The sequence below is a fragment of the Mesorhizobium sp. M0058 genome (genome assembly GCF_040323095.1).
Classification (GTDB): Bacteria; Pseudomonadota; Alphaproteobacteria; order Rhizobiales; family Rhizobiaceae; genus Mesorhizobium.
Genome location: NZ_JAMYUQ010000011.1, coordinates 169,161 through 224,429, shown reverse-complemented (window position 1 = coordinate 224,429; position 55,269 = coordinate 169,161). Strand labels below are relative to the sequence as shown.

At 63.1% G+C, this 55,269-nt stretch carries 58 protein-coding genes (2 of these 58 running past the window's edge); 33 read left to right on the top strand and 25 right to left on the bottom strand.

All coding sequences use genetic code 11. From position 1 onward, the window contains the following. Both NKJ75_RS20700 and NKJ75_RS20695 read right to left on the bottom strand, forming a co-directional pair. Positions 1–1,347, bottom strand: the 5' portion of a protein-coding gene (locus NKJ75_RS20700) for a sensor histidine kinase (protein ID WP_023672307.1). It extends 435 nt beyond the left edge of the window; 1,347 of the gene's 1,782 nt are visible here — the first part of the coding sequence; its start codon is at positions 1,345–1,347; its stop codon lies beyond the left edge, outside the window. Between the two features lie 85 nt (positions 1,348–1,432). Beyond that, positions 1,433–2,134: a response regulator transcription factor gene (locus NKJ75_RS20695; RefSeq protein WP_010912942.1), complete on the bottom strand. Its 702-nt coding sequence runs from the start codon at positions 2,132–2,134 to the stop codon at positions 1,433–1,435. Positions 2,135–2,480: 346 nt separating this feature from the next. Between NKJ75_RS20695 and NKJ75_RS20690 the strand changes: the two genes are divergently transcribed. The 4 genes from NKJ75_RS20690 to NKJ75_RS20675 all read left to right on the top strand — a co-directional run bounded on the left by NKJ75_RS20690 (position 2,481) and on the right by NKJ75_RS20675 (position 6,661). Continuing rightward, positions 2,481–4,091, top strand: a complete 1,611-nt coding sequence (locus tag NKJ75_RS20690; RefSeq protein ID WP_352500119.1) for a phosphoenolpyruvate carboxykinase — start codon at positions 2,481–2,483, stop codon at positions 4,089–4,091. An 86-nt stretch (positions 4,092–4,177) separates the two neighbouring features. Then, positions 4,178–4,612, top strand: coding sequence for an alternative ribosome rescue aminoacyl-tRNA hydrolase ArfB (arfB, locus tag NKJ75_RS20685; RefSeq protein ID WP_023672309.1), 435 nt, complete (start codon positions 4,178–4,180; stop codon positions 4,610–4,612). Between the two features lie 158 nt (positions 4,613–4,770). Continuing rightward, on the top strand, positions 4,771–5,400 hold the full coding sequence (locus tag NKJ75_RS20680) for an alpha-ketoglutarate-dependent dioxygenase AlkB (RefSeq protein ID WP_352500118.1): 630 nt from the start codon (positions 4,771–4,773) through the stop codon (positions 5,398–5,400). Positions 5,401–5,524: 124 nt separating this feature from the next. Then, positions 5,525–6,661 (top strand): phosphatase PAP2 family protein, encoded by a 1,137-nt coding sequence (locus NKJ75_RS20675; protein ID WP_023744921.1) that lies wholly within the window; start codon positions 5,525–5,527, stop codon positions 6,659–6,661. Here NKJ75_RS20675 and coaA read toward each other — a convergent pair. From coaA to hisB, 9 genes are all read right to left on the bottom strand, one after another. After that, positions 6,648–7,607: a type I pantothenate kinase gene (gene coaA, locus NKJ75_RS20670; RefSeq protein WP_352500117.1), complete on the bottom strand. Its 960-nt coding sequence runs from the start codon at positions 7,605–7,607 to the stop codon at positions 6,648–6,650. The two genes, NKJ75_RS20675 and coaA, sit on opposite strands and share 14 nt — an antisense overlap. Positions 7,608–7,739: 132 nt before the next feature. Further along, complete coding sequence (locus NKJ75_RS20665; RefSeq protein WP_023681408.1) at positions 7,740–8,063, bottom strand: phosphoribosyl-ATP diphosphatase; 324 nt, start codon at positions 8,061–8,063, stop codon at positions 7,740–7,742. A gap of 8 nt (positions 8,064–8,071) precedes the next feature. Further along, on the bottom strand, positions 8,072–8,878 hold the full coding sequence (gene hisF / locus NKJ75_RS20660) for an imidazole glycerol phosphate synthase subunit HisF (RefSeq protein WP_023828820.1): 807 nt from the start codon (positions 8,876–8,878) through the stop codon (positions 8,072–8,074). Beyond that, positions 8,875–9,711 carry an arginase family protein gene (locus tag NKJ75_RS20655; RefSeq protein WP_352500116.1) on the bottom strand — a complete coding sequence of 279 codons (837 nt, stop codon included), beginning with the start codon at positions 9,709–9,711 and terminating at the stop codon, positions 8,875–8,877. Before NKJ75_RS20655 ends, hisF begins: the two co-directional genes overlap by 4 nt. Further along, complete coding sequence (gene hisA / locus NKJ75_RS20650; RefSeq protein ID WP_023694622.1) at positions 9,708–10,454, bottom strand: 1-(5-phosphoribosyl)-5-[(5-phosphoribosylamino)methylideneamino]imidazole-4-carboxamide isomerase; 747 nt, start codon at positions 10,452–10,454, stop codon at positions 9,708–9,710. Before hisA ends, NKJ75_RS20655 begins: the two co-directional genes overlap by 4 nt. A 3-nt stretch (positions 10,455–10,457) precedes the next feature. Next, the gene (locus NKJ75_RS20645; protein ID WP_023672318.1) at positions 10,458–10,748 is read right to left on the bottom strand and encodes a DUF1330 domain-containing protein; all 291 of its coding nucleotides are present in this window, start codon (positions 10,746–10,748) and stop codon (positions 10,458–10,460) included. A gap of 1 nt (position 10,749) precedes the next feature. Beyond that, positions 10,750–11,400, bottom strand: coding sequence for an imidazole glycerol phosphate synthase subunit HisH (gene hisH, locus NKJ75_RS20640; protein WP_023672319.1), 651 nt, complete (start codon positions 11,398–11,400; stop codon positions 10,750–10,752). Position 11,401: 1 nt separating this feature from the next. Continuing rightward, complete coding sequence (locus NKJ75_RS20635; protein WP_352500115.1) at positions 11,402–11,878, bottom strand: DUF2628 domain-containing protein; 477 nt, start codon at positions 11,876–11,878, stop codon at positions 11,402–11,404. Between the two features lie 4 nt (positions 11,879–11,882). Next, positions 11,883–12,482: an imidazoleglycerol-phosphate dehydratase HisB gene (gene hisB, locus NKJ75_RS20630; protein WP_352500114.1), complete on the bottom strand. Its 600-nt coding sequence runs from the start codon at positions 12,480–12,482 to the stop codon at positions 11,883–11,885. A gap of 257 nt (positions 12,483–12,739) precedes the next feature. Here hisB and hslV point away from each other — a divergent pair, with 257 nt between their 5' ends. The 5 genes from hslV (at position 12,740) to NKJ75_RS20605 (ending at position 16,963) form a co-directional block, all read left to right on the top strand. After that, entirely contained in the window at positions 12,740–13,291 is a 552-nt protein-coding gene (gene hslV / locus NKJ75_RS20625) for an ATP-dependent protease subunit HslV (RefSeq protein ID WP_023672322.1), read from the top strand. Further along, on the top strand, positions 13,281–13,808 hold the full coding sequence (locus NKJ75_RS20620; RefSeq protein ID WP_352500113.1) for a GNAT family N-acetyltransferase: 528 nt from the start codon (positions 13,281–13,283) through the stop codon (positions 13,806–13,808). Before hslV ends, NKJ75_RS20620 begins: the two co-directional genes overlap by 11 nt. Before the next feature lie 4 nt (positions 13,809–13,812). After that, complete coding sequence (locus NKJ75_RS20615; protein WP_023728854.1) at positions 13,813–14,415, top strand: DUF2585 domain-containing protein; 603 nt, start codon at positions 13,813–13,815, stop codon at positions 14,413–14,415. A 1-nt stretch (position 14,416) separates the two neighbouring features. Next, positions 14,417–15,730, top strand: a complete 1,314-nt coding sequence (gene hslU / locus NKJ75_RS20610) for an ATP-dependent protease ATPase subunit HslU (RefSeq protein WP_023672325.1) — start codon at positions 14,417–14,419, stop codon at positions 15,728–15,730. 276 nt (positions 15,731–16,006) lie between these two features. Then, positions 16,007–16,963: a DUF1402 family protein gene (locus NKJ75_RS20605; protein WP_352500112.1), complete on the top strand. Its 957-nt coding sequence runs from the start codon at positions 16,007–16,009 to the stop codon at positions 16,961–16,963. A gap of 132 nt (positions 16,964–17,095) precedes the next feature. Here the strand turns inward: NKJ75_RS20605 and NKJ75_RS20600 are convergent, their stop codons facing one another. From NKJ75_RS20600 to NKJ75_RS20590, 3 genes are all read right to left on the bottom strand, one after another. After that, the gene (locus NKJ75_RS20600) at positions 17,096–18,313 is read right to left on the bottom strand and encodes an NAD(P)/FAD-dependent oxidoreductase (protein WP_352463453.1); all 1,218 of its coding nucleotides are present in this window, start codon (positions 18,311–18,313) and stop codon (positions 17,096–17,098) included. Between the two features lie 16 nt (positions 18,314–18,329). After that, positions 18,330–18,644, bottom strand: a complete 315-nt coding sequence (locus NKJ75_RS20595) for a MocE family 2Fe-2S type ferredoxin (protein ID WP_023732724.1) — start codon at positions 18,642–18,644, stop codon at positions 18,330–18,332. Positions 18,645–18,730: 86 nt separating this feature from the next. Beyond that, positions 18,731–19,834 carry a fatty acid desaturase family protein gene (locus NKJ75_RS20590; RefSeq protein ID WP_023828814.1) on the bottom strand — a complete coding sequence of 368 codons (1,104 nt, stop codon included), beginning with the start codon at positions 19,832–19,834 and terminating at the stop codon, positions 18,731–18,733. A 174-nt stretch (positions 19,835–20,008) separates the two neighbouring features. Between NKJ75_RS20590 and NKJ75_RS20585 the strand changes: the two genes are divergently transcribed. The 12 genes from NKJ75_RS20585 to NKJ75_RS20530 all read left to right on the top strand — a co-directional run bounded on the left by NKJ75_RS20585 (position 20,009) and on the right by NKJ75_RS20530 (position 29,519). Further along, positions 20,009–21,040, top strand: coding sequence for a LacI family DNA-binding transcriptional regulator (locus NKJ75_RS20585; RefSeq protein ID WP_023672329.1), 1,032 nt, complete (start codon positions 20,009–20,011; stop codon positions 21,038–21,040). 375 nt (positions 21,041–21,415) lie between these two features. Beyond that, positions 21,416–22,357: a sugar ABC transporter substrate-binding protein gene (locus tag NKJ75_RS20580; protein WP_023684065.1), complete on the top strand. Its 942-nt coding sequence runs from the start codon at positions 21,416–21,418 to the stop codon at positions 22,355–22,357. 107 nt (positions 22,358–22,464) lie between these two features. After that, positions 22,465–23,541: an ABC transporter permease gene (locus NKJ75_RS20575; protein ID WP_023687413.1), complete on the top strand. Its 1,077-nt coding sequence runs from the start codon at positions 22,465–22,467 to the stop codon at positions 23,539–23,541. A gap of 2 nt (positions 23,542–23,543) precedes the next feature. Continuing rightward, on the top strand, positions 23,544–24,326 hold the full coding sequence (locus tag NKJ75_RS20570) for an ATP-binding cassette domain-containing protein (RefSeq protein ID WP_027049093.1): 783 nt from the start codon (positions 23,544–23,546) through the stop codon (positions 24,324–24,326). Between the two features lie 113 nt (positions 24,327–24,439). Then, the gene (iolG, locus tag NKJ75_RS20565; RefSeq protein ID WP_352500111.1) at positions 24,440–25,435 is read left to right on the top strand and encodes an inositol 2-dehydrogenase; all 996 of its coding nucleotides are present in this window, start codon (positions 24,440–24,442) and stop codon (positions 25,433–25,435) included. A 30-nt stretch (positions 25,436–25,465) separates the two neighbouring features. Then, on the top strand, positions 25,466–26,260 hold the full coding sequence (locus NKJ75_RS20560; protein WP_352500110.1) for an SDR family oxidoreductase: 795 nt from the start codon (positions 25,466–25,468) through the stop codon (positions 26,258–26,260). 81 nt (positions 26,261–26,341) lie between these two features. Then, a complete protein-coding gene (locus NKJ75_RS20555; RefSeq protein ID WP_023741275.1) occupies positions 26,342–26,605 on the top strand; it encodes a type II toxin-antitoxin system Phd/YefM family antitoxin in 264 nt (87 codons plus the stop codon). Further along, complete coding sequence (locus NKJ75_RS20550) at positions 26,602–27,024, top strand: type II toxin-antitoxin system VapC family toxin (RefSeq protein WP_352500109.1); 423 nt, start codon at positions 26,602–26,604, stop codon at positions 27,022–27,024. The genes NKJ75_RS20555 and NKJ75_RS20550 overlap by 4 nt, the downstream gene beginning before the upstream one ends. 259 nt (positions 27,025–27,283) lie before the next feature. After that, positions 27,284–27,409: a hypothetical protein gene (locus NKJ75_RS20545; protein ID WP_280800225.1), complete on the top strand. Its 126-nt coding sequence runs from the start codon at positions 27,284–27,286 to the stop codon at positions 27,407–27,409. A 90-nt stretch (positions 27,410–27,499) separates the two neighbouring features. After that, a complete protein-coding gene (locus tag NKJ75_RS20540; protein WP_352500108.1) occupies positions 27,500–28,591 on the top strand; it encodes a 3-deoxy-7-phosphoheptulonate synthase in 1,092 nt (363 codons plus the stop codon). 75 nt (positions 28,592–28,666) lie between these two features. Then, positions 28,667–29,026, top strand: a complete 360-nt coding sequence (locus NKJ75_RS20535) for an ArsR/SmtB family transcription factor (RefSeq protein WP_023672338.1) — start codon at positions 28,667–28,669, stop codon at positions 29,024–29,026. Beyond that, positions 29,004–29,519: an SRPBCC domain-containing protein gene (locus NKJ75_RS20530; RefSeq protein ID WP_023672339.1), complete on the top strand. Its 516-nt coding sequence runs from the start codon at positions 29,004–29,006 to the stop codon at positions 29,517–29,519. Before NKJ75_RS20535 ends, NKJ75_RS20530 begins: the two co-directional genes overlap by 23 nt. 115 nt (positions 29,520–29,634) lie before the next feature. Here the strand turns inward: NKJ75_RS20530 and NKJ75_RS20525 are convergent, their stop codons facing one another. Beyond that, on the bottom strand, positions 29,635–30,270 hold the full coding sequence (locus NKJ75_RS20525; RefSeq protein WP_023834615.1) for a LysE family translocator: 636 nt from the start codon (positions 30,268–30,270) through the stop codon (positions 29,635–29,637). Between the two features lie 126 nt (positions 30,271–30,396). Here NKJ75_RS20525 and NKJ75_RS20520 point away from each other — a divergent pair, with 126 nt between their 5' ends. Further along, complete coding sequence (locus tag NKJ75_RS20520; protein WP_023672341.1) at positions 30,397–31,095, top strand: helix-turn-helix transcriptional regulator; 699 nt, start codon at positions 30,397–30,399, stop codon at positions 31,093–31,095. 11 nt (positions 31,096–31,106) lie between these two features. Here the strand turns inward: NKJ75_RS20520 and NKJ75_RS20515 are convergent, their stop codons facing one another. Then, entirely contained in the window at positions 31,107–32,216 is a 1,110-nt protein-coding gene (locus tag NKJ75_RS20515; protein WP_023687403.1) for a Gfo/Idh/MocA family protein, read from the bottom strand. A 213-nt stretch (positions 32,217–32,429) separates the two neighbouring features. Here NKJ75_RS20515 and NKJ75_RS20510 point away from each other — a divergent pair, with 213 nt between their 5' ends. The 9 genes from NKJ75_RS20510 to phnN all read left to right on the top strand — a co-directional run bounded on the left by NKJ75_RS20510 (position 32,430) and on the right by phnN (position 42,248). Continuing rightward, a complete protein-coding gene (locus NKJ75_RS20510) occupies positions 32,430–33,275 on the top strand; it encodes a MurR/RpiR family transcriptional regulator (RefSeq protein ID WP_352463458.1) in 846 nt (281 codons plus the stop codon). Positions 33,276–33,427: 152 nt separating this feature from the next. Continuing rightward, positions 33,428–35,362, top strand: coding sequence for a bifunctional 5-dehydro-2-deoxygluconokinase/5-dehydro-2-deoxyphosphogluconate aldolase (locus NKJ75_RS20505; RefSeq protein ID WP_352500107.1), 1,935 nt, complete (start codon positions 33,428–33,430; stop codon positions 35,360–35,362). A 33-nt stretch (positions 35,363–35,395) separates the two neighbouring features. Then, on the top strand, positions 35,396–37,246 hold the full coding sequence (gene iolD / locus NKJ75_RS20500; protein WP_352500106.1) for a 3D-(3,5/4)-trihydroxycyclohexane-1,2-dione acylhydrolase (decyclizing): 1,851 nt from the start codon (positions 35,396–35,398) through the stop codon (positions 37,244–37,246). A 148-nt stretch (positions 37,247–37,394) separates the two neighbouring features. Continuing rightward, a complete protein-coding gene (iolE, locus tag NKJ75_RS20495) occupies positions 37,395–38,312 on the top strand; it encodes a myo-inosose-2 dehydratase (RefSeq protein ID WP_023744936.1) in 918 nt (305 codons plus the stop codon). Between the two features lie 9 nt (positions 38,313–38,321). Further along, a complete protein-coding gene (locus tag NKJ75_RS20490) occupies positions 38,322–38,570 on the top strand; it encodes a hypothetical protein (protein WP_023672345.1) in 249 nt (82 codons plus the stop codon). A 192-nt stretch (positions 38,571–38,762) separates the two neighbouring features. Beyond that, positions 38,763–39,575 carry a 5-deoxy-glucuronate isomerase gene (gene iolB, locus NKJ75_RS20485; RefSeq protein WP_023744937.1) on the top strand — a complete coding sequence of 271 codons (813 nt, stop codon included), beginning with the start codon at positions 38,763–38,765 and terminating at the stop codon, positions 39,573–39,575. A 150-nt stretch (positions 39,576–39,725) separates the two neighbouring features. Further along, a complete protein-coding gene (locus NKJ75_RS20480) occupies positions 39,726–40,433 on the top strand; it encodes a DUF1045 domain-containing protein (protein WP_023744938.1) in 708 nt (235 codons plus the stop codon). Between the two features lie 34 nt (positions 40,434–40,467). Then, positions 40,468–41,622 (top strand): alpha-D-ribose 1-methylphosphonate 5-triphosphate diphosphatase, encoded by a 1,155-nt coding sequence (locus tag NKJ75_RS20475; RefSeq protein ID WP_023694645.1) that lies wholly within the window; start codon positions 40,468–40,470, stop codon positions 41,620–41,622. Then, positions 41,619–42,248 carry a phosphonate metabolism protein/1,5-bisphosphokinase (PRPP-forming) PhnN gene (gene phnN, locus NKJ75_RS20470; protein ID WP_352500133.1) on the top strand — a complete coding sequence of 210 codons (630 nt, stop codon included), beginning with the start codon at positions 41,619–41,621 and terminating at the stop codon, positions 42,246–42,248. Before NKJ75_RS20475 ends, phnN begins: the two co-directional genes overlap by 4 nt. 2 nt (positions 42,249–42,250) lie before the next feature. Here phnN and NKJ75_RS20465 read toward each other — a convergent pair whose 3' ends face one another. The 3 genes from NKJ75_RS20465 to NKJ75_RS20455 all read right to left on the bottom strand — a co-directional run bounded on the left by NKJ75_RS20465 (position 42,251) and on the right by NKJ75_RS20455 (position 45,905). Next, positions 42,251–43,237 carry an ABC transporter permease gene (locus NKJ75_RS20465; protein ID WP_023684050.1) on the bottom strand — a complete coding sequence of 329 codons (987 nt, stop codon included), beginning with the start codon at positions 43,235–43,237 and terminating at the stop codon, positions 42,251–42,253. Between the two features lie 44 nt (positions 43,238–43,281). Next, positions 43,282–44,820: a sugar ABC transporter ATP-binding protein gene (locus NKJ75_RS20460; RefSeq protein ID WP_352500105.1), complete on the bottom strand. Its 1,539-nt coding sequence runs from the start codon at positions 44,818–44,820 to the stop codon at positions 43,282–43,284. Positions 44,821–44,942: 122 nt separating this feature from the next. After that, positions 44,943–45,905, bottom strand: coding sequence for a sugar-binding protein (locus NKJ75_RS20455; RefSeq protein ID WP_023684049.1), 963 nt, complete (start codon positions 45,903–45,905; stop codon positions 44,943–44,945). 579 nt (positions 45,906–46,484) lie between these two features. Between NKJ75_RS20455 and NKJ75_RS20450 the strand changes: the two genes are divergently transcribed. Together NKJ75_RS20450 and NKJ75_RS20445 are read left to right on the top strand one after the other, a co-directional pair. After that, positions 46,485–47,588, top strand: a complete 1,104-nt coding sequence (locus NKJ75_RS20450; RefSeq protein WP_352500104.1) for a LacI family DNA-binding transcriptional regulator — start codon at positions 46,485–46,487, stop codon at positions 47,586–47,588. Positions 47,589–47,734: 146 nt separating this feature from the next. Beyond that, positions 47,735–47,989 (top strand): hypothetical protein, encoded by a 255-nt coding sequence (locus NKJ75_RS20445; RefSeq protein ID WP_198025848.1) that lies wholly within the window; start codon positions 47,735–47,737, stop codon positions 47,987–47,989. Between the two features lie 445 nt (positions 47,990–48,434). Here NKJ75_RS20445 and NKJ75_RS20440 read toward each other — a convergent pair whose 3' ends face one another. The 6 genes from NKJ75_RS20440 to NKJ75_RS20415 all read right to left on the bottom strand — a co-directional run. Further along, positions 48,435–49,022: a hypothetical protein gene (locus NKJ75_RS20440; RefSeq protein WP_352463463.1), complete on the bottom strand. Its 588-nt coding sequence runs from the start codon at positions 49,020–49,022 to the stop codon at positions 48,435–48,437. Between the two features lie 543 nt (positions 49,023–49,565). Next, positions 49,566–50,477, bottom strand: coding sequence for an ABC transporter permease (locus NKJ75_RS20435; RefSeq protein ID WP_023710456.1), 912 nt, complete (start codon positions 50,475–50,477; stop codon positions 49,566–49,568). Further along, the gene (locus NKJ75_RS20430; RefSeq protein WP_352500103.1) at positions 50,474–51,574 is read right to left on the bottom strand and encodes an ABC transporter permease; all 1,101 of its coding nucleotides are present in this window, start codon (positions 51,572–51,574) and stop codon (positions 50,474–50,476) included. Before NKJ75_RS20430 ends, NKJ75_RS20435 begins: the two co-directional genes overlap by 4 nt. After that, positions 51,571–53,094 (bottom strand): ABC transporter ATP-binding protein, encoded by a 1,524-nt coding sequence (locus NKJ75_RS20425; RefSeq protein WP_023727824.1) that lies wholly within the window; start codon positions 53,092–53,094, stop codon positions 51,571–51,573. Before NKJ75_RS20425 ends, NKJ75_RS20430 begins: the two co-directional genes overlap by 4 nt. A 3-nt stretch (positions 53,095–53,097) precedes the next feature. Further along, entirely contained in the window at positions 53,098–54,195 is a 1,098-nt protein-coding gene (locus NKJ75_RS20420) for a BMP family ABC transporter substrate-binding protein (protein ID WP_197031298.1), read from the bottom strand. A gap of 26 nt (positions 54,196–54,221) precedes the next feature. After that, a protein-coding gene (locus tag NKJ75_RS20415; RefSeq protein ID WP_352500102.1) for an amidohydrolase crosses the window boundary here: on the bottom strand, positions 54,222–55,269 show its 3' portion. Its footprint extends 332 nt past the window's final position; the window shows 1,048 of its 1,380 coding nt (coding positions 333–1,380); the start codon falls outside the window, past its right edge; the stop codon is at positions 54,222–54,224.

The following is a 55,269-nucleotide window of genomic DNA, read 5'->3' as shown; positions in this document are numbered from 1 at the left end:
GCGCGTCGCTTCGCGCGACACGGCGACGAGATCGGTGATGAATTTCTTCAAATCGACCGTGGCGGCATCCTCACGCGCCAGTTCGGCGTCTAGGCGCGAGGCATCGGAAATGTCGGTGATCAGCCGGTCGAGACGCCGGACATCGTGCTGGATGATCTCCATCAGCCTGCCGCGTGAATTGTCGTTCTTGGCCAGCGGCAAGGTCTCCACCGCGCTGCGCAGCGAGGTCAGCGGGTTCTTCAGCTCGTGCGAGACATCGGCGGCGAAGCTTTCGATCGCCTCGATGCGGGCATAGAGCGCATTGGTCATGTCGCGCACCGCGACCGACAAATTGCCGATCTCGTCCTGGCGGTCGGAAAAGTCGGGGATCTCCTCGCGGCTCTTGACGCCGCGCCGCACCCGCACTGCCGCCGCCGATAGCCGGCGCAGCGGATTGGCGATGGTGGATGCGAGCAGCATCGACAGGATGGCGGTGACCAGGGCGGCGATGCCGAACACGCGCAAAATAGCCTTGCGCTCGGCGGCGACGATCTTGTCGATGTCGCCGCCTTCCGTCGACAGCATCAGCACGCCGAGGACGGCGCGGAAGCGCTGGATCGGCACCGCCACCGAAACGATCTGCTCGCCCTGTTCGCTCACCCGCACGATCGTCGACGGACTGCCGGTCAGCGCCTTGACCACTTCCGGGAAGGCCGCACCGTTGCCGCCGGGCTGCTCATGGTAGACGGGCAGGTCCTTGTTGCGGAAGAAGTCGAAGACGAATTTCTGCACGCGCTCCAGCATATCCGGCTGCTCGTCCTCGACCGGCGGCAGGTCGTAGCGCAGGATCTGGCCGCGCGAGTAGAGATGGCGCGAATCGAGCAGCAGATTGGCGTCGCGGTCATAGATGCGGGCCCGGGTGCGCGTCGGCGAAATCAGCCGCCGCAGCACCGGCGCGACGCGCTCGGGGTTGATCGGGAAATCCAGATTGTCGAGCTGGTCTGAGCCCGGCCCCAGGCTTTCACCGGCCTGCAGTTCGAGTAGTTTTTCCGGATCGATGCTGATCGAATCGGTCTCGACCGTTGCCGACGCGGCAATGGCGCCGGCGATGATCTCGCCCTGCGTCATCAGGCTTTCGACGCGGGCGTCGATCAGCCCGTCGCGGAAGGTGTTGAGATAGAGGATGCCGGTGACCAGCACGGCGAGGCCGGCCAGGTTGAGGAACAGGATGCGCCGGGTCAGGCTGGAAAAGATGTGGTGGCCGAGGAAGCGGCGCATCGGCACCGTCAACCTCGACAGGAATGCGGGCAGAATCCGCGACCGCCTGACAGCGCTCGTTCGTCTGCTCCGCTGTACATCCACTGCCATCGAATAGCAGCTCCCGCCTAGTCTTTGGTTTTATGCATGTCGTCGTCCCAAAAACCGCGACCACTTTTGGGCGACATGCATCAACTCAAGCTTCGCGGAACCGGTATCCGACTCCGTAAAGGGTTTCGATCATTTCGAAGTCGTCATCGACGGCCTTGAACTTCTTGCGCAGCCGCTTGATGTGGCTATCGATGGTGCGGTCGTCGACATAGACCTGCTCATCATAGGCGGAATCCATCAGCGCATCACGGCTTTTTACCACGCCTGGGCGCTGCGCCAACGAGTGCAGGATGAGAAATTCGGTGACCGTCAGCGTCACCGGCTCGCCCTTCCAGGTGCAGGTATGGCGTTCCTGGTCCATGACCAGCTGCCCGCGTTCCAGCGAACGGGCCTGCTGGCTGGGCGCCTTTGCCGCAGCTTCGCGGGCGCTGGCGCGGCGCAGCACGGCGCGCACCCGCTCGACCAGCAGGCGCTGCGAGAACGGTTTGCGGATGAAATCATCGGCGCCCATCTTGAGGCCGAAAAGCTCATCGATCTCATCGTCCTTCGAGGTCAGGAAGATCACCGGCAGGTCCGACTTCTGCCGCATCCGGCGCAACAGCTCCATGCCGTCCATGCGCGGCATCTTGATGTCGAGGATGGCGAGATTCGGCGGCCGCGCCGCCAGGCCTTCAAGCGCCGACGCACCATCCGTGTAGGTCTCGACGCGATACCCCTCGGACTCGAGGGCGATCGACACCGATGTCAGAATGTTGCGGTCGTCATCGACAAGCGCGATTGTTGCCATTTCAAGCGGCTCCCTCATGAGCTGTCCCTTCTGTCTTAGAGAAGGGGCTTTTGCAGGACAAATTAGGTACAAAATGTGGCACAGGCTCCACCCGCTGTCGCGGACGGCTTGCCGGCGGCCCCATCGGAACCTCTACACGGGTTGGACGAACACTGTGTGCCAATCCTTTGGGCAACCACCGTGATTTTTTGCACATATAAACGATTTAAACAACTTTCAAAATTTTTAAATCGATTAATGATTTGATATCATTCGGGTTTTCTGGTTCTCACCGTCTCAGCCCCTAACGCGGGCTCGCCGGAAACGCGCCGGCAAAGTGCGGCGAATCCAGAAGAAGGGACCCTTGATGTCGGAAGTCGGCAAACGCAATTCTGCTTGCGCGATCGATCGTATCGGCCTGAAAACCACCGGCACGGTGCATTATAATTTTGGTGCGGCCGCCCTTTATGAGGCAGCGATCCGCCGTGGCGAGGCCCGGTTGACCGCCGGCGGCGCGCTGCTTGCCGAGACCGGCCAGCACACTGGCCGCTCGCCCAAGGACAAGTTTGTCGTCCGCGATGGCGCCACCGAGCCCCATGTCTGGTGGGACAACAACAAGGCGATTTCGGCGGGCCAGTTCGAAATGCTGCTCGCCGATTTCCTTGTCCACGCCGCGAATAGCGATCTCTATGTGCAGGACCTCGTCGGCGGCGCCGATGCCGAGCTGAAGCTGCCGACGCGGGTCATCACCGAATTCGCCTGGCACTCGCTGTTCATCCGCAATCTTTTGATCCGCCCGCAGGCCGCCGAGCTTGAGGATTTCGTGCCGGAGATGACGATCATCGACCTGCCGTCCTTCCGCGCCGATCCGGCCCGCCACGGCAGCCGCACCGATACGGTGATTGCGGTCGATCTCACCCGCAAGATCGTGCTCATCGGCGGCACTTCCTATGCCGGCGAGATGAAGAAATCGGTGTTCACCATGCTCAACTATCTGCTGCCGGAAAAGGGCGTCATGCCGATGCACTGCTCGGCCAATGAGGGCCCGGGCGGCGACGCAGCGATCTTCTTCGGGCTTTCCGGGACGGGCAAGACGACGCTGTCGGCCGATCCGTCACGTACGCTCATCGGCGACGACGAGCACGGCTGGGGACCGCACGGCATCTTCAACTTCGAAGGCGGCTGCTACGCCAAGACGATCCGGCTGTCGGCCGAGGCCGAGCCGGAGATTTTCGCCACCACGCAGCGTTTCGGCACGGTGCTGGAAAATGTCGTGCTCAACGCCGACCGCGTGCCGGGCTTCAACGACGGCCGGCTCACCGAAAACACGCGCTGCGCCTATCCGCTGGATTTCATCCCCAATGCCTCGAAGAGCGGACGGGCCAGCCACCCGAAAAACATCATCATGCTGACCGCCGATGCCTTCGGCATCATGCCGCCGATCGCACGGCTGACCCCGGCGCAGGCGATGTATCACTTCCTCTCCGGCTACACCGCCAAGGTGGCCGGCACCGAGAAGGGCGTTACCGAGCCGGAAGCGACCTTCTCGACCTGCTTCGGCGCCCCGTTCATGCCGCGCCACCCCAAGGAATACGGCAATCTGCTGCGTGAGCTGATCGCCCGCCACGGCGCCGATTGCTGGCTGGTCAACACCGGCTGGACCGGCGGCGCCTACGGCACCGGCAAGCGTATGCCGATCAAGGCGACGCGCGCCTTGCTGGCCGCAGCGCTTGACGGTTCGTTGAAGGCGTCCGGTTTCCGCACCGACGCCAATTTCGGCTTCGAGGTGCCGGTTGCTGTGCCTGGCGTCGACAACGCCATTCTCGACCCGCGTTCGACCTGGGCCGACAAGGCAGCCTATGACCGGCAGGCAGCGCGATTGGTCGGCATGTTCGCCGTCAACTTCGAGAAATTCGAGAGCCATGTCGATGCCGTCGTGCTCGGCGCAGCACCCCGCCTGCAGGAAGCTGCGGAATAGTCGAGACATCTTCACCGAAGCATCCTTGAAAGGCGCGGTCTCGATCGGGCCTTTTCTTTTTTGGTCCGCCGCGCCATGACTGCGGCATGCCTATCGACGACATCATCATATCAGACGAGGCCGTAATCCACCCGGGCGACCTGCACGAGGATTTCATCCGCTCGTCGGGTCCCGGCGGCCAGAACGTCAACAAGGTGGCGACCGCGGTCCAGTTGCGCTTCGACGCCGCCAATGCGGCTGGCCTGTCCGAACGCGTGCGCGCGCGCACGATCAAGCTCGCCGGCCAGCGCGCCACCAAGGACGGCGTCATCGTCATCGAGGCCGGCCGCTTCCGCACCCAGGAGCAGAACCGGGCCGATGCCCGGGCAAGGCTGACGGCGCTGGTCGCCAAGGCCGCGGAACCGCCGCCGCCGCCGCGCAAGAAGACCAGGCCGTCGAAAGGCTCGGTGGAGCGGCGGCTGCAAAGCAAGGCAGGGCGCGGCACGATCAAAAAGCTGCGCGGCCGGGTAGAGAACGACTAAGGACCGCGCCGACTGCGTGCATAAAGCGGCCTCCCCTTCGGAACCGCAGCCGCAAGGTTTCACCATTGCCACAGAAAGGGAGGCCGACAACGGTGGCTTTCGGGTCGCCGTTTCTGATTGGCGGTGGCATGGTTTCAGTATCAACCGGAGGCGAAGTCATGCTCGTTCTGCCCAAAGGCGTCCGCCACATGCCTGGTTATCTGTCCCGCGCGGCGCAGGAAGCGCTGGTCGAAGAGGTGAGGACCATTGTACAGCGGGCGCCGCTGTACGTGCCGGCGATGCCGCGGACCGGCAAGGAGATGAGCGTGCGCATGACCAATTGCGGCACGCTCGGCTGGGTCACTGACAAGGAGTTGGGCTATCGCTACCAGCCAACGCACCCACTCACCGGAGAGCCATGGCCGCCGATCCCGGACGCGCTGCTGCAATTGTGGCGGGAGGTTGCCGCCTATCCGAATCCGCCGGAGGCCTGCCTGGTCAATTTCTATACGCAGGACGCCAAAATGGGTCTGCACCAGGATCGCGACGAAGCCGATTTCTCGGCCCCAGTGGTCTCGGTGTCACTTGGCGACGATTGCCTGTTCCGGGTCGGCCAAGTGACGGGCAGGGGGGCCACACGCGACGGCGGTACCAAATCGTTCCGCCTGAAAAGCGGCGACGTCGTCGTGCTCAGCGGCGAAGGCCGGCTCTGCTTCCACGGCGTCGACCGCATCTATCCGTCGACCTCGGCGCTGCTGAAAAATGGCGGCCGGATCAATCTGACGCTGCGGCGGGTGACCTTGCCTTGAAGAGGTGAGAGTGCAATCTTGCACTTACTGAACCACTGACCTTGCGAATGAAAAGTCCCTAACGGAATTTAAGGTTTCGGCCGCTAGTCTGCGCCAAAACGTCATCATTCCCGGTGTGGATACCATGCTCGAAATCGAATCCGAAGTGATTTGGCGCTACATTCGAAATGCCGCATGGCGCACGGTTTCGATCGCCCGCTCGGATGCATCGCTCTACCTGTTCATTGGCATCTACACTGCAACGGGGCTGGGGTTTCTGGCTTGGGTCGGCGCGCTCCATCGCACCGCATACCAGACCTACGTGCCGATATGGCTTATGGTTTTCGGTTTCGTGCTGCCGGCGGTATCGCTTCTCCTGGAAACCGGCTGGCTTTTGCATCGATTTGAGCGTCGGCGGAAATTTGCTGCGGGCAAGATGTTCTCAGCCGAGCGGATGGCGGTTCTCTTTTCCGGCATATGTCTGTTGATGGGCATCATGATTTTCCAAAGCACCTTCACCTCGGTCAAGAACGGCATGTCCGTCCTGTGGAAAGGTTTCCCCTATGATCGCGCCTTGGCAGATATCGATGCCTATCTGCATTTCGGCACTGATCCGTGGCGATGGCTCTACGTTATCGGCAAGCATGACTGGGTACGGGAATCCGTCGGATGGAACTACGACATGCTGTGGTTCATCATTTGCTACAGCATGCTGTTTTTCATGGTCACGTCACCACGCACCACGCATCTGAAGAGACGCTATGTGCTGTCCTTCATGGTGGTGTGGATAGTCGTCGGAAACATCCTGGCCGGGCTGTTCATGTCGGCCGGACCGGCGTTCTACGGCTATGTCACCGGCGATGTGCCACGCTTCGGTGAACAGCTTTCGTTTCTTGCGCAAAGCCCGTCGGCGAGTTCCGCCGCCGTGTACCAGCAGTATCTGTGGACGCTCCAGACCGAGGGTGTGACTGGACTCGCGTCGGGAATATCGGCATTTCCAAGCGTTCATGTCGCCTTGATCACCCTGAATGCGGTGTATACCTGGGAGTACGACCAGCGGTTGGGCGCCATCGCATTTCTGTATGTCGCCTTCATAGTCGCGAGTTCGGTCTATCTTGGTTGGCACTATGCGATCGATGGTTATGCGGCGGTCGCGCTCACGATCGCCCTATGTGCGGCCGTCCGCAAGCTGGTACCCGACGGCGAAATCCTGATGCCAAGCCCGGCCCGGCAATCGGCGACTGGCGGCAGCCGCCCGGCGGCGGCGGTCACAGTTTCCTGAGCGCCACATCCTCGACCAGGTGATTGGCGCCCTTGCGCAGGATGAGGTCGGCCCGCGCCCGTGTCGGCACGATGTTCTCGCGCAGGTTTTTCAGGTTGATGTTGGCCCACAAGCCTTCCGCAATGGCGCGCGCGGCGTCTTCCGAAAGCTGCGAATAGCGGTGGAAGAAGGAGTCCGGATTGCGGAAGGCCGTCTCGCGCAGGCGCATGAAGCGGGCGATGTACCATTGGTGGATCAGCTTCTCGTCGGCATCTATATAAATGGCGAAATCGAAGAAATCCGACAGGAACGGCACGATCTTGCCGTCCTTCGGCAATTTGCCGGGTTGCAGAACGTTGATGCCTTCGAAGATCAGAATGTCTGGCCGGTCGATGGTGACGAACTCGCCGGGAATGACGTCATAGGTCAAATGCGAATAGACGGGCGCGCGGACATTGCGCTGCGCCGACTTGATGCCCGAGAGGAAACGCAGCAGCGCACCGACATCGTAGCTGTCGGGAAAGCCCTTGCGCTCCATCAGATTGTCGCGCCGCAACACCTTGTTGGGTAAGAGAAAACCGTCGGTGGTGATGAGATCGACCTTGGGGCTCGACGGCCAGCGCGCCAGAAGCTCCTTCAGCACGCGCGCCGTGGTCGATTTGCCGACCGCAACCGAACCGGCAATGCCGATGATGAACGGTGTCTTGACCACATCCAGCGCGTTGAAGAAGGCCTGGCGCTGGCGAAACAGCAACTGGCTGGCCTCGACATGCGCCGAAAGCAGCCGCGAGAGCGACAGATAGATGCGCTTGACTTCTTCCAGGTCGACCGGATCGTTCAGTGAGCGCAGACGGTTGATCTCGTCTTCGCCCAGCGTCATCGGCGTGTCGGCGCGGAAGTTCGACCATTGCTCGGCCGAGAAGAAACGATAGGGGGAATATTTCTCGGTCGGAGCGAGCTGGTCCATCGAGTTTCCTGCCCTCTAGAGCATGAGGCCGAAAAGTGTGAAGCGGTTTTCGGGCGACATCATGCTCCCTCTATCAATTTAGAGACGGATTCAGATTTAAGGCCTCGGCCCGAAATCATCCGGCTCTAGCGGTCAGCCTTTCGGCCGGGATGCCTTTTCAGTGACGCCCGAACGGCCGGTGCGGCCCTCAAGCTCCTTCAGCACCTCGCCCAGCGAAACGCCGGCCATGCCAAGCACGACGAGCCAATGATATATGAGATCGGCACTTTCGGAAACGAGGGCTTTCTCGTCGCCCTTGACGGCGGCAATGACGGTCTCGACTGCCTCTTCACCAAGCTTCTGCGCCGCCTTGTCGATGCCTTTGGCGAACAGTTTTGCCGTCCACGAGTCCGGGTCGCCGGAACGGGCGCGTTCGCCAATGATCGTTTCCAGATCGGACAGCGAAAATTCAGCCATGGCGCAGCCTACAGCCTTTGTGGAGTGGATTGAACCGGGTAGTCCAGCCGCATCGGTAACCCGGCCTCGGCCATATGCGCCTTGGCTTCCGCAATCGTGTAAGTGCCGAAATGGAAGATCGAGGCGGCGAGCACGGCGCCGGCATGGCCGTCGCGAATGCCCTCGACCAGATGATCGAGCGTGCCGACGCCGCCCGACGCGATCACCGGCGCGCGCACCGCATCCGCTATCGCGCGGGTCAGCGCAATGTCGTAACCGGCCTTGGTGCCGTCGCGGTCCATTGAGGTCAGCAGGATCTCGCCAGCGCCGCGATCGACCATTTTTCGCGCAAACTCGACCGCATCGATGCCGGTCTTTTCACGGCCGCCATGGGTGAAGATCTCCCAACGGCCGGGCTCTTTCGGCGCCGACACCTTCTTGGCGTCGATGGCCACGACAATACACTGGTTGCCGAACTTGTCGGCGGCTTCCGCGACGAAATCGGGGTTCTTCACCGCCGCAGTGTTGATCGACACCTTGTCGGCGCCGGCCAGCAACAGTTTGCGAATATCGGCCACCTGGCGCACGCCGCCGCCGACGGTCAGCGGCATGAAGCATTGTTCGGCGGTGCGGGCGACGACGTCGAAGATGGTTTCACGGTTGTCGGACGACGCGGTGATATCGAGAAAGCAAAGCTCGTCAGCGCCGGCCGCGTCATAGGCTTTGGCCGCCTCGACCGGATCACCGGCATCGATGAGGTCGACGAAATTGACGCCCTTGACGACGCGGCCGTTCTTGACGTCGAGGCAAGGGATGACTCGGGCCTTCAGCATCAGCCCTTCTCCATCGTCGCCAGCAACTCGCTGAGCAGTTCGCCGACCAGCGGCGGAACCTCGGCCTGCGCATCGAACGCCGGATCGTAGGCGGAAATGGTGATGCCGGAAATCGGCAGCAGGCCGGCCATGCCGCAGACAGCCTGACGCAGCTGTTTCGGCTCCGGGCCGCCGGGCGTGGTGTAGCGGTTGACCTGCAGCGCCCCGGGGTCGTGCACGTCGAGATCGAGATGCAGGTGCACCCGCTTCGCATCCGGCGCCTTCAGCCTGCCGCTCGCCGTCGCCCAGTCCGGGCATTCGGTGCGGATGACCGGCAACGTCTTCAACAGCTCCGTTTCGGCCGGATCGAGATCGCGCGCGTTGACCAGCACGCAGCGCGCCGGATCGATCGGCCGGAAGCCGGGGATGGCCGAGGCCATCGGCTTCCAGCACAGGCCGAGAACCGTGGCCAGCGCCATGCCGTCGAGAAAGCCGAAGATGGACGTCTCCGGCGTGTTGAGATCGCCATGCTGGTCGGCCCAGATGATCGCATCGGCATCCTCGCCGGCAACCGCACCGGCCGATGTCAGACAATTGCCGGCCAGCACGATGGGAAGCCGGCCGCGGTCTATGGCGATGCGGACCTCGCCGGAGACGGCACCGCACACGGCAAAGCCGGTGGCGATCTCGCGCTGCTGTTCGTCGCCAACCCTGCCGATATCGGTGACGACGACGTCATGCCCGGAGAGCGTCAGCGCGTCGACAAGCCCGCCGGCGATGAGTGCATCCGGGCCTCGGCCCATGCCGCCGTGATAGTGGCCGCTGTCATAGGAGGCCAGGATGATGGAGATTTTCACGGCCGGGTCTCCATCGCCTTGCCCTGCAGCACCGCCAGCGCCTCGGCCGGATCGATGCGCCCGTCATAGAGCGCGCGACCGGAGATGGCGCCTTCCAGTTTCTTCGCGTCGGGCATGGTCATGCGCACGATGTCGGCGATCGAAGCCAGCCCGCCCGAGGCGATGACCGGGATCGAGACCGCGTCGGCGAGATCGATCGTGGCATCCCAGTTGATGCCGGTCAGAACGCCGTCGCGGTCGATATCGGTGTAGATGATGGCGGCAACGCCGGCGCCTTCGAATTTCCGCGCCAGTTCGATGACGCCGAGGCTGGAGGCCTCGGCCCAGCCTTCGACCGCCACCTTGCCGCCCTTGGCGTCGATGCCCACGGCGATCTTTCCAGGAAATTCCTTGCAGGCTTCCCGGACCAGGTCGGGATCGCGCACCGCCACCGTGCCGAGGATGACGCGGGCCAGCCCGCGGTCGAGCCAGTCCTCGATCTGCGCCAGCGTGCGGATGCCGCCGCCGAGCTGCACCGGGTTTTTCGTCGCCTTGAGGATGGCGCCGACCGCCGCGCTGTTGACGCTCTGGCCCTTGAAGGCGCCGTTGAGGTCGACGACATGCAGCCATTCAAACCCTTGCTCTTCGAAGGCCTTGGCCTGGGCCGCAGGGTCGTCATTGTAGATGGTCGCGGTCGCCATATCGCCGTGCTTCAGCCGCACGCACTTGCCGTCCTTGAGGTCGATGGCCGGAAACAGGATCACCGTTCAGACCCCTTCCACAATGGCGAAATGCGAGGTCGAATAAGCGCGCCGGAATTTCAGCGCTGCCTGGTATTCGGGGGAATGGAAGCAAGCCAGCGCGACCTCGTAGCTTTCGAACTCGACGATCACATGGCGATTGCCGGACGGCCCTTCCGGGCTTGACGACTGACCGCCTCGCGTCAGGAATTTCGCGCCGTATTTGTCGAACGCCGCTTTGTTGGCGGCGATGTATTTCGGATAGTTTTCCGGATCGGTCACATCGACCATCGCCATCCAGTAGCCCTTCTTGCTCATCTCAAGGCCTCCAGCGCAGGAAGTTGGTGATCAGTGCCAGGCCGAGCGCCTGGCTCTTTTCCGGATGGAATTGCGTGCCGGCAAGGTTACCGCGCGCGACCGCCGCCGTTACCGGGCCGCCATAATCGGCGACGGCCAGCACTTCGTCCGGCCTTGTCGCGTCGAGATGGTAGGAATGAACGAAATAGGCGTGCAGACCCTTAGGCCCGGTCGCAATACCCGAAAACAGCGGGTGCTTGCGCTCCAGATCGATGGTGTTCCAGCCGATTTGCGGGATCTTCAGCGCCGGATCGGCGGGCGTGATCTCCTTGACGTCGCCGGCAATCCAGCCGAAGCCCTTGGTCACGGTCTTTTCCAGGCCGCGCTGCGACATCAGCTGCATGCCGACGCAGATGCCGAGGAACGGCCGCGCCTTGGCGATCGCTACCTCTTCCACCGCTTCCCACATGCCGGCGACGCCGCGCAGGCCCGCCGCGCAATCGGCATAGGCGCCGACGCCGGGCAAAACGATTCGGTCGGCGCTGCGCACCCGCTCGGCGTCGGCGGTCAGCTCAATGGCAGCGGCAATGCCGGCTTCATGCGCGGCGCGCTCGAAGGCCTTGGTGGCCGAGCGCAGATTGCCCGACCCGTAATCGATGATGGCAACCCGCATCTCAGGCTTTTCCCGGCGTATGGCTCAGGCCCAGCGTCAGCCCGGTCTGCGTCGGCCGGGCCAGGCTGGCGTCCGGCACGATGCGCGGCAGCGGCGCCGGCTCGTCGGCAAGCGCCTCGGCGTCCAGTGTCTGGCGGATGTCGGCATCGTCAGGATTGTCGGCTTCGACGACGCCCCATTCATGCCAGCCGCGGCGGCGCAGCGCTGCGATCCGCAGCCCTTGGCCTTCCAGCCCTATATAGAGCGAGACCAGTAAAGACAGTGCGGAGCCGGCCCAGTCCAGTCCCAGCCATTGGCCGAGCACCGAGATGAGCCCCATGGCGACGAAGGCGAGCGCCGCCTCGATCCACAGCCTGTGCCAGGCGAGCCACAGCGGCGCCACCAGGAAAGCCAGCCAGGAAAAACCGTCGCGGACAAAAATGGGTGCGTCGGCCGCCTCGGTGCGGCCTGGCGGTTCCATCACGACATAGATGGCCATCAGCCTACCCTTTCAGAGATCCCTTGGTGGAGGGAACTGCATCGGGCTGGCGCGGGTCGCGCTCCAGTGCGAAACGCAGCGCGCGCGCCACCGCCTTGAAGCAGGTCTCAGCAATATGGTGATTGTTGGCGCCATAATGGTTGGTGACATGCAGCGTGATACCGGCATTCTGCGCCAGCGCCTGGAAGAATTCACGCACCAGTTCGGTGTCGAACGTGCCGATCTTCGGCGAAGAGAAGGCGACATTCCAGACCAGGAACGGACGGCCCGACACGTCGATCGCGGCCCGCGTCAGCGTCTCGTCCATGGCAAGGTCGACAGAGGCATAGCGCATGATGCCGCGCCGCTCGCCCAGCGCCTTGGCCAGCGCCTGGCCGATCGCAATGCCGGTGTCCTCGACCGTGTGGTGGTCGTCAATGTGCAGGTCGCCCTTGGCCTTCACCGTGATGTCGATCAGCGAGTGGCGCGACAGCTGGTCCAGCATATGGTCGAAGAAGCCGACGCCGCTCGACATGTCGGATTTTCCGGTGCCGTCGACGTGGACCGAGACGCTGATCTCGGTTTCCTTGGTCTTGCGGCTGACTTCGGCGGTACGGGACGCCATGACCTTGTCCTTGTCTTTGGGCATACGACACTTTTGGCAACTGACCGGGGCGAAACGAAAAGACAATGCCTCCAGGCGCTCATTTGCTTGAAAACGAAAGCCTTCTAGCAGCATGATCCTGCGATGGCCAGTTGCGATGCGGACCGCTATCGGCCCATGGCGGAGGCGGTTTGCAATCGTTAGCCCCATGCATACATATGGCCGATCGAAATCCCGCGCCAATCGCCTTATCGGGATCGCGCGAATCGGAGCAGCAGATGTCCAATGAACTGAGCATGCACGCCACGACCATCGTGACGGTGCGTAAGGGTAACAAGGTGGTGATCGCCGGCGACGGCCAGGTCAGCCTTGGCCAGACCATCATGAAAGGCAACGCCAAAAAGGTGCGCCGCATCGGCAAGGGCGGCAATGTCATTGCCGGTTTCGCCGGCGCCACAGCGGACGCCTTCACCCTTTTGGAGCGGCTGGAAGCCAAGCTCGAACAATATCCCGACCAGTTGACGCGCGCCTGCGTCGAGCTCGCCAAGGACTGGCGCACCGACCGTTATCTGCGCCGGCTGGAAGCGATGATGCTGGTGGCCGACAAGTCGGTTTCGCTGGCGCTCACCGGCACCGGCGACGTGCTGGAGCCCGAATTCGGCGTCATGGCCATCGGTTCCGGTGGCAATTATGCGCTGGCCGCTGCCCGCGCGCTGATGGACAGCGACAAGGATGCCGAGGAGATCGCCCGCAAGGCGATGCAGATCGCCTCCGACATTTGCGTCTACACCAACAACAACTTTGTTGTCGAAACGCTCGATGCCGGCTAACCCGCCGGTGCTCTATGATTTTCGACCGGTTACCGAAAAAGACCTGCCGATGATCGCCGGCTGGCTGGCCGAGCCGCATGTCGCCGAATGGTGGGACGATCCGGAGACGGAAATCGCCGAAATCCGGGAGCACATTGACTCTATTTCTGTAGAGCCGCTGATCGTCGAGCTCGACGGCAGGCCGATCGCCTATCTGCAGAGCTACGATCCGCATCTGGAAGAGGACCATCCCTATGCCGACCAGCCGTTCGGCACGCTCGGCATCGACCTGTCGATCGGCGTGCCTGACCTGGTTGGCAAAGGTCATGGCTCGGCGATCGTCAGGCAATTCGTCGAGCAATTGTTCGAGGAAGGCGCGCCGCGCGTCATAATCGATCCGCATCCCGGCAATGGCCGCGCCATCCGCGCCTATGAAAAGGCCGGATTCCGCGTCATTGATCGCAGGCACTCTAGATATGGCGACGCCGTGCTGATGGCTGTCGATGGCAAAGAGAGCGACGCGGAAGAAGGGGAATGAGTTGATGGCGACACCGGGCACTGCCAAAAATTACTCGGCCTACGAAGACAGCTGGCGGATGGGGCTTCTGCTCGTGCTCGCTCTGCTCATCTTCCAGGCCGGTGCGCTTTACGGCATGGGCCGCACGCCGATCTGCACCTGCGGTTACGTCAAACTCTGGCACGGTGTGGTGAACAGTTCGGAGAATTCCCAGCATATTTCCGACTGGTACACGTTCTCGCACATCATCCACGGCTTCCTGTTCTACGCCTTGGCCTGGGTCCTCTTCCCGCGCTCGCCAATCGGTCTGCGCCTGGCTTTCGCCGTCGTCATCGAGGGCGGCTGGGAACTCCTGGAAAACAGCCCGTTCATCATCGAGCGCTACCGCGCCGGCACCATTTCGCTGGATTACTATGGCGACTCGATCATCAATTCGGTGTCCGACACGCTGGCCATGGTGCTGGGGTTTGTGATGGCCAGAAAGCTACCTATATGGAGCATCGTCGGCCTCGCCCTCATCTTCGAACTGGGTGTCGGCTACCTCATCCGGGACAATCTGACGCTCAACGTGATCATGCTGCTGCATCCGTTCGAGTCCATCAAGCAGTGGCAAAGTGGAATTCAGTGATATGACCACCTTCTCTCCCCGTGAAATCGTTTCGGAACTCGACCGCTTCATCATCGGCCAGAAGGACGCCAAGCGCGCCGTGGCCATTGCCTTGCGCAACCGCTGGCGCCGCCAGCAGCTGGAAGGCCAGATGCGCGAAGAAGTGATGCCGAAGAACATCCTGATGATCGGCCCGACCGGCGTCGGCAAGACCGAGATCTCGCGCCGCCTGGCGCGGCTCGCCGGTGCGCCTTTCGTCAAGGTCGAGGCCACCAAGTTCACCGAAGTCGGCTATGTCGGCCGCGATGTCGAGCAGATCATCCGCGATCTGGTCGAGATCGCCATCGGCTTGGTGCGCGAGAAGATGCGCGAGGACGTGAAGGCGCGCGCGCACCTCAATGCCGAGGAGCGCGTGCTGGAAGCCCTGGTCGGCAAGACGGCGAGCCCGGCGACCCGCGATTCCTTCCGCAAGAAGCTGCGCGACGGCGAGCTCGACGACAAGGAGATCGAGATCGAAGTTGCCGACACCGGCACCGGCGGCATGCCCGGCTTCGAGATCCCCGGCATGCCGGGCGCTAATATCGGCGTGCTCAACATCAACGACATGCTGTCGAAGGCGATGGGTGGCAAGAAGACCAAGGCGCGCAAGACGACGGTCAAGGAATCCTACGCGCTGCTGGTCAACGACGAGTCCGACAAGCTGCTCGACCAGGACGAAGTCGTGCGCCGGGCGCTGGATGCGACCGAAAATGACGGCATCGTCTTCCTCGACGAGATCGACAAGATCGCCTCGCGCGAAGGTGGCATGGGCGCCGGCGTCTCGCGCGAAGGCGTGCAGCGCGACCTGCTGCCGCTGATCGAAGGCACGACGGTTGCGACCAAATACGGACCGTTGAAGACCGACCACATACTGTTCATCGCCTCGGGCGCATTCCATGTCTCCAAGCCCTCCGACCTGTTGCCGGAATTGCAGGGCCGCCTGCCGATCCGTGTCGAGTTGCGGGCGCTGGAGAAGGACGATTTCATTCGCATCCTCACCGAGACCGAGGCAAGCCTGATCAAGCAGTATATCGCACTGATGAAGACCGAAGGCGTCGATCTCACCTTCACCGACGACGCCATCGATTCGCTGGCCGGCATTGCCGTCGACCTCAACGCCAGCGTCGAAAACATCGGAGCGAGACGCCTGCAGACGGTGATGGAGCGTGTGTTGGACGAGATCTCCTACGACGCGCCGGACCGCAACGGCACCAGCGTCGCCATCGATGCCGCCTATGTGGAAAAGCATGTCGGCGACCTCTCGCGAAACACAGATTTGTCGCGATTCATCCTTTAAACGAGGGCGCCGGTTCATCCGGCGCCGGTATTAGAGCGCCGCGCGTCCTTTGGACGCGCAAAGGTCGCTCTAACAGTATTGAACCGACGCATCGGACTTTCCAAAAATCGGTTTCGATTTTTGGGCCGATGCTTAGGCAACAGTTTCCGGCAAACATCATCGTGTGTGGCCGGATGGTATCATGCGGCCACCTTTCGTCTTGCCGGCTGCAAGGGCACTCTCGACTCGACCGGGAGCTTTACCTAATTTGCGCGGCAATTCTCTAGGCGGCGGCGCATGAAAAAACTGATCCTTGTCATTCTCGGCTTGACGCTGGCGGCGACGCTGTTCGCGGCTGACGCGGCGACATTGGTGCCGGCGGGCAACCGCAATGCCGTGCAGCCTGACATACCGGGCGCCTCCAGCCGCCGCACCCAGGCCACCAACACCACCTTCCAGGCCAAATACCGCAAGGTCTACGCTCTGTTGCAGAACGACGCCGAATTGCGAGCCAAGATCAGGAAGGCGGCTGCCGCTTACGGCATCAACCCCTTGCACATCGTCGGTGCCATCGTCGGCGAGCACACCTACAATGTCGATGCCTACGACCGGCTGCAGACCTACTACGTCAAGGCGATCTCCTACCTCTCCAGCAAGCTGTCCTTCGCCTATGACGGCGAGGACATCACCGATTTCGTGCAGCGGCCGGAATTCAAGAAGTGCACAATGTCGGACAGCTACGACCTGTGGGAATGCCGCGAGCAGGTGTGGAACCGCTCCTTCCGCGGCAAGACCGTCGGCGGCACCAGCTTTCCCAACGACCGCTTCGGCGCCACCTTCTTCCAGCCCTATTATGCCGGCCAGACCTTTGGCCTCGGCCAGCTCAACCCGCTGACCGCGCTGCAGATGAGCGATCTCGTGCACAAGGTGTCGGGGCTGCCCGAACTCGATGTCGGCGATCCCAATGGGGTCTACAAGACCATCATGGATCCGGATCTGACATTGCCCTACGTCGCAGCGACGATCAGAAAATCGGTCGACGCCTACAAAAACATTGCCGGCTTCGACATCTCAGGCAATCCGGGGCTGACCGCCACGCTCTACAACGTCGGCAATCCCGAGCAGCGCGCCTATGCGCTGAAAGCAGAGAACGACAAGCGCCGCGCGGCGGGTGAGACGGTCAAACTGCCGGAAGAGAATTATTACGGCTGGCTGGTCAACGACAAGCTGGACGAGCTGAAGGCGCTGTTTTAGCGGGCTTAGCTCAGCCGTCTACCTCCCCCTTTGTGGGGAGGTCGGACCGCAGGTCGGGGTGGGGGCCGGTGCCGCACCCCACCCCGCTGCTTCGCAGCGACCCTCCCCACAAGGGGAGGGTAAGTCAGTCCTTCACGCTGCCAGCAACGACTTCAGCTTCACATCCGGCGACCCCAACGCCTCCGGCGCCGGCCTAGCCCGCTTGGCGATCAGCATCTCGGCCAGCCTGATGTCGCGCGCCACGGCATTGCCCGTACCGAGGCCGCTCGCCGCCACCAGCCTGCCATCCTCGGCCAGATGAAACAGAATAAAAGCACCGTCGCCGAGATCGCGGCGGACCGTGCTTTTGCCCTCGTCCGAAAGGCCGGCGATCTGCAGCGACAAACCATACTGATCCGACCAGAACCATGGCACCGCGGCATGCGCTTCGCGGGCGCCCAGCATGTTCTTCGCGGCCAGCGCACCCTGTTCCTGCGCATTGCGCCAGGCTTCCAGCCGCACCCGCCGGCCAGCATAGACAGCGAGCGGAAACGAGCAGCAATCGCCGGCGGCGAAGATGTCGGGATCGATTGTTTGGAGTTCGCCATTGACGGCGATGCCGTTATCGACGGTCAGGCCCGCTTCCGCGGCAAGCCCGGTCACCGGCACGGCGCCGATGCCGATGACGGCGAGATCGGCGACGATGTCCTGCCCATCGGCGAGCATGATGTGCACCTCAGCGCCGTCGTCGGCGATATCAGCGATGCCCTGACCGGTGAGCACGGTCACGCCTTCGGCCTCATGCGCCTGATGGATGATTTCAGCGATCTCCGCCGGCACCCCGCGCATGAGGATGCGCGGCTGCGCCTCAATGACCGTGACGCTGGCCCCGAGCTTGCGCGCCGAAGCGGCGAGCTCCAGGCCGATAAAGCCACCACCAATGATGGCGATGCGGTTTGCCGGGCTGAGGTGGGCGCGAATGGCCAGCGCGTCGGCAAAGGTGCGGAGGTAGACGCAGCGCGGCCCCAATCCCGGCATCGGCAGCTTGCGCGGTGTCGAGCCGGTCGCCAGCAACAGCTTGTCGTAGGGCAGGGCCGAACCGTCCGACAGCCGCACCGTATGCTCCGGCCGGTCGATCGCCACCGCTTGAACGGAATGGATATGCCGGATGGATTTCTCGGCCAGGATTTCGTCGCTGGCGATCGTCTTGATCTCGGGCGCGTCGCTCGTCATTGCGTCCTTGGACAGGGGCGGCCGCTCATAGGGCAGATGGGGTTCGTCACCCACCAGCGTCACCGGCCCGTCATAGCCCAGTTCGCGCAGAGCAAGGGCTGCCCGCCCGCCGCACTCGCCGGCGCCAATGATGACCATTCCCGCCTGCATGGTCCTACCCGATCTGGATCAGCACTTTGCCGGCCTCGACCTTTACCGGATGCGTGGCGAGATTGACGCAAACCGGCGCGCCGCGTGCCGCCCCCGTCTTGTAATTGAAGCGGCCATTGTGCTTGGGGCACTCGATGATGTCATCCATCACCAGCCCGTCGGCCAGATGCACCTTTTCGTGCGTGCACAGGCCATCGGTGGCGAAGTAGTCGTCATCGGGGCTGCGATAGATGGCGAAGGTGCGGCCGCCATGATCGAAGCGCATCACATCCTCTTCATCGATGTCGCCGGCAGCACAGGCCTCGACCCAGTCGCTCATTTTTTCTCTCCCAAAGCAATTCCAGGAAAAGTGCGTAGCGGTTTTCCGTCCGGAATTGCGTCAAAACAAACAGTCTAACAGGATCGTCATTCCGCCGCGGCGGCGACGGCGTCGTTGTGGAATTCCTCGCGATAGGGCCGCGCCGTCGGCGGCAGTTCGCGCTTGAGGAAATAGTCCTCGTTGCGCAGCTGGCGCAAAAAGGCCGGGATCATCTCGCGGTAGCCGGCCAGGATCGACGGCGTCGGCGCCGGCAGATCGTGCTTGATCAGCGCATGCAGTTTCGGCAGCGCATGATAGGGCACCATCGGGAACATGTGGTGTTCGACGTGATAGTTCATGTTCCAGTAGATGAAGCGGCTGACCGGGTTCATGTAGACGGTGCGGCTGTTCAGCCGGTGGTCGACGACATTTTCCGCCAGCCCGCCATGCTGCAGCAGGCCGACCATGACATGGTGCCAGGCGCCGTAGAGCCGGGGCAGCCCGACCAGCATCAGCGGCAGCCATGAACCGAAATACAGTGCGATCGCGATGGTGACGGCATAGATCGCCGTCCAGATTCGGGCGATGCGAATGGCTTTAGGCTGCTCCTGTTCGGGGATAAAAGTCTTTTCCGCCGCGCTGATATTGCCGGCGGCGTTGCGCAGCATGTCCGACATCGCCTTCCAGGCGTCGATCACGCCGACGAAAGCAAGCGCGACGCGCAACAGGTCCGGCGGCCGCATGACGGAGATTTCCGGGTCGCGGCCGACGATGATGGTGTCGGTGTGGTGGCGGGTGTGGCTCCAGCGCCAGGTCACCGGATTGCGCATGATCATGAAGCAGGCGATCTGGTAAACCGCGTCGTTCATCCACTGGGTGCGGAAGGCGGTGCCATGGCCGCATTCGTGCCAACGTGAGTCGGTGGAGGAGCCGTAGAGCACGCCATAGACGAAGAAGAACGGCACGCACCACCAGCTGCCCCAGAACCAGGCGCCGCCGGCGGCGCTCAGGATCAGCGCGGCCAGCCAGATCGCGGTGTCGCGGATCGCCGGCCCGTCGGAGCGCTGCATCAGCTCCTTCATCTGCTTGCGCGGAATATCGGTGTGATACCACTCGGCCGCCGCCAGCCCGGTCTCGACGGCGAGCTTGGAATCGCGGCCCATCAGGCTGTAGTCGCGCCGGGACGGTGGTGTGGATAGTGTCGCTTCCATAGGGGCTGCCTCCGTCGGCCACAGCATCCGTCAGGACGGATATGTCCATTACAGGCGCTTGTGTCCGAGCGCAAAATAGCGCCATGCGGTGATAGTCTCAATATCACAAAGATAGTTTCTATCATTTTCCATCAGAACGATGTAAGCAGTTGCAGGCACTCATGCGGGACAGTCATGGCAAAACGGCCAACCATCACCGATCTGGCGCGCATCTCCGGCGTTAGCGTCGCCACTGTCGACAGGGTGCTGAACAACCGGCTGCCGGTGCGCGAGGAAACCGCGCGCCGCGTCTATGAGGCGGCGACCGGCATCGGCTACCACGCGGCCGGGCTGATCAAGCGGCGCATGCGCCAGGAATTGCCGGAATACCGCCTCGGCTTTCTGCTGCTGCGGGGCAATGATGTTTTTTACGGCGATTTCGCGAGGGAGCTAGAAATGGCGGTCTCGCAATCGCAGCGCTTCCGCGGCGTCGCCACCATCGATTTCGCCAGCTCGCTAGCCGCCGACGAGATCGCCGCCCAAATGCGCAAGCTGGCAGCGAAATCCAGAGCAATCGCCGTTGTCGGTCCGGACCATCCGACGCTGACGGCGGTCGTGGAGTCGCTGAAAGCGAGGGGGCAACCTGTCTTCTCGCTGCTGTCCGACTTTGCCGCTGGCATCCGTGAGGGATATGTCGGCCTCGACAATCGCAAGGTCGGTCGCACCGCGGCCTGGATGATCGCCAGAGCGGCAAAGAACCCCGGCAAGGTCGCCCTTTTCGTCGGCAGTCATCGCTTCCACGGCCATGAACTGCGCGAGATCGGATTTCGCTCCTTCTTCCGCGAACATGCGCCGGACTTCACGGTGATGGAAACGCTGGTCAATCTGGAAGCCAACCAGGTCACCCACGATGCGATGATCGATCTCCTGGTGCGGTATCCGGATCTTGCCGGCTGCTATGTCGCCGGCGGCGGCATGGAAGGCGCGGTCTCGGCGCTGCGGGCTGCGAAGCCCGCAAGCATGCCGGTGGTCGTCTGCAACGAGATCAACGCCGAATCGCGCGCGGCACTCGCCGACAACATCCTGACTATGGTGATCTCGACGCCGCTCGCCGCCTTGTGCCGCGAGCTTGTCGACCTGATGGCGCATTCCATCGAGGCCGGCGCCGCCAACGCGCCGGGCCAGACCTTTCTGCCCTTCGACATCTATCTGCCGGAAAATATCTAACGCGTTCTGCCGCGCCGACCCGTTCGGCGTGGGCTCTCCCGGCGATGATAGAATCTATCAGAGTCTGCCTTCAGACTCGGCCTGGGCCGCTGTCGGCCTTGATTCGACGTGAAATTGCGGCGCGGCGACCGAAAATCCGCTTTCCGACTTAGGAATCGCTCTTGACGTCTCGCGAAAAAATGGAATAAATATTTCATCAGATTGGTATTTTGGTTCTTTCGTTCCGGAACATCTGTTTCAAACCGGGAGCTTGGCGTTCCATCCCTTGGACAAAACGCCATACGGAACAGGAAGGCATCAGGGAGAGATTCCTCGGGCTATCGGGGATTCCGGGTAGATCGGTGCAGCCGGACACCAATGTGGAGGAGAAACACAATGAAGAAACTGATTTTGGGCGTCGCCTTTGCGGCGCTGATGAGTTCGTCCGCTTTTGCCGCCAAGGTCGGCGTGTCGATGGCCAAGTTCGACGACAACTTCCTCACCGTGCTGCGCAACGGCATGATCGAGCAGGCCAAGGGCATGAGCGGCGTGGAACTGCAGGTCGAGGACGCGCAGAACGACGTCGCCAAGCAGCTCGACCAGATCAAGAACTTCGCCGCCTCGGGCGTCGACGCCATCATCGTCAACCCGGTCGATACCTCGGCCACGCAGGCGATGTCGGACGCCGCCGCAGCCGCCAAGATCCCGTTGGTCTATGTCAACCGCCAGCCGGTCAATGTCGACACGCTGCCGGACAACCAGGCCTTCGTCGCGTCGAACGAGGCCGATTCCGGCACGCTCGAGACCAAGGAAGTCTGCCGCCTGTTCACCGAGGCCGGCAAGAAGGAAGCCAATGTCTATGTCATCATGGGCGAGCTTTCCAACCAGGCCGCCGTGCAGCGCACCAAGGACATCGAAGAGGTGATCGCCACGCCGGAGTGCAGCTTCATCAAGATCATCGACAAGCAGACTTCGAACTGGAACCGCGACGAAGCGCAGAACCTGATGACCAACTGGCTGTCGACCGGCAAGCCGTTCGACGGCGTCATCGCCAACAATGACGAAAGCGCCATCGGCGCCATCCAGGCGATGAAGGCCGCCAACATCGACATGAAGACGGTCGTCGTCGGCGGTGTCGACGCCACGCAGGACGCGCTTGCCGCCATGCAGGCCGGCGACCTCGATGCCACCGTGTTCCAGGATGCGGCCGGCCAGGGCGCCGGCGCTCTGGACGCAGCGCTGAAGCTCGCCAAGGGCGAGAAGGTCGAGCACAAGGTCTACGTGCCCTTCCAACTCGTGACGCCAGCCAACATCGACAAGTTCCTGAAGAAGAACTGAGCCGGCGACTCGTTCGACTAACGGAGCGGCGCATCAATCGCGCCGCTCCCGTTTCCCTCACCGCCCTTACGTGCGGGAGGGCAAATGCCGCCTCACGGAGGACAGACATGTCACAGACATCTCATGGCGTCGGCGGGGTCAGCTATGACGCGAAGAGGCGGACATGGCCGGCCGAATTCAACGTCTTCCTGGCGCTGGTCATTCTGGTCGTCATCTTCGAAATGATCGGCCGCATCTTTCTTGGCGACAGCTTCCTGTTCAACACGCGCGACAACGTCGCCGGGATCTTCAATGAGGCCCGCCTGCAGATCATCATCCTGCAGGTGTCGATCGTCGGCATCATCGCCATCGGCGTCACGCAGGTGATCATTTGCGGCGGCATCGACTTGTCCTCGGGCTCGATCGTCGGCGCCACCGCCATGATCGCCATGAGTTTTGCCCAGGTGGCGACGGTCAACGGCAACCCCAACCCCAAGGCGATGTTCCTGGCGCAAGGCTGGACCGACCTGCCGGTCATCGTGCCGGTACTAGTCGCCATCGGCTGTGGTCTGCTCGCCGGTCTCGTCAACGGCTCCTTGATTGCATACACGCGCATTCCGCCGTTCATCGCCACGCTCGGCATGATGGTGACCGCGCGCGGCATTGCCAAATGGTGGTCCAAGGGTCAGCCGATCTCGTTTCCGACCGAAAGTTTCGCTGGTATCGGCAAGGGCCTGATGCCGGTCATCATCTTCCTGTCGCTGGCGGTGCTGTTCCAGCTGATCATGACCTACACACGCTACGGCAAGCACTGCTACGCCATCGGCTCCAACGAGGATGCCGCGCGCATGTCGGGCATCAAGATCGCCAACCACAAGATCCTCGTCTATGTCATTGCCGGCATCCTCGCCGCGCTGGCCGCCGTCGTGCTCTCCTCCAAGAACCTGACAGCACAGTCCGGCATGGGCGTCATGTACGAGCTCGACGCCATCGCCATGGCGGTCATCGGCGGCGTCTCTTTGTCGGGCGGCCGCGGCTCGATCGTCGGCACCGTGATCGGCTCGCTGATCTTCGGCGTCATCATTTCCGGCTTCACCTTCCTGCGCCTCGACGCCTACTATCAGGAGATGGTCAAGGGCGTGATCATCGTCGGCGCGGTCGTTCTCGACCAATGGCGCCAGCGCATGCGGGCATTGAGGGCTTGACCATGCCAGATATCTCCACGACAGACATCGTCCTGAAGACCGAAAACCTGACCAAACGCTATGGCGGCGTCCATGCGCTGGAAGGCGCGAATTTCGAGCTGCGCAAGGGCGAGCATGTCGCCATCATGGGCGACAATGGCGCCGGCAAATCCACCTTCGTGCGCCAGATCACCGCCGTCGAGCAGCGCACCAGCGGCCAGATCTGGTTCGACGGCAGGGAAGTGAATTTTGCCGGGCCGATCGAAGCGCGCACGGCGGGCATCGAGACCGTGTTCCAGAACCTGGCGCTGGCCGACGATCTCGACGTGCCGTCGAACCTGTTCCTCGGCCGCGAAAAGGTGCTTTTCAATCTCGGCCCGTTCTCGATCCTCGACCGCAAATACATGCGCAAGGCGACCGAGGCGGCGCTGATCCGCACGGCAGTGAAAATCCCCAATTTGTCCAACACCATTCGCCACATGTCGGGCGGCCAGCGCCAGTGCGTTGCGATCGCCCGGACCGCGACCTTCGCCTCCAAGCTGATCATCATGGACGAGCCGACGGCAGCCCTTGGCGTGCAGGAGACGGCGCAGGTCGAGAACATCATCCGCACGCTGAAGGACAATGGCGAGCCGCTGATCCTGATCAGCCACAACATGCGCCAGGTGTTCGACCTGTGCGACCGCATCGTCGTCTTCCGGCGCGGCCGCATCGTCGCCAACCTGCGCAAGGAAAACACCGACGGCAACGACATCGTCTCCTACATCACCGGCGCCAAGACCGGGGAGGCGGAACTCGCGGCCTGAACAGGATGGTCATCCTGTTTTCTGGCGTGCTCGAAAAATTATCTTGCCACCTTTCTCAAAAGGAAGGTGGAGACACAACTCTCTCGAACCCATCCCCCTAGAGGAAATACCCCATGACTGTTCGTTTCGCCCTCCTCGGTGCCGGCCGCATCGGCAAGGTCCATGCCCGCGCCGTCGGCTCCAACCCGCAGGCCAGACTGGTGGCCGTTGCCGACGCTTTTGAAAAGGCGGCGACCGAGTTGGCAACCGCCTATGGCGCCGAAGTGCGCACCATCGACGGGATCGAGAAGGCCAAGGACATCGACGCCGTGGTCATCTGCACGCCGACCGACACCCATGCCGATCTGATCGAGCGTTTCGCCAAGGCCGGCAAGGCGATCTTCTGCGAGAAGCCGATCGACCTCGACGTCAAGCGTGTCGAGAAATGCCTGGCCGTGGTCGACAAGGCCAAGGCGACGCTGATGGTCGGTTTCAACCGCCGCTTCGATCCGCACTTCGCCGCCGTACGCAAGGCGATCGACGACGGCGCCATCGGCAAGGTGGAGATGGTCACCATCACTTCGCGCGATCCAGGTGCGCCGCCGGTCGACTACATCAAGCGTTCGGGCGGCATCTTTCGCGACATGACCATCCACGATTTCGACATGGCGCGCTTCCTGCTCGGCGAAGAGGTGGTCGCGGTCAGCGCCCATGCCTCGGTTCTGGTCGACAAGAAGATCGGTGAGGCCGGCGATTTCGATTCGGTCAGCGTCATCCTCGAAACCGCATCCGGCAAGCAGGCCGTCATCTCCAATTCGCGCCGCGCCACCTATGGCTACGACCAGCGCATCGAGGTGCATGGCTCCAAGGGCATGGTCGCCGCCGAGAACCAGCGGCCGGTGTCGATCGAGGTCGCCAATGAGAAGGGCTATACGCGCCCGCCGCTGCACGACTTCTTCATGACCCGCTATCTCGACGCCTACGCCATCGAGATTGCCGCTTTCATCACTGCTGCAACCTCGGGCAAGAAGGCATCGCCGAGCGGCGCCGACGGCCTCGTGGCGCTGAAGCTGGCCGATGCCGCGCTGAAGTCGGCGACATCAGGCAAGACCGTCCGTCTCGACAAGTAAGAACCGGAACCAAGGCACAGGAGCAGAGCGATGAGCACATCCGCCGATCGCAATTCGAACACGCGCGCCATCGTCACCGGCGGCGCGCAAGGCATCGGCTTTGCCGTCGCCGAAGCGCTGACCGACGAGGGCTGCAAGGCGCTGGCGCTCGTCGGCCGTTCGCAGGAGAAGGGCGACAAGGCTGTCGCCCACTTCAAGAAGGCAGGCGTCGATGCGATCTTCATCAGCGCCGACGTCTCGAAAGTGGCGGACTGCAAGCGTGCGGTGGCAACCGCGATCTCGCATTTCGGCACCATCAACGCGCTGGTCAACGCCGCCGCCACGTCCGCGCGTGGTTCACTTGTCGAAACTTCGGAAGAGGTGTTCGACCAGATTTTCCACACCAATGTGCGTGGTCCCTTCTTCCTGATGCAGGGCGTGGTGGCGCATCTGCTGGACAAGAAGGCGCCGGGCTCGATCGTCAACGTGCTCTCTATGTCGGCGCATTGCGGCCAGTCGTTCCTGGCGCCCTATTCATCGAGCAAGGGCGCGCTGGCGACACTGACCAAGAACGTCGCCAACGCCTATCGTTTCAACCGCGTCCGCTGCAACGCCGTGCTGCCGGGCTGGATGGACACCGAGGGTGAGGACATCGTGCAGAAGAAATGGCACGGCGCCTCCGACGACTGGCTGGCAAAGGCAGAGGCCGGCCAGCCGATGGGCCAACTGGTGAAGCCGGATCAGTTGGCGCGGCTGATCAGCTACATGGCCAGCCCGCAATCCGGCGTCATGACCGGCTCGCTGGTCGACTATGACCAGAACGTCGCGGGGACCTCGCCGGAGTAGCTTCAAACCCGGTTGCGGCAACATCGCCATTCCCATATAGTCATGATAGTCATGATAGTCATGATAGTCACGAGGGATGCGATGCTAACGTCATCCAAAGACACCAACTGGACGGTTGCCGGGGCAAAAGCCCGGCTCTCCGAGGTCATCGAGCGCGCACAGTCCTCGCCGCAGACGATCACCAAGAACGGCAAACCAAGCGTGGTTGTCGTCTCGGCCGAGGAATGGCAGCGCAAGATCGCACGCAAGGGTACGCTTGCCGAGTTCCTGCTGGACTCGCCGCTGCGCGGCGCCGATCTCGAGCTTGAACGTCAGCGCGACGAACCGCGTGACCTGCCGCTGTGAGACTGCTGCTCGACACGAGTGTCCTGTCCGAGGTGACGAGGCCAGCGCCTGACGCACGTGTCCTGGGCTGGCTGGACGAGCTTGATGAGGACCGCTCCTTCATCAGCGTAGTGTCGATCGCCGAGATCCGGCGCGGCGTCTCTCTGATGGATGAGGGCCGCAAACGCGAGGCGCTGGCCGAATGGCTCGCCCGGGACCTGCCCCAGCGCTTCGAACAGCGGGTTTTGCCGGTGAACGATGCGGTTGCCTTGGCCTGGGGCGACCTGATGGGTCTTGCGAAGCGCCGCGGTCGTGGTCTGTCGTCGATGGACGGCCTGATCGCAGCCACTGCGATTGCGCACGAGCTCACCTTGGCAACGTGCAATACGAAAGATTTCCAAGGCTTTGGGCTTGAACTCTTCGATCCATGGACGGCATGAGCCGCTCCGCGTTATACGTGTTGGCGATTGGCGAACCGCCGGCACTTCGTCATCCACGGGCGGAGCAAGGAGCGTGGCGACGCAGCGCAGACCCGAGGATCCATGCCGCGACTTCAGAGCGCTGCTACGGTCCAGAATTCTGCTCCGCCGCACTCCACGGCCCAGGGGTCACGGAATGGATCCCAGGGTCTCCGCGACGGAGCTTCGCTCCTGCTCCGCCCAGGGATGACGAAATCGCGAGGATTCGGCCCATCCCGAATTGTCTCCGCATACCCCACGTGACAAGCGCCTCGGCATCGACTATATGAACCTCATGATCAACCTGACCGCCACCTATTGGTACTTTACGAGCTCGCTGGCGGCGGGAGGATTGCGCTCGATCTGAAGATTGCAGCAACAAGTCCGAACAGCCGCCAGACCTGGCGGCTTTTTTGTATCAGCCGGCAGGTCTCCCTAAAAACAGGAGCAGAAAGCCGTGTTGACCACCACAGACGATCTTCGGGTCAAGGAAATCCGAGAATTGAGCACGCCGGACCAGGTGATGCGGGAGATCCCGCGCACGCTGACGGCAACGCGCACCGTGAGCGCATCACGCAACGCCACCCATGCCATCTTGAACGGCACCGACGACCGGCTGCTTGTCATCGTCGGCCCGTGTTCGATCCACGACCCGGTCGCGGCCGTTGACTATGCCAGCCGGCTAGTGGCGCTGCGCGAGACCCTGTCCGACCGGTTGGAGATCGTCATGCGGGTCTATTTCGAAAAGCCGCGCACGACTGTCGGCTGGAAGGGCCTTATCAACGATCCCGATCTCGACGGCAGCTTCAACATCGACAAGGGGCTGCGGATGGCGCGCAACGTGCTGTCGGCGGTCAACAATCTCGGCCTGCCCTCGGCCACCGAATTTCTCGACATGACGACGCCGCAATACATTGCCGACCTCGTCGCCTGGGGCGCCATCGGCGCGCGCACCACCGAGAGCCAGATCCACCGCGAACTGGCTTCCGGCCTGTCCTGCCCGGTCGGCTTCAAGAACGGCACCGACGGCAATCTCAGGATCGCCGCCGAGGCGGTGAAATCCGCCGCCCAGCCGCATCATTTCATGGCGGTGACCAAGGGCGGACGCAGCGGCATTGCGACTACTACCGGCAATGAGGACTGCCACGTCATCCTGCGCGGCGGCGTTCAGCCGAATTACGATTCGGCGAGCGTCGAGGCGGCCTCGGTCGAACTTGCCCGCATCGGCGTCGCCCCCCGTCTGATGATCGATGTCAGCCACGCGAACTCGAGCAAGAAGCCGGAGAACCAGCCGAAGGTGGCGGCCGATGTCGCCGGCCATGTGGCAGCAGGGGACGAGCGTATCATCGGCGTCATGATCGAGAGCAATCTCGTCGCCGGCCGGCAGGACGTGGTATCAGGCAAGCCGCTCGTCTATGGCCAGAGCATCACAGATGGCTGCATCGACTGGGCGACCACAGAGACGGTGCTGCACGGCCTCGCCGGCGCCGTAGAATGGCGCCGCTCAGCCCGCCGCGCCATGATGGAGAACCGGCCGGGCGCCGCCTGATACGAGGCGATGCGCGGGAAGGACGCTGCGGCTCCCCTTGCACCCCGGCAACCGGTCTGCTAAATACTGAACCGTATGGTTCAGTATACCGACTTGGATTCCTCGTTCGCCGCGCTCTCGGACGCCACCCGGCGTGGCGTTCTGGAGCAGCTCGGACGCGCAGACGCTTCGATCACCGAGCTTGCCGGAAAGTTCCACATGACCCTCACGGGCATGAAGAAGCACGTCGGCGTCCTGGAGCAGGCGGGGCTCGTCACCACGCAGAAGGTTGGCCGCGTGCGGACCTGCAAGCTCGGCCTGCGCGGACTGGAGGAAGAGGCGGCCTGGATCGAGCGGCACCGCCTGCTCTGGGACGCACGCTTCAACGAGTTGGACAAGGTTGTCGAGGAATTGAAACGGAAGGAGAAAGCCGATGCGCCAAAGAACCGAGAGTGAGCCCACGAACAGCCGCACCACGGTCGAACGGAAGTCCGAACGGGAGCTGGTCGTCACGCGAACGGTCAACGGTCCGGCGCGCATCGTGTTCGAGGCGTGGACCAAGCCCGAGCTGTTCAAGCAGTGGTGGGTGCCGAAGTCGATGGGCATGTTCCTGCGTTCATGCGAGATGGATGCTCGTACCGGAGGCACGTACCGCCTGGTGTTCGGCCACGACGCCTCGGACCTTCACGAATTCTTCGGCAGGTATATCGAAGTGACACCCCACTCACGCCTCGTCTGGACCAATGAGGAAGGTGGTGACGGTGGACCCGTCACCACGCTGACCTTCGAGGAAAAGGGTGGCAAGACGCTGCTGGTCATGCACGAACTCTATCCCTCGAAGGAGGCTCTCGACGCGGCCGGTACCGGGGCGGCGGATGCGATGGGCGAGACGTTCGAGCAATTGGACGAGCTTCTCGTCGTCTTGGGCGAGGGCGTGAGGCGGTCATGACGTCATCGGTCTCGCGGACGGGGTAGCTGCCGCCCTCGACGACGAAAAGACCGGGACAGTGATCCGCAAGCGCCGCACCGAGGCGAAGAAACGCGGCGTCATCGCTTGATCGGGATCACGCTGCCCTCAACCCTTCCCATGCCGTAAACACCGAGACAGCAAACAGCAGCAGTCCGGCCGCCCGGCCCGCAAAAGCGGTCGCCCGCGGATTGGCCACCAGCAGATTGCGGCTGCGGCCGGCGGTGATGGCGAGCCCGCCATAGATGGCGGCCTGCGTCAGCATCGTCAGCAAGCCCATGACCGTCGCCTGCATCCAGATCGGGCCGTAATCCGGCTTCAGGAACTGCGGATAGACGGCAAATATGAAGAGATAGGCCTTCGGGTTGATCAGGCAGGTCACCAGTCCCTGGCGAAAGGCCTTCCAGGCCGTACGGCTGCCGGCGGGCCCGTCGTGGCCGACGGTGATGGAACTGCGCATCAGCGAGATGCCGATGAAGGCCATGTAGGCGGCGCCGGCTATCAGCAGCGGCTTGTACAGGATCGGTACGAAATGCATCAGCAGGCCGACGCCGATGGCGCCGTTCAGCGTGTGCACGATGCCGCCGACCATGATGCCACCGGTGGCGGCGAGGCCCCGGTCGCGGCCGCCGGTGAGCGCATTGGCAAGCACGAACAGCATGTCCATCCCGGGTACGATGATGATGCCGTACAGCAGGATAAAGAACAGCCAGAGATTTTCCGCGTAGCTCATGTCAGTTGCCTGTCGCTTCCTGCTGGGGTGCCGTGGAGGAATTTGTTGATTTTCAACCCGATAGGCAGTCCAATAAATCATCCCAACTGACGGGGATGTGTCAGTAGCGTTCATCAGGGAGAGGAAATGCGCAAGGCGTCGCGGCTGTTCGAGATTATCCAGATCCTGCGGCTGGCGCGGCAGCCGGTGACGGCAGCCATGATCGCCGGGCAGCTGGAAGTCACGATGCGTTCGATCTATCGCGACATCGCCGCACTGCAGGCAATGCGCGTGCCGATCGAAGGCGGGCGCGGTATCGGCTACATATTGCGGCCCGGCTTCGACCTGCCGCCGCTGATGTTTTCGATCGAGGAGATGGAAGCGATCGTCCTGTCGCTCGCCCTGCTGGAGCGCACGGGAGACAGCGAACTCAAGCAGGCGGCCAAGCGCGTCAGCGCCAAGATCGCCAGCGCCGTGCCGCCGCCGTTGCGCCAGGCGTTCGACGCCAACGCGCTGCATGTCTGGGGGTTCGCAGCACCGGCAATCGGCACCATCGATCTGGCGCTTGTGCGCCGCGCCATCCGCGACGAGGAAAAGCTCGACCTGTCCTATCGCGACGAAATCGGCCGCGCCTCCGAGCGGCTGATCCGTCCAATCGCGCTGATCTACTATTCAGAAACCGCCAACATCGTCGCCTGGTGCGAATTGCGCCAGGCCATCCGCAATTTCCGCAGCGACCGCATCGCGGATTGCCGGGCGACCGGCCTGCGCTTCAAGGGCGAAGGCGATCGCCTGCGCCAGGTCTGGGTCAGTGGCTGGGAGGCGAACGCTGTCGCTGGCGGCTGAAGCGAGCGGGTTTACCGCACATCCACCCAGCGCTCTTCCTCGAACGACCTCGCCATCGCGTGCACGGTGCGCTCGATCTCCAGCCCTTCGGCAAATTCGATGACCCGTGCCGGCTTGCCGGCAAGCCGCGTCAGCAATTCGTGGCACTCGATGATCTTGAGGTCGTTGAAACCGAGCCCATGGCCCGGCGCCGGGAGGAAGGCGTCGTAAGGCTTGTGGTGCGGCGCCACCAATATGGTGCGGTAGCCCTGTTCGGTCGGGCGATCGGCGGTGACGTAGAGCTGGATTTCGTTCATCCGCTCCTGGTCGAACAGGATCGATCCCTTGGAGCCGAAAATCTGTATGGCGATGCGGCCCTTGCGGCCCCAGGCCGAGCGGTTGACCAGCAGCGTGCCGGCAATGCCGTTTTCCAGATGCATCAAAACGCTGGCGATGTCGTAGGTCTCCACCGCACGGCGGCCGCCGCTGGCCAGCTTGCGGTCGACATAGGGTTTGGCCATGTCGCAGATGACTTTTGCGACGCGGCCGAACAGCGTCGAGACCAGCGACAGCGGATGCACGGCGAAATCGTCGAGCGCGCCATAGCCGGATGCGGCCTCATGCTTCCAGAAGAACAGCGCTTCGGGGTCGGCCATGAAGTCCTCGTCCATCTCGATGCGCAGATGGTTGACCTCGCCGATGATCTTTTCCTCGAGCAGCGCGCCGATGTGGCGGATGGCCGGGCTCTGTATGTAGTTGTAACCAAGCGCTGCGACCTTGCCGGACTTCTTCGCCGCGGCCGCCATCGCCGCTGCTTCGGCAAAGCTCGGCGCCATCGGCTTCTCGCACCACAGATGCTTGCCGGCTTCGAGAATAGCGATGGCCATCTCCGGATGGAACTGATTGGGCGTGGTCAGCGAGACGATATCGACCTCGGGGTCGTTGACGACGGCACGCCAGTCGCCCGACGCCTTGGCGAAGCCGAACTCACCGGCCTTGCGCTTGGCCAGCTCCTCGTTGACCTCGCCGAGATGGACCAGCTTCGGCTTGGCGACATCGGGAAAGACGGCACCGACGGCGCTCCACGCAATGGCGTGGCATTTGCCCATGAAACCCGTGCCGATAAGACCAACGCCGACCATTTCTTTCTCCCAATACCTGAAGCGATCGATGGATGAATTAGTCCATTTCTTCTCCGAATGGAATGTCTGCCTCATTTTTTATGGCCTTCTTGCGCAGGCTCGCTATGATGGGGCAGAGAGGACGTCACTTGAGTTAAAGAGAGCATGATGTCGTCCGAAAACCGCTGCACACTTTTCGGCATCATGCTCTAGATGAGCTTGGACGGGGCGACGATGGACGAACGGGTACCTCGCGACTTCGAGACGCTGCGCGCCACGATCCTCGATCGCCGTGAAACCTTGCCCAAGCGCATCGCCCAGATCGCCGCCTACGCGCTCGACAACCCTGATGACATCGCCTTCGGCACCGCCGCCAGCATCGCTGCTTCGGCGGGCGTGCAGCCGTCCACCCTGATCCGCTTTGCCCAGCAACTAGGCTTTGACGGCTTCACCAGCTTGCAGCAGGTGTTTCGCGAGCGGCTGCGCGAGCGCAATTCCTCTTATGACGAACGCCTTCAGGCGCTGCGCGCCAAGGCCGATGCGGGTGCTGGACACCGAGCCATCTTCGACGGCTTCGTCGCCGCCGCCAGCACTTCGCTCAACGATATTTCGCGAACGCTCGACGAGGCGCATCTGGAAGACGCGATCTCGCTGCTGGCCAAGGCCGAGACCATCTATGTCCTGGCCAAGCGGCGCTCCTACCCGGTGGCAAGCTATATCGCCTATGCCTTGGGCAAACTGAAGATCCGCAACCAGCTGATCGAATCCGCCGCCGGCCTCAATGCCGAAATGGTCGCCTTCGCCACCCCGGCCGACGCCGTCATCGCCATCAGCTTCTCGCCCTACGCACCGGCCACCATCGAGGAAGCCCGCACCATTTCCGAACAGGGCGTGCCGATCGTCGCCATCACCGACAGTTCGTTTTCGCCACTAGCGCAGTTCGCCAAGGTCTGGTTCGAAGTCGCCGAGGCCGATTTCGCCGGCTTCCGCTCGCTGTCGGCCACCATGGCGCTGGCCATGGCGCTCACCGTCGGCGTCGGCGAGAAGCGGCGCAGCACGGGCAAGAAGCGTAAGGCCTAGGCCGGCGCCCGGCGCTCGAATTCGGGAAGGAATGCTCATTCCATATTGACTATGGATTGGAATTATTATTTCATATTCCCGGCGCCACGCTGCCGCTCGCGCGTGTCCCCCAACTACGTTGCTCAAGACAACAAGACCGACGGGAGGTTCCAATGAGCGAAGCCATGGACGCCAAACAGGCGACGCTCGATGTCATCACCATCGGTCGCGCTTCCGTCGACCTTTACGGCCAGCAGATCGGCTCGCGACTGGAGGACATCGGCTCCTTTGCCAAATCGGTCGGCGGCTGCCCGGCCAATATCTCCGTCGGTACGGCCAGGCTCGGCCTGCGCTCGGCGCTGCTCACCCGCGTCGGTGACGAGCAGATGGGCCGCTTCATCCGCGAACAGCTCAGCCGCGAAGGCGTCAATGTCGACGGGCTGAAGACCGACAAGGAACGGCTGACGGCTCTGGTGCTGCTTTCGGTCGAGAGCGAAGGCGTCTCGCCGATGATCTTTTATCGCAGCGACTGCGCCGACATGGCGCTCGCCGAAGAAGATATCGACGAGGCTTTCATTGCCTCGGCCCGTTCCATCGTCGTCACCGGCACGCATTTTTCCCGACCCAACAGCGACGCCGCCCAGCGCAAGGCGATCCGCATCATCAAGGCCAGGGGCGGCAAGGTGGTGTTCGACATCGACTACCGTCCCAATCTCTGGGGACTCGCAGGCCATGCCGAGGGTTTTGAGCGCTATGTCAAATCCGACCGCGTCTCGGCCCAGCTGAAGACGGTGCTGCCCGATTGCGATCTCATCGTCGGCACCGAGGAAGAGATCATGATCGCGTCGGGCGCCGACGATTGCCTGAGTGCGTTGAAGACGATCCGCGCGCTGTCCAAGGCGACCATCGTACTGAAGCGCGGCGCCATGGGCTGCATCGTCTATGACGGGCCGATCAGCGACGATCTCGAGGACGGCATCGTCGGCAAGGGCTTTCCGATCGAGATCTATAATGTGCTGGGCGCCGGTGACGCCTTCATGTCCGGCTTCCTGCGCGGCTGGCTGGGAGGCGAAGACCACGCGACGGCGGCGACCTGGGCCAATGCCTGCGGCGCCTTCGCCGTGTCGCGGCTGCTCTGCGCGCCGGAATATCCGACCTTCGAGGAATTGCAGTTCTTCCTCAGGAACGGCAGCAAGCACCTCGCTCTGCGCAAGGACGAGGCGATCAACCACATCCATTGGGCGACGACCCGCCGCCGCGATATCCCCTCGATGATGGCGCTCGCCTGCGACCACCGTGTGCAGCTTGAGGACGTCGCGGCAAAGACCGGCGCCGATCCGGCGCGCATCCGCGATTTCAAGGTGCTGGCGGTCAAGGCTGCGGCGAAAGTCGCCGCCGGCCGCGACGGCTATGGCATGCTGATCGACGAGAAGCATGGCCGCGAAGCGATGTTCGAATTCGCCCGCCACCCCTTTGCCTGGCTCGGCCGTCCCGTCGAACTGCCGGGCTCGCGGCCGCTGCGCTTCGAGTTCTCGCAGGACATCGGCTCGCAACTGGTGGAATGGCCGGTCGACCACTGCATCAAATGCCTGTGCTTCTATCACCCCGACGATCCGGCAGCGCTCAAGGATGAGCAGCAGCAGAAGCTGCGCTCGCTGTTCGAAGCCGCGCGGAAGGTCGGCCGGGAGCTTCTGGTCGAGATCATCGCCGGCAAGCACGGCAAGCTCGACGAAACGACCATCCCGCGCGCCCTGGAAGAACTCTATGCGCTTGGCATCAAGCCGGACTGGTGGAAGCTCGAACCGCAGGCGTCGGCCGGCGCCTGGGCCAAGATCGAAGCGGTGATCCTGAAGCACGATCCCTGGTGTCGTGGCGTCGTGCTGCTGGGTCTCGAAGCGCCGCAGGACGAACTGGAAGCGGCCTTTGCCGCCACCGCCAAGGCGCCGATCGTCAAGGGCTTTGCCGTCGGCCGCACCATCTTCGTCCACGCCGCCGAACGATGGCTGGCAGGCAAGATGACGGATGACGAGGCTATCGCCGACATGGCCGCGCGCTTCGAACAGTTGACCGAAGCGTGGCTTGCCGCGCGTGGCCGTAAAGCAGCATAAAGGCGCGGCAAGAGGACTGCGGAGGAAAACACCATGAGCAAGACAATCCGCCTGACGATGGCGCAGGCGCTGACCCGCTTTCTGAGCAAGCAGATGACCGAGATCGACGGCAGACGAGTGCCCATCTTCGGCGGTGTCTGGGCGATCTTCGGTCACGGCAATGTCGCCGGCATCGGCGAGGCGCTGTACCAGCTGCGCGACGAATTGCCGACCTTCCGCGCCCACAATGAGCAGGCGATGGCGCATGCGGCGATCGCCTATGGCAAGGCCAATTTCCGCCGCCGCTTCATGGCCGCGACCTCTTCGATCGGCCCCGGTGCGCTCAACATGGTGACGGCGGCGGCGCTCGCCCACGTAAACAGGTTGCCCGTCCTGTTTTTGCCGGGCGATGTCTTCGCCAACCGCATCCCCGATCCGGTGCTGCAGCAGGCCGAGGACTTTTCCGACGGCACCGCGACGGTCAATGACTGCTTCCGTCCGGTGTCGCGCTATTTCGACCGCATCACCCGTCCCGAGCAGATCATCCCGGCATTGGCGCGGACCATGCAGGTGCTGACCGATCCGGCGGAATGCGGCCCGGTGACGCTGTCGCTCTGCCAGGACGTGCAGGCCGAGGCCTATGACTATCCCGAGAGCTTTTTCGCCGAGCGCGTCTGGCACCAGCGCCGGCCGCGTCCGGACCGGCATGAATTGGCGGCGGCGGTCACCGCGCTGAAGGGTGCGAAAAAACCGCTGATCATCGCCGGCGGCGGCGTGCTGTATGCGCAGGCTTCGGACGAACTGGCGAAATTCGCCGAGAGCGCCGGCATTCCGGTCTGCGAGACGCAAGGCGGCAAGTCCTCGCTGCCCGACACACATCCGCTCAACATGGCGGCGGTTGGCGTCACCGGCACGTCCGCGGCCAACCGGCTGGCCGAGGAAGCCGATGTCGTGCTCGCCATCGGCACCCGCCTGCAGGATTTCACCACCGGCTCGTGGGCGCTGTTCAAGAACTCCGGCAAGACCATCATCGGCCTCAACGTGCAGCCTTTCGACGCCGGCAAGCACCGCGCGCTGCCGCTGGTCGCCGATGCGGCCGAAGGGCTCGCCGAACTCGGTGCTGCGCTGGGGAGCTGGAAAGCACCGGCGACATGGACCGACAATGCGACCCAGGGCAAGAAGGCTTGGCAGGCCGAAGCCTCCAAGGTGACGGCGTCGACCAACGCCGCCTTCCCGTCGGACGCGCAGGTGATCGGCGCCGTGCAGCGCGCGCTGGGGTCCGGCGTAACGCTGCTGAATGCGTCGGGCGGTTTGCCGGGCGAGTTGCACAAGCTCTGGCAGGCAGGCGCGCCCGGCTCGTACCATGGCGAATATGGCTTCTCGACCATGGGCTACGAGATTGCCGGCGGGCTCGGCGCCAAGATGGCCAAGCCCGACCAGGAGGTAGTCGTCATGGTCGGGGACGGCTCCTACCTCATGATGAATTCCGAAATCGCCACGTCGGTGATGCTTGGCTTGAAGCTGACCATCGTGGTGCTCGACAACAGGGGTTATGGCTGCATCAACCGGCTGCAGATGGCCACCGGCGGCGCCAACTTCAACAACCTCTTGAAGGACGCGCGCCACGAGATCCTGCCCGACATCGACTTCGCCGCGCATGCGGCGAGCATGGGCGCTATTGCCGAGAAGGTGCCGTCGATCACCGGCCTGGAGACTGCGCTGCAAAAGTCGAAAACCAACGACCGCACCACCGTGTTGGTCATCGACACCGACCCGCTGATTTCCACCGATGCCGGCGGCCATTGGTGGGATGTCGCGGTGCCGGAAGTCTCCGCACGGCCGCAGGTCAACGCAGCGCGCAAAGCCTATGACGAAAAGCGGCAGATGCAGACAATTGGCGATTGATGCTAAGTCAGCGCTGCCCCCTACCTCCCCCTTGTGAGGAGGTCGGACCGCAGGTCGGGGTGGGGGTCTGGCGCCGCACCCCCACCCCGCTGCTTCGCAGCGACCCTCCCCACAAGGGGGAGGGTGAACAAGAGACCGGAGCTAAAACTTGAAAGCCAAACTGGGCATGTCCCCCATTGCGTGGTGGAACGACGATCTTGCCGAACTCAGCGACGACGTCTCGCTGGAAGAGTGCCTGCGCCAGTCGCGCTTGGCCGGCTTCACCGGCATGGAAATGGGCCGCCGCTTTCCCAATGACCCCGAAATCATGCTGCCTATCCTGAAAAAGGCCGACGTGACGCTGTGCGGCGGCTGGTTCTCCGGCACGCTGGTCGATGAGGACATGGGCAAGAACAAGGATCGCATCCAGCCGATGATCGACCTGTTCAAGGCGGTTAATGCGCCTTGCATCGTCTATGGCGAGGTCGGCCGCTCGATCCAGGGCGATCGCTCCAGGCCTCTCGCCACCAAGCCGAAATTGTCGAATGACGAGATGAGGGCCTATGCCAGGCGCCTCACCGAGTTCGGCGAATGGTGCGCAGAGCAAGGCATGCCGCTGTCCTATCACCATCACATGGCGGCGGTGGTCGAGACCGAGCCGGAGCTCGATGCCTTCATGCGCCATTCCGGCGAAGGCATTCCGTTGCTGCTCGATGCAGGGCATCTCGCCTTTGCCGGTGGCGACGTGCTGCGCGCCATCGACAACCACCACAAGCGCATCAGCCATGTCCATGTGAAGGATGTGCGCATGGGCGTGATCGACGGGCTCGACCGCACAAAGCAGTCCTTTCTCGACGCCGTGGCGCTCGGTGCCTTCACGGTGCCTGGCGACGGTTCGCTTGATTTCGGCGCCATTGTGCAGCGCTTCGCCGACCATGGCTATGAAGGCTGGTTCGTCGTCGAGGCCGAGCAGGACCCGAAGAAGAACCCGCCGCTCAAGATGGCGCAGGTCGGCCACAAGGAATTGATGCGGGTGATGACGGCGGCCGGCTACACGGTGGAAACGCAGGGTTTTCCCAATGCCTGAGGCGATCCGATGAAGGATTACGAGCACCCGTTCTTCCGGCCGCTGTGGCGGCGCGTTGCCGTCGTCGCCGTCTGCGTGATCTGGGCCGGAATAGAATTCGCCTCCGGCACCCCATTCTGGGGCATCATTGCGCTCGGCTTTGCCGCCTACGCCGTCTGGCAGTTCTTCTATCTTTACAAGCCGGTGGAGGAGAGCAAGGCTGCGCCTGATCGACCGAAGACCGGCGAAGCGAAGGCGGACGCCGAACCGAAGGAATGAAGCGGCCGTGGCTCGGAAGGGCTTGCGGGTCGGACACTGGACACCTGGCGTATCGCCTACGTCGATGATTGGCCGGAACGTCCCTCGCTTCGTCATCCTAGGGTCTTCGCGACGGAGCTTCGCTCCTGCTTCGCCCTAGGATGACGAAGTTGAGAGGCCGACCTCGAAGACATGCGATAGGAGAGACAAAACATGTCGAAACTGCTCGTCAAAGCCGACAAGGGCCATGGCCGCGTCGCCCATGTCACGCCCAAAAGCGCCGGATGGACCTATGTCGGCTTCGACCTGCACCGGCTGAAGCCGGGCGCGACCGCATCCGGCAAGACGCGGGATCGCGAAGTCTGCCTGGTGTTCGTCACCGGCAAGGGCACGGCAAGGGCCGGCGGCCGGGAACTCGGCCTGCTCGGCGAGCGCATGTCGCCCTTCGAGGGCAAGCCGTGGTCGGTCTATATCCCGGAGGGTTCGGACTGGTCGGTCACCGCCGACACCGATCTCGAACTCGCGGTCTGTTCGGCGCCGGGCCTGGGCGGCGGCTTGCCCGTTCGCGTCATCGCACCCGACGACCTCGGCCAGGAGACTCGGGGCAAAGGCACCAACACGCGCTACGTCACCAACATATTGCCCGAGGGCAAGCCCGCCGACTCGCTGCTGGTGGTCGAGGTCATCACGCCCGGCGGCCACACATCGAGCTACCCGCCGCACAAGCACGACCAGGACAATCTGCCTGCCGAATCCTATCTTGAGGAAACCTATTACCACCGCCTCAACCCGCCGCAGGGCTTTGCCTTCCAGCGGGTCTACACCGACGCCGACAAGTCGGGCGCCCGCGAACTGGACGAGGCGATGGCGATCGAGGACGGCGATGTCGTGCTGGTGCCCAAGGGCTATCATCCGTGCGCGGCCTGTCACGGCTACGACCTCTATTACCTTAACGTCATGGCCGGGCCGAAGCGGACGTGGAAGTTCCACAACGCGCCCGAGCACGAGTGGCTGATGAAGGCCTGATCGGCCTTCGCTTGCGGCGGAAGCTGTTGGTCCAGCAGCGAAAAACGTCGGCTAAGGACCTGCGGGGTCGATTTGCCTTCGAAAACCCGCATAAGCTTCGTCAATCCGTCATGGAAATCACCTATGGCAGCGGGCTGACGAGGATTTTCGATGCGCTACGCCATCTATTTCACCCCGATGCAGGACGAGCCGCTGGCGCGGATCGCCGCCAACTGGCTGGGTCGCGACCCCTTTGGCGCCGCCACCAGGCCGGTCGAGGCGGTGGGCGAGCTGTCGGCGGCCGAAGTCGCCTTTCACACCGCATCGGCGCGGCGCTACGGTTTTCATGCGACGCTGAAAGCGCCCTTCCGGTTGGCCGCCAACGAAACTGAAAGCTCGTTGCGCGCGGCGCTGGACGCCTTTGCCGAAGCAACGCCGACGGTCACCATCCCGCGCCTGGTCGTCAGCCAGATCGATGGTTTCTTCGCTTTGCTGCCGGAAGGCCCGCTGCCGCCGCTCAACCGTTTCGCCGATGATGTCGTGCTTAGCTTCGACCGTTTTCGCGCGCCGCTCACCGAGGCCGAGATCGAGCGGCGCAGCCCGGATTCGCTGAAGCCGGCCGAGTTCCGCAATCTCTGCCAGTGGGGCTATCCCTATGTGTTTGAGACCTTTCGCTTCCACATGACACTGTCCGGCCGGGCCGGGCCGCAGGAAAGCCAACGTCTGCGCGCGGCAATTGACAGCCTGTTCGCCGATGTGCTGCAGCAGCCGGTGCTGGTGGATGCGCTGACGCTGTTCGTCGAAACCGAACCGGGCGCTCCGTTCATGGTGCTTTCGCATCATGCGCTCGGCCGCCGCGCTGCCCGAAAAACCGCCTGACCGCAATTCGTCCGAGTAAGCAAGGACTGCCTGAATGACCGCCGAAACTGTTCTCCACAACGCCCGCATCGTGCTTGCCGACGAGATCGTCGAAGGGTCGCTCGTGCTGCGCGACGGTTTTATCTCCGGCGTCGACGCCGGCACCGGCCACACCGGCGGGAGCATGGGCGGCGAGGACATGGGTGGCGACTACATCATTCCCGGCCTGGTCGAGCTGCACACTGACCATCTCGAAGGCCACTATGCGCCGCGCCCGAAAGTGCGCTGGAACCCGATCGCCGCCGTCCTTGCCCATGACGCGCAGGTGGCCACCGCCGGCATCACCACCGTGCTCGACGCTTTGCGTGTCGGCATGGACGAGGACGCGGATATTACCTCCGACGACATCCGCAAGCTCGCCGGCGCGATCGAGGACAGCGTCGCGAAAGACCGGTTGCGGGCCGACCATTTCCTGCACCTGCGCTGCGAGGTCTCGGCGCCGGATTGCTTGCGGGCTTTCGCCAATTTCGATGGCGACGAGCGGGTCAAGCTGGCCTCGCTGATGGACCATGCGCCGGGACAGCGTCAGTTCGTCAATCTCGAGACCTACGCCCATTACTATCAGCGCAAGCTGAAATTGACCGATCGCGACTTCCAATTGTTCTGCGAAAAGCGGATGTCGGAATCGGCGAAGAATTCGGGACCGAACCGGGTGGCGATATCAGCCGCCTGCAACGAGCGGGGCATTGTGCTGGCGAGCCATGACGACGCCACATCAGGCCATGTCGACGAGGCGATCGAGCAGGGCGTGCGCGTCGCGGAATTCCCGACCACGCTGGAAGCCGCCAAGGCCTCGAAGGATGCCGGGCTCGGCGTACTGATGGGCGCGCCCAACGTCATGCGCGGCTCCTCGCATTCGGGCAATGTCTCGGCCCGCACGCTGGCCGGCGACGGCCTGCTCGACATATTGTCGTCCGACTACATTCCCTTCAGCCTGATCCAGTCGGCCTTCTTCCTCGGCGACGTCGTCGAGGGCATTTCCCTGCCGCAGGCGGTTGCGATGGTGTCGAAGAATCCGGCCGAGGCGATCGGCCTCAACGACCGCGGCGTCATCGAACAGGGCCGCCGCGCCGATCTGGTGCGTGTGCGCGTCGACGACCATGTGCCGGTCGTGCGCACTGTCTGGCGCCAAGGGCGCCGGGTCGCCTGATGGTCTCGGCGTCGATCGAGCGCGAACTCAGCAGCGAGGCCTTTCCGCTCCGCAACGGCGTGTTTGTCGCCGTCGTCGGCCCGAGCGGCGCCGGCAAGGATACGGTAATCGGCTATGCCCGCACCTTGTTTGCCGACGAGACGAGGCTGGAGTTCGTCCGCCGGGTCATCACCAGGCCGAGCGACGCCGCAAGCGAGGATCACGACACGCTGGCCGACGCCGCCTTTGCCGAGGCCCAGGCCGACGGCGCTTTCGCCATTTCCTGGGAGGCGCACGGCCTGCGCTATGGCATCCCGGCCGATGTCGACTGGTCGATAGCCAATGGCCATGTCGCCGTGGCCAATGTCTCGCGCGCAGTCATCCCGGTGCTGCGGGAGCGCTATGCCAATCTGGCTGTCGTCGAGATCACCGCCTCGCCGGAAGTCCTCGCCGAGCGTCTCGCCCAGCGCGGCCGCGAATCGCGCGGCGAAGTGCTGGCTCGGCTCGCCCGCGGCGCCAATATCGCTTTGTCCGGCTCCGGCGTCACCTCGATCGACAATGGCGGCCGGCGCGAAGCCGCCGGAGAACGCTTCGCCGAGGTGCTGCGCAAGGCGATGGCCTTCTCGGATATATCCGGCGTGATGTAGCGCTACTCCGCCGCGACAGTCTTGCGGCTGGCATCGAGCATCAGCCGCCTTGCGCGGAACACGCCCCATTGCTGGTCGACCAGCACGCCGATCAGGATCACGCCGCCCATCACCGCGAAGTTGAGCGAGGACGGGATGCCGAGCAGATTGACCAGGTTCTGCAACTCCTGCAGCAGCACGGTGCCCAGGATGACGCCGACCAGCGAGCCTTCGCCGCCGCGCAGCGAGAAGCCGCCGAGAACGGCGGCGGCAATGGCGTAGAGTTCGTAGAACTGGCCGTGGCTGGCCGGCGAGATCGAGCGCGTGTACATGGCGAAATAGATCGCCGACAGCGCCGTCAGCACGCCGCAGATGACATAGGCGGCCATGACGACACGGCCGGTGCGAATTCCCGAATATTTCGCCGCCTCTTCGTTCTTGCCGATGGCATAGAGGTAGCGTCCGAACACCGAGCGGTGCAGCACCACCCACATGACGATCGAAATGACGATCAGTGCGATGAAGCTGTTGGGCACGCCATAGCTGCGGCCCGCGGTGAGGAATTCGAGCTCGGGAAAATTCTGGCCGAAGGCGAAGCCGGCGGTGCCGTCGGCGGTATAGAAACGGGCGACCCCGCGATAGATCAAAAGGCCGCACAGCGTTACCACGAAGGGCTGCAATTTCAGCCTTGTGATCAGCCAGCCATGCGCCAGCCCGATGATGCCGCCCAGCACCAGGATCAGCGGCAGCGCCACCGGCCATGGCATGTCGCGCACGGCGATGAAATCGATGAACAGCGTGCCGAGCAGCGCCACCAGCGATCCCACCGACAATTCGATGCCGCCGGTGATGATGACGAAGGCCTGGCCGATGGCGAGGATCCCGAACAGGCCGATCAGGTTCGAGGTGTTGGCGAGGTTGATCGGTAAAAGGAAGCGCGGGTTGATGGCGGTCACCACGGCGCCGACCACCAGGATTAGGATCAGCAGGCCGAGATCTTTTTTGCTCATCGTCTTCTCCCCAATGCACCGGACCGGCAATCGCCTGAAGCCCGCTAGTTTGCCGGCTTGCCGACCGCCAGCAACAGCACGTTTTCCTGGCTGAATTGTTCCTTGTCGAGAATGCCCGAGATCTGGCCCTCATGCATGACGGCGATACGGTCGGACACGCCGATCACCTCTTCCATGTCGCTGGAGATCATCAGCACGGCGACGCCGGCATCGGCCAAGGCTCGCATCAGCCCGTAAATCTCGGCCTTGGCGCCGATATCGATGCCGCGCGTAGGCTCATCGAGGATCATCACCTTCGGGTCCATCGCCAGCCATTTGCCCAGCACCACCTTCTGCTGGTTGCCGCCCGACAGCGTGCCGGTTCGCGTCTGCACCGACGGCGCCTTGATGCCGAGATTCGTCTTCTGCTTCTCGGCGGTGGCGGTCTCGGCGCTTGCCGACACCAGTCGACGTTTCGCATGCGCCGGCAGGTTGGGCAGCGAGATGTTCTGCGCGATCGACAGGTCAAGCAAAATGCCGGTCAGCTTGCGGTCTTCCGGAACCAGAAAAATGCCATGCGCGACCGCATCGGCCGCCGAACCCAGCACAAGCGGCTTGCCGTCGAGTTCGAGCCCACCGCCAAGCGTGCTGTCGATGCCGAAGAACACCCGCGCCAGTTCGGTGCGGCCGGAGCCGACAAGGCCGGCGAGGCCGAGGATTTCACCGCGCCTGATGTCGAGGTCGACCGGCCGGGCAGGGTAGGCGGGGGTGCGGATGGCTTTGGCCGAGAGAGCCGTGGCGCCCGGCGCCCGCGCCGCCTCGGAGGCCTTCTCGCGCTCCTTCAGCATGCGGCCGATCATCAGCTTGACCATCTGGTCGTGGTTGATGGCGCTCTTCGGCAAGGTGCCGGCCAGCATGCCGTCGCGCAGCACCACGACGCGGTCGGCGACGCGCTCGACCTCATGCAGCCGGTGCGAAATGAAGATGACGCTGATGCCATCGGCCTTCAGCGCCTTGATGACGTCGAGCAGCTTGTCGGTTTCGGCGAGCGGCAGGCTCGACGTCGGCTCGTCGAGGATCACCAGCCGCGCCTTGATCGACAGTGCCTTGGCGATCTCGACCATCTGCTGCTGCGCCAGCGACAGCGAGGCAACCGGCGTATCGGCGGAGAAATTGGCGCCGACGCGCTTCAGCAGTGGCGCCACCATTTCGCGCAGCTTGGCGCGGTCGACCAATCTCAGCGGCCCGCCGCGCAACGGCTCGCGGCCGAAGAAGATATTGGCGGCAACATCGAGGTTTTCGAAGAGATTGAGTTCCTGGTGGACGAAGGCGATGCCCGACCCCAGGCTGCCTTCGACGGTGAGCCCGTCATGCGCAACGCCGTCGACGGTGATGGCGCCGCTGTCCGGCCTGGTGACGCCGCCGAGGATCTTCATCAAGGTCGATTTGCCGGCGCCGTTTTCGCCGACCAGGCCGATCACCTCGCCCGGCCTGACCTCCATGGAAAAGCCGTCCAGCGCCACCACGCCCGGATAGGTCTTGCGCACGTTCTCGAGGCCGAGGAACGGGTTGGTTGCGACGATGGATGGGTCGGAATAATTCATCACGCCATATTTGATCAGGCTTGCCAGCAGCCGGTGGGCTACAGACTGACGGGCCTTGGCCGACCCGTCAACACGATCGCCGGCTCAAGGCGAACCCTGAGCCGGCGCAACTGCTCGTGGTCTCAGTTTCCGGACATCGCCTTCAGATTGGCGGCATAGGCGTCGACATCGTCCTTACCGATGATCTTGGTCGGGATGATGATCAGGCCGCCTTCCGGAATGCCTGATTTGTCGCCCTTGAGATAGGCGGCCATCAGCTTCATGCCCTGATAGGCCCATTCGAAGGGCTGCTGCACGACGGTCGCCGCCACGGTGCCTTCCTTGACGCCGCCCAGCGTGATCGGATCGTCATCGAAGCCGACGACGGTGATCGAGCCGAGCTTACCGGCGTCACGCAGCGCTTCATAGATGCGCGGCGTGTTGTAGGAATAGAAGCCGACCATGCAGGTGATGTCGGGGCTGGCGACCAGCGCGTCCTCGACATTCTTCTTGGCGCGCGCCTGGTCGATGTCGTCGCCGCGCACGTCCACCAGTTCGATCTTGCTGCCGGCGAGGCCGTCCTTCATGCCCTGGATGCGTTCCTTGGCATTGTCGGCGCCGAGCAGGCCGACGAAGCCGAGGCACTTGCCGCCGTCCGGCATCGCCTTCTTGGCGATCTCGGCCGCCTGCTTGCCGGCGTCGACATTGGACGAGCCGATATAGGCGACGCGCTTGGTCTGCGGGGCATCGGAGTCGGTGGTGAACAGCGCCGTTTCCGACGCGATCTTGTTCAGACCGTCGGTCGAGGTCTTGGGGTCGACGGCCGAGACCATGATGCCCTTGACGCCGGCGGTCACCAGATCGTCCATCAGCCGCTGCTGGATGGCGACCGAGGACTGCTCGGGATATTTGAGTTCGAGATTGTAGTCGGGCAATTCGGCCTGCGCCTTCTTGACGCCGGCTTCGGCGGCCTTCCAGAAATCGGAAGCGCCGTTGACGACGAAGGCCAGCGTCGGTTTGTCGTCGGCGCGCGCAATGGCTGTCGCGGTCAGGCCAAGCAGCAGGGCTGCGGTGGCCACGGATGCATGTCGTATCAAGGATTTCATGTTCAACCTCCCGTTTTGGCTCAGTCGTCGGACTGAACCGATCTTGCATTCACTGACTTGCCGCTCGCGATTTGGACGCCCTCCTCCTCAGGGGTTCCCGGCGCTGAAGAATGGCGTCGTCGGTCGCGATCACGGACTTTAGAGACTCATCCCGTGCTCGTAAATAGTCTGATTTGTCTGACATATCACATGTCCGAGACCAGGCTTGCGGAGGCAAACCCCGCTCACTATCGGGCCATTCACGTGCACTTCTCGCCGCGCGGGCTCACCTGACCGGACACGGCGGATTGACGTTACAGCGTCGTTTTGTATTAGTAAACACTATTAGCAGAGGTCTCGCGCGGACACTCGGCGGCAGCCCTAGGTCTAGTTTGCCCGAACAGGTACAGCACCGCTTCGCGCAAGCAGATGCCTTGCAGTCCTTGAATTTCACGGAGCCCGCAGCGGCATGGCGGGGGACTTCAAAGCTGCTAATAAAGATAAACGCCTTCGACTATTTCCATTGGTCGACGGCGCGACACCATCTTGTCGGTGTGGCAGGCTTGCGACTAGACAGGCTGGGGATTGGGACGCAATGCCATGAGCGAGACGAGGGATCCGGACGGCACGGCGAAGCGGCGCAAGGCGCCGGCGAGAGCCGCCAAGGGCGGCCGCGTCACCATGACCGACATCGCCAGGGCAGCCGGGTGCTCGCAAGCGACCGTCTCCTTCGTGCTCAACGATTCGCCCGGCATCCGGCTGTCGCAGCAGACGCGCGAGCGGGTGATCGACGCCGCGCGTGCGCTCGGCTACGCAGCACCCGCCTTCTCGGCGCTGCGCAAACCTGTTGCCGCCTTCGATGGACTTGACGGTGTCATCGGTTTCGCTGTCGACCAGCTGGCGACAAGCCCGGAAGCCGTTGTCGCCATCGAGGGTGCGCGCCAGGCGTCGTGGAACGCCGGCAATGTGTTGCTCGTCGCTCAGACCATGGGCGACGCCGTCATGGAGCCGCGCGCCGTTGCGGCGCTCACCAGGCGCGGCATCTCGGCGCTGATCTATATGACCATCTTCACCCGGGAGATCACGGCGCCGGACTTCCTCTACGGCCTCGACATACCGGTCATCCTGCTCAACTGCTACACGGCCGATTATGCCTTCCCGGCCGTGGTGCCGTCCGAGATCGCCGGCGGCCAGAACTCGACCCGGCATCTGATCGGCCACGGCCACCGCCGCATCGCCACCATCACCGGCGAGCCGTGGATGCAGGCCGCGCAGGACCGGCTGAAAGGCTACCGCAGGGCGCTCGCCACCGCCGACATCCCGTTCGATCCCGAACTGGTGGTCGAGGGCGACTGGTCGGCGAGCGCCGGCTATGCCGCGACCGTGAAGCTTTTGGCGCTGAAAGAGCGCCCGACCGCCATCTTCTGCCAGAACGACCGCACGGCCATCGGCTGCTACGAAGCGCTGAAGGAGGCGGGCCTGCACATCCCGCAGGACATCTCCGTCGTCGGCTATGACGACGAGGAGATCGCCCGCCATCTGTTCCCGCCGCTGACGACATCGATCCTGCCGCACATGGCGATGGGCCAATGGGCGATCGAACAGCTCGAAGTGCCGCCGCCTGCCGGCCGCGGCCGCTATCCCATCACCAAGCTGGAATGCCCGCTGGTCGAGCGGGAGTCGGTGGCAGCTGTGGCTGGATAAAGTTGAACCAGCCCATCCCGATGCAAATCGGGATGGGTCTGTTTGGTGTTTGCGCCTCAGGGCAGGGTCTATCCGGGAACGTGCCGCGGTTAGAACCGCAAGACGACAAAGGAGCGCCTGCGATAGCAGCGCCGGCGCAACCGGCCATGCCGCCAGAACGTGCGGCAGTGCCGTCTCCAGACATGCCGCCTGTGGTGGCGACGATGGTGCCATCGCCGATGCGAGATCTGCTCGACATCGCCCGGGCCTTCGTCGTCATCAAACAAATTGGCATCCTGCTTGTCGAGTTCATCGAGAATGCCGTTACCGATATTGGGAACCCCGGCCACGGCCTCGAGAGGCCGAACCGCGGTAGCAAGCGCCGCGGCCCCCGCAACGCCGAACAATGCTGTCAAGAATGATCGCCGATCCATCAAAACCTCCATCAGCAAGACAAGGCTAACATGACGAGCCTAACACAAAGCAGCTAGAGCGGGTGATACAAAAGGCCAGAGGTGAATCTTTGAGCCGGCCCAAACGGGTGACCGGACGGACGGCAGAGGCTAGCGCAATCCAGGAAAAGTGTGCGCGCTTTCCTTGGGAATTTCGTAAAAACAAACAGATAGAGCGGTTCGCCGTTTCGGCGAAATGCTCTAGCGCAAGGCCGCTACCGGGCGGCGCGCTTCCTTCGGCTCGGCGACCAAGCCATGCGAAATGCCGCCGATGAAAGCGCACAGCCTGAGCGGTTCCGCCTTTCCGCGAAAATCTGAACCGCTTGGCAAAGCTACCCCCTAAGAATGCCCGCCACCTTGCGGCAGTGGCTGGCTGAGAGACTGACGCCCCACGGCAGATGCGATGTTGCGGTACTCAGCGCCGCGCCAATATCCGGCAGAGCTCCTTCAGGTCCCGGTCGTAGGTGCCCTTGCCGCTGAGCACGCTGGCGCAGCGTTTTTTCATCTTGGCGATCTGGCCGGCCGACATGGCGCTGATGGCAACCACCGCCGGCCGCGCCGGCACCGCCGGCGTGTTGGGATCCCTAGGGCTGGTGGACGTTGTCTGTGTGCCAATGCCGACGCCGACCCCGGCCGTCACTCCACTGCCCACCCCGACCCCGGCGCCGACCCCGACACTGCTGCCGACGGTTGCGCCGACCCCGACCCCGACGCCCGTGCCGACCGATACGCCGGCGCCGGCGGTAACGCCGCTGCCAACCGAGGCGCCGACACTGGCGGTGGTGCCGCTGGTGCCTCCGACCGTCGCTCCGGCATTGACGCCCTTGCTCCCGCCGACCGAGACACCGACGCCAAGCCCGCCGCCACTGCCGCCGACCGAAACACCCACCCCACCGCTGCCGCCGATGCCCACACTGAGCCCGCCCGCGCCAGCCGGAAAGCACAAAGCCACGGTAACCGCGCCACCGGCCAAGGCCTTTGTTAAACTTTTAAAGAAATCCATAATGACGCTCCCCGTGTTGGTTGCCTGTACGCAGGTTGAACAGCATCCGTTACCAATATGATTACGCGAGTGTAGCGTTTTTAGTTTCTGCAAGAATAGGTAGTATTGGAAATCGTTGTTATGGCTTCTTGCGGCGACCGGAATATATATTTTGGGATTGGCGGAAAAAATCGAGGATTTGCGATTAGACTCGGAACCTTAGACAGGCAGGACGAGTGCTCGCATGCGGGAATTTACCGGGCGCATGCCTCAGGTCATCTTGCGAAGCCGCTTCCCGAGGCTGAGGTGGACAGAATGGACCCTCAAGAATGGGGCTCGTACTGGGGAAAAGGGGACGACCCAAGAAACCCGCGACGATCTCCACCGATGTCGGCGCGTTGAGCTCGTTCCGCTGCTCGCAGTCGACGGCGTCAGCGCTACCCTTGCGGGCATACCTTCGCCCCGTTTGGCGTTTCTGCCCTTTGGATCGGATGCCGATCGTCCGCTGGCGTTTCGAATCTCTTCAACTTACGCCGAGTTTCGCAAATCCACTTTGCATCCTGGCTAACGTTCGAAGGGTTCGCCAAGCGAGGCGACACCGTTCAGCCTGAGCAAGCGGCGGTCCGCCGAGATGACACCGAGCACGACGATCGTAACGAGATAGGGAAGGCTGGAAAGCAGTTGCGATGGCAAGTCCAGACCGGTCGCCTGGGCGGCGAGGCTCATCAGCGAAACCGCACCGAAGAGGCAGGCACCCAGGAAAATGCGGCCAGCGAGCCACGTACCAAAGACAACGAGTGCGATCGCGATCCAGCCACGTCCGGCAATCATACCGTCCGCCCAAAGGGGCGTGTACACCGCCGCCGCATAGGCGCCGGCAAAACCCGCCATCATGCCACCAAAAGCTATGGCCGCGATACGGATAGCGATGACCGGATAGCCGATGGCATGGGCTGCCTTGGGATTCTCGCCGATTGCCCTCACGACAAGGCCGACTCTCGTATAGGCAAACATCGCCCAGATCGCAAACGTCACGGCAAGGGAAAGCCATACGACGACGTCCTGGACAAACAGCCTGCCGACTACCGGGATTTCCGAGAGGCCGGGAAAGGCAAGTTTCGGGAGCCCCTTGACCGTCAAGCTCTCGTAGCTTTTGCCGAACAGCGCCGAAAGGCCCTGGCCGAGAATGCCGATCGCAAGGCCTGTCGCGACCTGGTTTGCCCGGAATCCGAGTGCCAGCACTGCAAAGACGAGGGACAGGACGGCGCTACCGAGGCCGGCGGCAACGAACCCCAGCAGGTGTCCACCGCCGTGGTAGACGACGATGAACGCGAGCACCGCGCCGAGGGCCATCAGGCCCTCTACGCCGAGGTTAAGAACACCGGCGCGCTCGACCACCAACTCGCCGAGTGCGGCAAGGAGAAAGGGGGTTGCCGCTGCGAGCATGCCCGAAATAATGAACTCGACGGCGTTCATGGCTGGCTCAGGTGATGGGGGCGGCGCCACTCGATGCGGTAGCGCACGAAGGCCACAGCGCCGAGATAGGCGAGCAGCAAGCTGCCTTGGAAGACGCGGACGGCGGCGATCGGCAGGTTTGCCGACACCATCGCATTGTCGCCGCCGATATAGAGGACAGCCATGAAGAGCGCGGAAAAGATGATGCCGACTGGATGCAAGCCGCCGAGATAGGCGACAATAATGGCCGCATAACCGTAGCCGGTCGAGATCGAGCGCTGCAACTGGCCGAGCGGACCCGCGACTTCCGCGGCGCCTGCCAGTCCCGCCGCCAAGCCACCGATCAGAAGCGATAGCCAAATCGCACGCCCTTCGCTGAAGCCGGCGTAACCGGCCGCGAGCGGGGCAAGGCCGCCGACCTTGAGCTTATACCCCATGAAGCTTCGCTGCATGAAAACCCAGGCCACCAGCGAGAGCGCAAGTGTGATGAGCAGCGAGACGTTGACGCGGGTACCGGTGATCAGGGTCGGCACCATCGCGTCGTTCTGAAACATGACGGATTGTGGGAAATTGAAGCCGGCCGGGTCCTTCCATGGGCCGAGCAGCAGGTAGTTGAGGACTTGCGCCGCAACGAGGCTCAGCATCAGGGAGACCAGGATCTCGTTCGCATTGAGCCTGACGCGCCAGAAGGCGGTGATAGATGCCCAAAGTGCACCGCCGAGGGCACCGAGAAGCAGCATCAGCGGCCAGATCCACTGCCCGGTCGCCTGCGGAAACCAGACGGGGATCGCCGAGGCGAAAATAGCGCCCAGGATAAACTGGCCCTCCGCGCCGATGTTGAACACTTTTGCGCGGAAACCGATCGCCAGCCCCTGAGCAATGAGGAGAAGGGGCCCCGCCTTCAGCAGCACCTCCGCAAACGATGCCCAGGAGAGGAACGGCTCGAGAAGCATCGCGTACAGGACGGCCGCCGGATCTCGGCCTATCAGCACATAAAGGCCCAGATTGAGGATGATCGCCATGCCAAGCGCGACAGCCGGGGCCAGCATGGCCGCGACGAGCGAGGCATGCTCCCGGCGGACGAGCGCGGGGAGGAACGTCGCGGCCCAAACGCTCATGCAGGAACCTTCTCTGGCGAGGCATGTGCTCCGATCATGTATCTGCCGATGTCTTCGGGGCGCGTGTCCCGCGTGACCAGAGGCGGACTCAGCATTCCATGATGGAGCACCTGGATGAAATCGCAGAGTTCGAAAAGTTCCTCGAGTTCCTCGGAAATTACGAGGATCGCCACGCCCAGGTTGCGCAACGCGATGAGCCGCCTTCTGATGGCGGATGCAGCGCCAATGTCTACACCCCAGGTCGGCTGCGCCACGAAAAGCAGTTTTGGCGACAGCATCATCTCGCGACCGACGATGAATTTCTGCAAGTTGCCGCCGGACAGCGAGCCCGCTTCGGCATCCGGGCCGGAGGCGCGGACGTCGTACCGACGGATGCATTCGCTGGTGAAAGCCGTCGCTCCGGCGCTGTTGATGAGGCCGCGCCTCACGAGATCGAAAGGATGGGCGGTAAGAACGGTGTTGAGCACGAGCGACATTTCAGGGACCGCGCCGCGTCCCAGCCGGTCTTCGGGCACGAAGGCGAAGCCAAATCTCCTGCGCGCGGCCGCATCGAGTGCGCCTACGTCGCGGCCCATCATGTAAATCCGGTCGCGTTGTTCCTTCAGCAGCATCGCTTCGCCCGAGATAAGCGCGGCAAGCTCGCCTTGGCCATTGCCCGATATTCCGGCTATGCCAAGAATCTCGCCTGATCGTACCGTGAGGCTGATGCCGGAGAGCGGCGTGGCAAAGGGGTCGTCCGGCGTGTAGTCCATGTCGATTATTTCCAGCCGCTTCTCCCCCTCGGGCATGGCCAACGCGGGCATCACCTCGGGCATGTCGCGGCCGATCATCATCCGGGCGAGGTCGTGCGCATCATAGTCGCGCGGGTCGACGGTGCCGATAACGCGCCCTCCACGCAAGACCGTCGCCTGGTCACAGATCGTGCGAATTTCCTCCAGTTTGTGGGAGATGAACAGGATGGACACGCCGCGGTCGCGAAGGCGCCTGAGCGTGTCGAACAGCTTCTTCACCGCCTGCGGCGGCAAGACCGAGGTCGGCTCGTCGAGAATGAGCAGCTTCGGGTCCGTCATCAGGCAGCGGATGATCTCCACCCGCTGCCGTTCGCCGACCGAGAGCGCGTGCACATCGGCGAGAGGATCCACTTCAAGGCCAAAATCCTGGCCGAGGCTGCGGATGCGCGCCGCCAGCTCCGCCTTGCCGCCGGGGACGACGAGTTGGATGTTCTCGACGACAGTCAGCGTCTCGAACAGCGAGAAATGCTGAAAGACCATGCCGATGCCCCTGCGCCGTGCCTCAGCCGGCGAGGCAAGGCGCAGAGGCTCTCCGTTCCAGACGACGGTGCCTTCGTCCGGCTGTTCAACGCCATAGATGAGCTTCATCAGCGTCGATTTGCCCGCCCCATTCTCCCCGAGGATCGCATGGATCGATTGGGGCGCCACGTCCAGATCGATGGCTTGGTTGGCCCGGATCTGGCCGTAGCTCTTCGAGATGCCGCGGAGCGACAGAAGGGGCGGGGTCATGACTTACTTCGGCAGTGGTGTGGTGACACCCTTGACGTGCCAGTCCATCGCGACGATCTCGGGATCCGCTATCGTCGCACCGGCGGCGGCGGCTTCGCTGCCGTCGGCCTTGGTGATTGGACCTGTGAAGGGCGAGAAGCTGCCGTCGGCGATCTTCGCCGCCACTTCCTTGATCTTCGTCATCGTGTCGGCTGGGATATCTGAGTTCCAGTCCACGACCTCCACCACCTTTTCGGCGACGCCGAGGAAGGTGTTGGCGCCCTTGAAGGTTCCGGCCAGATGGGCATCCACGGAAGCCTTGAAGAAGGGCGACCAGTCCGTCGCGATGCAGCCGAGATATTTCTTCGGTGCATATTTCTTCATCGACGAATTGAGGTTGAACGCGTAGACGCCAGCCTCCTCGCAGGCCGAGATCACGGAGGGTGTGTCCTGCGCGTTCGAGAAGATCACGTCGCAGTTCTGTGCCATCAGCGCCTTGGCGGCTTCCTGTTCCTTGGCCGGGTCGAACCAGGAGTTCACCCAGACGACCGATACCTCGATATCGGGATTTACGGTCTGTGCGCCGAGCGTAAATGCGTTGATCGAGGTGATCAGCTCCGGAATGGCGAAGGCCGAGACGGAGCCGACCTTGCCGGTCTTGGAAAGAGTTGCGGCGGCTATGCCGAGCAGGTAAGTGCCCTGGAAATACTTCGCCGCGAAGGGCGAGAAATTCGGCGCGGTCTGGAAGCCGGAGGCATGCAGCACGGTGACCGCAGGATCGCGGCGGGCGATCTGTAGTGCACCATTCTGGTAGCCGAATGAGCCGGCGATCAGGAACTTGTTACCGTCGGCGACGGTCTTGTTCATGATCCGGTCGGCGTCCGGCCCTTCGGCGATGTTCTCGATGACGGTGATCTTCACCTTGTCGCCGTATGCGGCCTTGACCGGCTCGAGCCCGGCGGCGAGCGCATGGCCCCAGCCGACATCGCCGACCGGCGACGGGAGCACGAGCGTGATACCGAGCGGCTCGTCGGCCGCAAAGGCGGGACGGCTGCCAAGCGCGCCGGCAAGCCCTGTCGCGGCAAGGCCCTTCATCAGAGTTCTGCGGGTCAGATAGTTCAGCATGTCAGTTCCCCTGTCTTAAGTTGTTAGAATTCCACCGCGGCAAAGGCGGCTTCCGCGTCCGCAGCAAGCCGGGCCTCGTTCAGCCCGGTAAACGCACCCTTCTCCCAGACGATGCGGCCGTTGATCATGGTCATGTCGGTGGGCATGCCGATACCGACCTTGGCGATCAGGCTCAATGGATCGTGGCGCGTGCCGACATAATCCATGCGGCGCGTGTCGATCGCGAAGAGGTCGGCGGCCATGCCGGGCGACAGTCGGCCGATGTCATTGCGGCCCAGAAGCGCGGCCCCGCCCGTTGTCGCATAGCCGAGGAAACCGACCGGCGCAGGCACGGGATGAGCGCGCGTCGAGGCCGCCAGGCATTGCAGCATGTAGGCGGAATGGATGCAGTGCATGAGGTTGGAATTGTCGTTCGAGGCAGCACCGTCGCAGCCGAGACCGACGCGCAGGCCAAAGGCGGACATGGCGGGAATATCAGTCACCTCCGCGCCCACCAGATAGACCGGCTCAGGGCAATGCGAGACACCGGTGCCGCTCGCCGCCATCAGCCGCAGTTCGTCATGCGTCAGCTCCCAGCAATGGGCATAGAAAGTGTCTCGGCCGGCAAATCCGAGGTCCTCGAGATAGTCCACCGTACGCATGCCATGGCGGGCCTCGATGATCGGGCTTTCGCCCTCGCCGACATGGGTGTGCATCCGCACCCCGCGATCACGCGCCAGCGAAACCGATTCCACGAAGGTCTCGCGGTAGCAGTTGACCGGCTGGCAGGGAGCGACCACGACCTGACGCATGCTGAAGGGACTGGTGTCGTGATAAGTGTCGATGAGGCGTGCGCAGTCGGCAATGAATTCGTCCGTGGTCTCCAGCATCTCGTCTGGAATGGTCGAGCCTTCCGATTTTGGCAGCGTGTTGCCGCCGCGGCCGGCGTGGAAACGCATGCCGAGAAGGTCGGCCGCTTCGAACTGCCGGTCGATGAGCCGTTTTCCGGCATGGCGCGGAAAATTGTACTGGTGGTCGAAGGCCGTCGTGCAACCGTGCTTTATCAACTCTGCCATCGCCGTGATCGAGGCG

Bases quoted from the DNA above. Each gene is read 5' to 3' on its own strand.
- NKJ75_RS20695 (WP_010912942.1), bottom strand. From the start codon at position 2,134: ATGGCAACAATCGCGCTTGTCGATGACGACCGCAACATTCTGACATCG.
- NKJ75_RS20690 (WP_352500119.1), top strand. From the start codon at position 2,481: ATGTCGGAAGTCGGCAAACGCAATTCTGCTTGCGCGATCGATCGTATC.
- arfB (WP_023672309.1), top strand. From the start codon at position 4,178: ATGCCTATCGACGACATCATCATATCAGACGAGGCCGTAATCCACCCG.
- NKJ75_RS20680 (WP_352500118.1), top strand. From the start codon at position 4,771: ATGCTCGTTCTGCCCAAAGGCGTCCGCCACATGCCTGGTTATCTGTCC.
- NKJ75_RS20675 (WP_023744921.1), top strand. From the start codon at position 5,525: ATGCTCGAAATCGAATCCGAAGTGATTTGGCGCTACATTCGAAATGCC.
- coaA (WP_352500117.1), bottom strand. From the start codon at position 7,607: ATGGACCAGCTCGCTCCGACCGAGAAATATTCCCCCTATCGTTTCTTC.
- NKJ75_RS20665 (WP_023681408.1), bottom strand. From the start codon at position 8,063: ATGGCTGAATTTTCGCTGTCCGATCTGGAAACGATCATTGGCGAACGC.
- NKJ75_RS20645 (WP_023672318.1), bottom strand. From the start codon at position 10,748: ATGAGCAAGAAGGGCTACTGGATGGCGATGGTCGATGTGACCGATCCG.
- hisH (WP_023672319.1), bottom strand. From the start codon at position 11,400: ATGCGGGTTGCCATCATCGATTACGGGTCGGGCAATCTGCGCTCGGCC.
- NKJ75_RS20635 (WP_352500115.1), bottom strand. From the start codon at position 11,878: ATGGCCATCTATGTCGTGATGGAACCGCCAGGCCGCACCGAGGCGGCC.
- hisB (WP_352500114.1), bottom strand. From the start codon at position 12,482: ATGGCGTCCCGTACCGCCGAAGTCAGCCGCAAGACCAAGGAAACCGAG.
- hslV (WP_023672322.1), top strand. From the start codon at position 12,740: ATGTCCAATGAACTGAGCATGCACGCCACGACCATCGTGACGGTGCGT.
- NKJ75_RS20620 (WP_352500113.1), top strand. From the start codon at position 13,281: ATGCCGGCTAACCCGCCGGTGCTCTATGATTTTCGACCGGTTACCGAA.
- NKJ75_RS20615 (WP_023728854.1), top strand. From the start codon at position 13,813: ATGGCGACACCGGGCACTGCCAAAAATTACTCGGCCTACGAAGACAGC.
- hslU (WP_023672325.1), top strand. From the start codon at position 14,417: ATGACCACCTTCTCTCCCCGTGAAATCGTTTCGGAACTCGACCGCTTC.
- NKJ75_RS20605 (WP_352500112.1), top strand. From the start codon at position 16,007: ATGAAAAAACTGATCCTTGTCATTCTCGGCTTGACGCTGGCGGCGACG.
- NKJ75_RS20600 (WP_352463453.1), bottom strand. From the start codon at position 18,313: ATGGTCATCATTGGCGCCGGCGAGTGCGGCGGGCGGGCAGCCCTTGCT.
- NKJ75_RS20595 (WP_023732724.1), bottom strand. From the start codon at position 18,644: ATGAGCGACTGGGTCGAGGCCTGTGCTGCCGGCGACATCGATGAAGAG.
- NKJ75_RS20590 (WP_023828814.1), bottom strand. From the start codon at position 19,834: ATGGAAGCGACACTATCCACACCACCGTCCCGGCGCGACTACAGCCTG.
- NKJ75_RS20585 (WP_023672329.1), top strand. From the start codon at position 20,009: ATGGCAAAACGGCCAACCATCACCGATCTGGCGCGCATCTCCGGCGTT.
- NKJ75_RS20580 (WP_023684065.1), top strand. From the start codon at position 21,416: ATGAAGAAACTGATTTTGGGCGTCGCCTTTGCGGCGCTGATGAGTTCG.
- NKJ75_RS20575 (WP_023687413.1), top strand. From the start codon at position 22,465: ATGTCACAGACATCTCATGGCGTCGGCGGGGTCAGCTATGACGCGAAG.
- NKJ75_RS20570 (WP_027049093.1), top strand. From the start codon at position 23,544: ATGCCAGATATCTCCACGACAGACATCGTCCTGAAGACCGAAAACCTG.
- iolG (WP_352500111.1), top strand. From the start codon at position 24,440: ATGACTGTTCGTTTCGCCCTCCTCGGTGCCGGCCGCATCGGCAAGGTC.
- NKJ75_RS20560 (WP_352500110.1), top strand. From the start codon at position 25,466: ATGAGCACATCCGCCGATCGCAATTCGAACACGCGCGCCATCGTCACC.
- NKJ75_RS20555 (WP_023741275.1), top strand. From the start codon at position 26,342: ATGCTAACGTCATCCAAAGACACCAACTGGACGGTTGCCGGGGCAAAA.
- NKJ75_RS20535 (WP_023672338.1), top strand. From the start codon at position 28,667: ATGGTTCAGTATACCGACTTGGATTCCTCGTTCGCCGCGCTCTCGGAC.
- NKJ75_RS20530 (WP_023672339.1), top strand. From the start codon at position 29,004: ATGCGCCAAAGAACCGAGAGTGAGCCCACGAACAGCCGCACCACGGTC.
- NKJ75_RS20525 (WP_023834615.1), bottom strand. From the start codon at position 30,270: ATGAGCTACGCGGAAAATCTCTGGCTGTTCTTTATCCTGCTGTACGGC.
- NKJ75_RS20520 (WP_023672341.1), top strand. From the start codon at position 30,397: ATGCGCAAGGCGTCGCGGCTGTTCGAGATTATCCAGATCCTGCGGCTG.
- NKJ75_RS20515 (WP_023687403.1), bottom strand. From the start codon at position 32,216: ATGGTCGGCGTTGGTCTTATCGGCACGGGTTTCATGGGCAAATGCCAC.
- NKJ75_RS20510 (WP_352463458.1), top strand. From the start codon at position 32,430: ATGGACGAACGGGTACCTCGCGACTTCGAGACGCTGCGCGCCACGATC.
- NKJ75_RS20505 (WP_352500107.1), top strand. From the start codon at position 33,428: ATGAGCGAAGCCATGGACGCCAAACAGGCGACGCTCGATGTCATCACC.
- iolD (WP_352500106.1), top strand. From the start codon at position 35,396: ATGAGCAAGACAATCCGCCTGACGATGGCGCAGGCGCTGACCCGCTTT.
- NKJ75_RS20490 (WP_023672345.1), top strand. From the start codon at position 38,322: ATGAAGGATTACGAGCACCCGTTCTTCCGGCCGCTGTGGCGGCGCGTT.
- iolB (WP_023744937.1), top strand. From the start codon at position 38,763: ATGTCGAAACTGCTCGTCAAAGCCGACAAGGGCCATGGCCGCGTCGCC.
- NKJ75_RS20480 (WP_023744938.1), top strand. From the start codon at position 39,726: ATGCGCTACGCCATCTATTTCACCCCGATGCAGGACGAGCCGCTGGCG.
- NKJ75_RS20475 (WP_023694645.1), top strand. From the start codon at position 40,468: ATGACCGCCGAAACTGTTCTCCACAACGCCCGCATCGTGCTTGCCGAC.
- NKJ75_RS20465 (WP_023684050.1), bottom strand. From the start codon at position 43,237: ATGAGCAAAAAAGATCTCGGCCTGCTGATCCTAATCCTGGTGGTCGGC.
- NKJ75_RS20460 (WP_352500105.1), bottom strand. From the start codon at position 44,820: ATGAATTATTCCGACCCATCCATCGTCGCAACCAACCCGTTCCTCGGC.
- NKJ75_RS20455 (WP_023684049.1), bottom strand. From the start codon at position 45,905: ATGAAATCCTTGATACGACATGCATCCGTGGCCACCGCAGCCCTGCTG.
- NKJ75_RS20450 (WP_352500104.1), top strand. From the start codon at position 46,485: ATGAGCGAGACGAGGGATCCGGACGGCACGGCGAAGCGGCGCAAGGCG.
- NKJ75_RS20445 (WP_198025848.1), top strand. From the start codon at position 47,735: ATGCCGCCAGAACGTGCGGCAGTGCCGTCTCCAGACATGCCGCCTGTG.
- NKJ75_RS20440 (WP_352463463.1), bottom strand. From the start codon at position 49,022: ATGGATTTCTTTAAAAGTTTAACAAAGGCCTTGGCCGGTGGCGCGGTT.
- NKJ75_RS20435 (WP_023710456.1), bottom strand. From the start codon at position 50,477: ATGAACGCCGTCGAGTTCATTATTTCGGGCATGCTCGCAGCGGCAACC.
- NKJ75_RS20430 (WP_352500103.1), bottom strand. From the start codon at position 51,574: ATGAGCGTTTGGGCCGCGACGTTCCTCCCCGCGCTCGTCCGCCGGGAG.
- NKJ75_RS20425 (WP_023727824.1), bottom strand. From the start codon at position 53,094: ATGACCCCGCCCCTTCTGTCGCTCCGCGGCATCTCGAAGAGCTACGGC.